General features: G+C 42.2%; 51 protein-coding genes (1 of these 51 running past the window's edge). 23 read left to right on the forward strand and 28 right to left on the reverse strand.

The window, feature by feature from the left end:
* Window positions 1–306 precede the first annotated feature (306 nt).
* A complete protein-coding gene (rlmB, locus tag G498_RS0112145; protein WP_026981394.1) occupies window positions 307–1,041 on the forward strand; it encodes a 23S rRNA (guanosine(2251)-2'-O)-methyltransferase RlmB in 735 nt (244 codons plus the stop codon).
* 78 nt (window positions 1,042–1,119) lie between these two features.
* On the opposite strand, the gene G498_RS0112150 is transcribed toward rlmB, so the two are convergent.
* Window positions 1,120–1,920 carry a rhomboid family intramembrane serine protease gene (locus G498_RS0112150; RefSeq protein WP_026981395.1) on the reverse strand — a complete coding sequence of 267 codons (801 nt, stop codon included), beginning with the start codon at window positions 1,918–1,920 and terminating at the stop codon, window positions 1,120–1,122.
* 168 nt (window positions 1,921–2,088) lie between these two features.
* Here G498_RS0112150 and G498_RS0112155 point away from each other — a divergent pair, with 168 nt between their 5' ends.
* Window positions 2,089–3,366, forward strand: a complete 1,278-nt coding sequence (locus G498_RS0112155; RefSeq protein ID WP_026981396.1) for a replication-associated recombination protein A — start codon at window positions 2,089–2,091, stop codon at window positions 3,364–3,366.
* A gap of 14 nt (window positions 3,367–3,380) precedes the next feature.
* Here the strand turns inward: G498_RS0112155 and G498_RS0112160 are convergent, their stop codons facing one another.
* The 6 genes from G498_RS0112160 to radC all read right to left on the reverse strand — a co-directional run bounded on the left by G498_RS0112160 (window position 3,381) and on the right by radC (window position 7,935).
* Window positions 3,381–4,097 (reverse strand): hypothetical protein, encoded by a 717-nt coding sequence (locus G498_RS0112160; RefSeq protein ID WP_026981397.1) that lies wholly within the window; start codon window positions 4,095–4,097, stop codon window positions 3,381–3,383.
* Window position 4,098: 1 nt separating this feature from the next.
* The gene (locus G498_RS0112165) at window positions 4,099–4,788 is read right to left on the reverse strand and encodes a YjjG family noncanonical pyrimidine nucleotidase (RefSeq protein ID WP_026981398.1); all 690 of its coding nucleotides are present in this window, start codon (window positions 4,786–4,788) and stop codon (window positions 4,099–4,101) included.
* The gene (locus G498_RS15145) at window positions 4,789–5,304 is read right to left on the reverse strand and encodes a hypothetical protein (RefSeq protein ID WP_035744433.1); all 516 of its coding nucleotides are present in this window, start codon (window positions 5,302–5,304) and stop codon (window positions 4,789–4,791) included.
* A complete protein-coding gene (locus G498_RS0112175) occupies window positions 5,297–6,553 on the reverse strand; it encodes an ABC transporter permease (protein ID WP_026981399.1) in 1,257 nt (418 codons plus the stop codon). The genes G498_RS15145 and G498_RS0112175 overlap by 8 nt, the downstream gene beginning before the upstream one ends.
* Window positions 6,550–7,179, reverse strand: a complete 630-nt coding sequence (locus tag G498_RS0112180) for an ABC transporter ATP-binding protein (protein WP_026981400.1) — start codon at window positions 7,177–7,179, stop codon at window positions 6,550–6,552. Before G498_RS0112180 ends, G498_RS0112175 begins: the two co-directional genes overlap by 4 nt.
* 63 nt (window positions 7,180–7,242) lie before the next feature.
* On the reverse strand, window positions 7,243–7,935 hold the full coding sequence (gene radC, locus G498_RS0112185; RefSeq protein WP_026981401.1) for a RadC family protein: 693 nt from the start codon (window positions 7,933–7,935) through the stop codon (window positions 7,243–7,245).
* 50 nt (window positions 7,936–7,985) lie between these two features.
* Between radC and G498_RS0112190 the strand changes: the two genes are divergently transcribed.
* Complete coding sequence (locus G498_RS0112190; protein WP_026981402.1) at window positions 7,986–8,573, forward strand: DUF1287 domain-containing protein; 588 nt, start codon at window positions 7,986–7,988, stop codon at window positions 8,571–8,573.
* Here the strand turns inward: G498_RS0112190 and G498_RS0112195 are convergent.
* The 7 genes from G498_RS0112195 to hpt form a co-directional block, all read right to left on the reverse strand.
* Entirely contained in the window at window positions 8,566–9,921 is a 1,356-nt protein-coding gene (locus tag G498_RS0112195; RefSeq protein WP_026981403.1) for a UDP-N-acetylmuramate--L-alanine ligase, read from the reverse strand. The genes G498_RS0112190 and G498_RS0112195 overlap by 8 nt on opposite strands.
* Before the next feature lie 16 nt (window positions 9,922–9,937).
* Window positions 9,938–10,621, reverse strand: a complete 684-nt coding sequence (locus G498_RS0112200) for a tetratricopeptide repeat protein (RefSeq protein ID WP_026981404.1) — start codon at window positions 10,619–10,621, stop codon at window positions 9,938–9,940.
* A 184-nt stretch (window positions 10,622–10,805) separates the two neighbouring features.
* Window positions 10,806–12,956, reverse strand: a complete 2,151-nt coding sequence (locus G498_RS0112205; RefSeq protein ID WP_026981405.1) for a S46 family peptidase — start codon at window positions 12,954–12,956, stop codon at window positions 10,806–10,808.
* 139 nt (window positions 12,957–13,095) lie between these two features.
* On the reverse strand, window positions 13,096–14,106 hold the full coding sequence (gene obgE / locus G498_RS0112210; RefSeq protein WP_026981406.1) for a GTPase ObgE: 1,011 nt from the start codon (window positions 14,104–14,106) through the stop codon (window positions 13,096–13,098).
* Window positions 14,107–14,128: 22 nt separating this feature from the next.
* Window positions 14,129–15,364 carry a hemolysin family protein gene (locus G498_RS0112215; RefSeq protein ID WP_026981407.1) on the reverse strand — a complete coding sequence of 412 codons (1,236 nt, stop codon included), beginning with the start codon at window positions 15,362–15,364 and terminating at the stop codon, window positions 14,129–14,131.
* A gap of 66 nt (window positions 15,365–15,430) precedes the next feature.
* Window positions 15,431–16,003: an adenylate kinase gene (locus G498_RS0112220; RefSeq protein WP_026981408.1), complete on the reverse strand. Its 573-nt coding sequence runs from the start codon at window positions 16,001–16,003 to the stop codon at window positions 15,431–15,433.
* 109 nt (window positions 16,004–16,112) lie between these two features.
* On the reverse strand, window positions 16,113–16,643 hold the full coding sequence (gene hpt, locus G498_RS0112225; protein ID WP_026981409.1) for a hypoxanthine phosphoribosyltransferase: 531 nt from the start codon (window positions 16,641–16,643) through the stop codon (window positions 16,113–16,115).
* 119 nt (window positions 16,644–16,762) lie between these two features.
* Between hpt and G498_RS0112230 the strand changes: the two genes are divergently transcribed.
* The 4 genes from G498_RS0112230 to G498_RS0112245 all read left to right on the forward strand — a co-directional run bounded on the left by G498_RS0112230 (window position 16,763) and on the right by G498_RS0112245 (window position 21,307).
* A complete protein-coding gene (locus G498_RS0112230) occupies window positions 16,763–17,296 on the forward strand; it encodes a hypothetical protein (RefSeq protein ID WP_026981410.1) in 534 nt (177 codons plus the stop codon).
* 101 nt (window positions 17,297–17,397) lie between these two features.
* Window positions 17,398–18,555 carry a 5-(carboxyamino)imidazole ribonucleotide synthase gene (locus G498_RS0112235; protein WP_026981411.1) on the forward strand — a complete coding sequence of 386 codons (1,158 nt, stop codon included), beginning with the start codon at window positions 17,398–17,400 and terminating at the stop codon, window positions 18,553–18,555.
* A gap of 62 nt (window positions 18,556–18,617) precedes the next feature.
* The gene (gene purE, locus G498_RS0112240) at window positions 18,618–19,103 is read left to right on the forward strand and encodes a 5-(carboxyamino)imidazole ribonucleotide mutase (protein ID WP_026981412.1); all 486 of its coding nucleotides are present in this window, start codon (window positions 18,618–18,620) and stop codon (window positions 19,101–19,103) included.
* 176 nt (window positions 19,104–19,279) lie between these two features.
* Entirely contained in the window at window positions 19,280–21,307 is a 2,028-nt protein-coding gene (locus G498_RS0112245; protein ID WP_026981413.1) for a M3 family metallopeptidase, read from the forward strand.
* 54 nt (window positions 21,308–21,361) lie between these two features.
* Here G498_RS0112245 and G498_RS0112250 read toward each other — a convergent pair whose 3' ends face one another.
* Window positions 21,362–22,627: a cation:proton antiporter gene (locus G498_RS0112250; RefSeq protein ID WP_026981414.1), complete on the reverse strand. Its 1,266-nt coding sequence runs from the start codon at window positions 22,625–22,627 to the stop codon at window positions 21,362–21,364.
* Window positions 22,628–22,774: 147 nt separating this feature from the next.
* Between G498_RS0112250 and G498_RS0112255 the strand changes: the two genes are divergently transcribed.
* The 5 genes from G498_RS0112255 (at window position 22,775) to G498_RS0112275 (ending at window position 26,239) form a co-directional block, all read left to right on the forward strand.
* A complete protein-coding gene (locus tag G498_RS0112255) occupies window positions 22,775–23,278 on the forward strand; it encodes a GbsR/MarR family transcriptional regulator (protein WP_026981415.1) in 504 nt (167 codons plus the stop codon).
* Window positions 23,279–23,344: 66 nt separating this feature from the next.
* The gene (locus G498_RS0112260) at window positions 23,345–24,058 is read left to right on the forward strand and encodes a YqjF family protein (RefSeq protein ID WP_026981416.1); all 714 of its coding nucleotides are present in this window, start codon (window positions 23,345–23,347) and stop codon (window positions 24,056–24,058) included.
* A complete protein-coding gene (locus tag G498_RS0112265) occupies window positions 24,055–24,876 on the forward strand; it encodes a DCC1-like thiol-disulfide oxidoreductase family protein (protein ID WP_026981417.1) in 822 nt (273 codons plus the stop codon). Before G498_RS0112260 ends, G498_RS0112265 begins: the two co-directional genes overlap by 4 nt.
* Window positions 24,877–24,879: 3 nt before the next feature.
* Window positions 24,880–25,809: a TIGR01777 family oxidoreductase gene (locus G498_RS0112270; protein ID WP_026981418.1), complete on the forward strand. Its 930-nt coding sequence runs from the start codon at window positions 24,880–24,882 to the stop codon at window positions 25,807–25,809.
* Window positions 25,784–26,239, forward strand: coding sequence for an SRPBCC family protein (locus tag G498_RS0112275; protein ID WP_026981419.1), 456 nt, complete (start codon window positions 25,784–25,786; stop codon window positions 26,237–26,239). The genes G498_RS0112270 and G498_RS0112275 overlap by 26 nt, the downstream gene beginning before the upstream one ends.
* Here G498_RS0112275 and G498_RS0112280 read toward each other — a convergent pair.
* Window positions 26,219–27,034, reverse strand: a complete 816-nt coding sequence (locus tag G498_RS0112280; protein WP_026981420.1) for a hypothetical protein — start codon at window positions 27,032–27,034, stop codon at window positions 26,219–26,221. The genes G498_RS0112275 and G498_RS0112280 overlap by 21 nt on opposite strands.
* 181 nt (window positions 27,035–27,215) lie before the next feature.
* Here G498_RS0112280 and gcvP point away from each other — a divergent pair, with 181 nt between their 5' ends.
* The 4 genes from gcvP (at window position 27,216) to G498_RS15925 (ending at window position 32,444) form a co-directional block, all read left to right on the forward strand.
* Entirely contained in the window at window positions 27,216–30,065 is a 2,850-nt protein-coding gene (gcvP, locus tag G498_RS0112285) for an aminomethyl-transferring glycine dehydrogenase (RefSeq protein ID WP_026981421.1), read from the forward strand.
* A 358-nt stretch (window positions 30,066–30,423) separates the two neighbouring features.
* Entirely contained in the window at window positions 30,424–31,482 is a 1,059-nt protein-coding gene (locus G498_RS0112295) for a 3-oxoacyl-ACP synthase III family protein (RefSeq protein ID WP_026981422.1), read from the forward strand.
* A gap of 129 nt (window positions 31,483–31,611) precedes the next feature.
* Window positions 31,612–32,085: a hypothetical protein gene (locus G498_RS0112300; RefSeq protein WP_026981423.1), complete on the forward strand. Its 474-nt coding sequence runs from the start codon at window positions 31,612–31,614 to the stop codon at window positions 32,083–32,085.
* 164 nt (window positions 32,086–32,249) lie between these two features.
* Window positions 32,250–32,444, forward strand: coding sequence for a hypothetical protein (locus G498_RS15925; RefSeq protein WP_205619169.1), 195 nt, complete (start codon window positions 32,250–32,252; stop codon window positions 32,442–32,444).
* Here G498_RS15925 and G498_RS0112305 read toward each other — a convergent pair.
* The 3 genes from G498_RS0112305 to G498_RS0112315 all read right to left on the reverse strand — a co-directional run bounded on the left by G498_RS0112305 (window position 32,437) and on the right by G498_RS0112315 (window position 36,176).
* Complete coding sequence (locus G498_RS0112305) at window positions 32,437–33,903, reverse strand: lipopolysaccharide biosynthesis protein (RefSeq protein WP_026981424.1); 1,467 nt, start codon at window positions 33,901–33,903, stop codon at window positions 32,437–32,439. The genes G498_RS15925 and G498_RS0112305 overlap by 8 nt on opposite strands.
* A gap of 379 nt (window positions 33,904–34,282) precedes the next feature.
* Window positions 34,283–35,053, reverse strand: coding sequence for an FkbM family methyltransferase (locus G498_RS0112310; RefSeq protein ID WP_240470460.1), 771 nt, complete (start codon window positions 35,051–35,053; stop codon window positions 34,283–34,285).
* Window positions 35,054–35,057: 4 nt separating this feature from the next.
* Window positions 35,058–36,176 carry a glycosyltransferase family protein gene (locus G498_RS0112315; protein WP_026981426.1) on the reverse strand — a complete coding sequence of 373 codons (1,119 nt, stop codon included), beginning with the start codon at window positions 36,174–36,176 and terminating at the stop codon, window positions 35,058–35,060.
* Between the two features lie 60 nt (window positions 36,177–36,236).
* On the opposite strand from G498_RS0112315, the gene G498_RS0112320 reads away from it, so the two are divergent.
* The 3 genes from G498_RS0112320 (at window position 36,237) to G498_RS0112330 (ending at window position 38,800) form a co-directional block, all read left to right on the forward strand.
* Entirely contained in the window at window positions 36,237–37,085 is an 849-nt protein-coding gene (locus G498_RS0112320; RefSeq protein WP_026981427.1) for a glycosyltransferase family 2 protein, read from the forward strand.
* Window positions 37,086–37,281: 196 nt separating this feature from the next.
* Window positions 37,282–38,025 carry an MlaE family ABC transporter permease gene (locus G498_RS0112325; RefSeq protein ID WP_035744430.1) on the forward strand — a complete coding sequence of 248 codons (744 nt, stop codon included), beginning with the start codon at window positions 37,282–37,284 and terminating at the stop codon, window positions 38,023–38,025.
* 4 nt (window positions 38,026–38,029) lie between these two features.
* Window positions 38,030–38,800: an ABC transporter ATP-binding protein gene (locus G498_RS0112330; protein WP_026981429.1), complete on the forward strand. Its 771-nt coding sequence runs from the start codon at window positions 38,030–38,032 to the stop codon at window positions 38,798–38,800.
* A 45-nt stretch (window positions 38,801–38,845) separates the two neighbouring features.
* On the opposite strand, the gene G498_RS0112335 is transcribed toward G498_RS0112330, so the two are convergent.
* The 9 genes from G498_RS0112335 to porU all read right to left on the reverse strand — a co-directional run bounded on the left by G498_RS0112335 (window position 38,846) and on the right by porU (window position 53,357).
* Complete coding sequence (locus G498_RS0112335; protein WP_161625342.1) at window positions 38,846–42,283, reverse strand: gliding motility-associated C-terminal domain-containing protein; 3,438 nt, start codon at window positions 42,281–42,283, stop codon at window positions 38,846–38,848.
* Between the two features lie 97 nt (window positions 42,284–42,380).
* On the reverse strand, window positions 42,381–43,445 hold the full coding sequence (locus G498_RS0112340; protein ID WP_026981431.1) for a mannose-1-phosphate guanylyltransferase: 1,065 nt from the start codon (window positions 43,443–43,445) through the stop codon (window positions 42,381–42,383).
* Between the two features lie 127 nt (window positions 43,446–43,572).
* Window positions 43,573–44,172: a SprT-like domain-containing protein gene (locus G498_RS0112345; RefSeq protein ID WP_026981432.1), complete on the reverse strand. Its 600-nt coding sequence runs from the start codon at window positions 44,170–44,172 to the stop codon at window positions 43,573–43,575.
* Between the two features lie 3 nt (window positions 44,173–44,175).
* Window positions 44,176–44,853, reverse strand: a complete 678-nt coding sequence (locus tag G498_RS0112350) for an SDR family NAD(P)-dependent oxidoreductase (RefSeq protein WP_026981433.1) — start codon at window positions 44,851–44,853, stop codon at window positions 44,176–44,178.
* A gap of 68 nt (window positions 44,854–44,921) precedes the next feature.
* Window positions 44,922–46,535: a pyruvate dehydrogenase complex dihydrolipoamide acetyltransferase gene (locus G498_RS0112355; protein ID WP_026981434.1), complete on the reverse strand. Its 1,614-nt coding sequence runs from the start codon at window positions 46,533–46,535 to the stop codon at window positions 44,922–44,924.
* A gap of 6 nt (window positions 46,536–46,541) precedes the next feature.
* Window positions 46,542–47,540, reverse strand: coding sequence for a pyruvate dehydrogenase (acetyl-transferring) E1 component subunit alpha (pdhA, locus tag G498_RS0112360; RefSeq protein ID WP_026981435.1), 999 nt, complete (start codon window positions 47,538–47,540; stop codon window positions 46,542–46,544).
* A 122-nt stretch (window positions 47,541–47,662) separates the two neighbouring features.
* Entirely contained in the window at window positions 47,663–48,145 is a 483-nt protein-coding gene (gene cdd, locus G498_RS0112365) for a cytidine deaminase (RefSeq protein WP_026981436.1), read from the reverse strand.
* A gap of 73 nt (window positions 48,146–48,218) precedes the next feature.
* On the reverse strand, window positions 48,219–49,406 hold the full coding sequence (porV, locus tag G498_RS0112370; protein ID WP_026981437.1) for a type IX secretion system outer membrane channel protein PorV: 1,188 nt from the start codon (window positions 49,404–49,406) through the stop codon (window positions 48,219–48,221).
* Between the two features lie 39 nt (window positions 49,407–49,445).
* Window positions 49,446–53,357, reverse strand: a complete 3,912-nt coding sequence (gene porU / locus G498_RS0112375; RefSeq protein ID WP_026981438.1) for a type IX secretion system sortase PorU — start codon at window positions 53,355–53,357, stop codon at window positions 49,446–49,448.
* A 211-nt stretch (window positions 53,358–53,568) separates the two neighbouring features.
* On the opposite strand from porU, the gene gldJ reads away from it, so the two are divergent.
* The 4 genes from gldJ to G498_RS0112400 form a co-directional block, all read left to right on the forward strand.
* Window positions 53,569–55,281 carry a gliding motility lipoprotein GldJ gene (gene gldJ, locus G498_RS0112380; RefSeq protein ID WP_026981439.1) on the forward strand — a complete coding sequence of 571 codons (1,713 nt, stop codon included), beginning with the start codon at window positions 53,569–53,571 and terminating at the stop codon, window positions 55,279–55,281.
* Between the two features lie 69 nt (window positions 55,282–55,350).
* Window positions 55,351–56,634 (forward strand): UDP-N-acetylmuramoyl-tripeptide--D-alanyl-D-alanine ligase, encoded by a 1,284-nt coding sequence (locus G498_RS0112385; protein ID WP_026981440.1) that lies wholly within the window; start codon window positions 55,351–55,353, stop codon window positions 56,632–56,634.
* A 126-nt stretch (window positions 56,635–56,760) separates the two neighbouring features.
* A complete protein-coding gene (locus tag G498_RS15150; RefSeq protein ID WP_051269892.1) occupies window positions 56,761–57,618 on the forward strand; it encodes an alpha/beta fold hydrolase in 858 nt (285 codons plus the stop codon).
* A gap of 5 nt (window positions 57,619–57,623) precedes the next feature.
* On the forward strand, window positions 57,624–57,671 hold the 5' portion of the coding sequence (locus G498_RS0112400) for an RNA polymerase sigma factor (protein ID WP_205619168.1). Its footprint extends 456 nt past the window's final position; the window shows 48 of its 504 coding nt (coding positions 1–48); the start codon lies at window positions 57,624–57,626; the stop codon falls past the right edge of the window.

Below are 57,671 nucleotides of genomic sequence, written 5' to 3' on the forward strand. Positions count from 1 at the left end.
GATTTTTAGATTATTCAACAGTTAGATTTGTGCAGCTTTAAAAATCCAATAATCTACCCCTCTAACAATCCAGCTATCTAATTCTGATCAGATTTATTACCTAGCCTTATAGAATTTGTGACTTTTTTTAATTTATTTTTTATTAGTCACAACTTTTGTGACTTTTTTAAAAAAAATATTTTTTAGTCACAGGTTTTCGTTGCTGCAAAAACCAAAATCTACTGATTACACAGAGCAGCTCAAAAGTTTATAACAATCATCAAATCATCTAACTATCTAATAATCTAAAAAAACTATCTTTGCCCCATGGAAAAAGAACACCAAATATTCGGGATCCGCGCGATTATCGAAGCGATTCACGCCGGAAAAGAGATTGACAAAGTTTTTATTCAGAAAGACGCCCAAGGTGACTTGATGCAGGAGCTGATGAAAACGATGAAGAAGAACAACATCAATTTCAGTTATGTTCCTGTGGAAAAACTCAACCGTTTAACACCCAACAACCATCAGGGCGCTGTGGCGAGCATTGCTCCTATTGCATTTGTTTCGCTTGAAACTTTAGTAGACCGTGTGGTGGAAAGCGGTAAAAAACCTTTATTCTTAATTTTAGACCAATTGTCGGATGCCCGCAACTTCGGGGCGATTATCCGTACGGCCGAATGTACCGGGGTAGACGGCATCATCGTTCAGAAACAAGGCTCGGCTCCCGTAAACGGCGATACGGTTAAAACTTCAGCCGGCGCAGTTTTCAATGTACCGATTTGCAAAGTTGATCATATTAAAGACGCGATTTTCTATTTACAGGGTTCCGGCATCAAAACCGTAGCCGCCACCGAAAAAACCGAGAACAATATTTACGATATTTCTCTGAACGAGCCGGTAGCCATCATTATGGGCAGCGAAGACCGCGGGGTAAATCCGTCGGTATTGAAAATTGTAGACGAAAAAGCAAAACTTCCTATGTTTGGAACAATCTCTTCCCTGAACGTATCGGTAGCCTGCGGAGCGTTTTTGTATGAAACGGTACGACAACGCGGTTGATTTCAAAAAAAAGAAAAGTCCGGAGCGAAAGGTTCGGGCTTTTTTGTATGCCATATTCCCGCTATTCCTTCAAGTCCTTCACGGAGTTTCGGAGCTTTCCGTACTATCGGGGCTAGTTGGGTTACCATTTTCTTCTTGGGTTTCTTTCAGAAAATAAATCACCGGTAAATTGGAAATAAAATAAGAATATTGCTGCTCCACCGGATCGGGTTTCGGTGTCGGCACAAATTTTCCGTTTTCATCAAAATGCTTCATAAAAGGATCCTGAGACGGATCGAAATCGGGTCGTTCCCAGTCGTATTTAATCGGTTTCTGATAATCTTGGGTTTTGACAAAATAAGACAGCAGAAATCCGGTGATAAACCCCGCCAGATGTCCTTCCCAGGAAATGTTCTGTTCCGCACTCGGAAACAGGTACCACACCATGCCGCCGTACAAGACGACTATCGTTAAGGACAGCGCCACCAACCGGTAGTACCCGGACTGCAGCCCTTTAAAAAAAATAAAACTCACCAGTACATAAATCAATCCGCTGGCGCCGATATGCATACTTTCCCGGCCAATCAGCCAGGTTCCGAAACCCGACATCAAAATCCCCCACACCAGCACCTGCAAACTCTGCTCCCGGTAAAAATAGCGCAAGGCCATTACCAGAAAGAACAGCGGAATCGAATTGTTGTACAAATGCTCCAGACTTCCATGCAGAAAAGGACTGAACACCACGCCTTTCAACCCGGACAGCGTTCTGGGGTAAATACCGTAATCGTATAAACTCATTTTGAAACGGATTTCAAACCAAAACACGCCCCATATTGCCAACAGGAACAATAGCGGCCAAAGAATCACGGAAGCGGAAAATTTAAAATCGGTTTCTTTCATCGGGTAGCTTTTTCTTGATCGTATCAAAAACATATCCAAATTAAATTTAATGAAGTTTTGTCATAAATTGGTTATTTGGTTATTTGTTGATTTGAAGCCTGAAATGTTATAAATTTGACGTTTCTTATTCCCGAATAACCAAATCGACGAATAACCAAAAGCAAAAAAATGGAAGCACCTTTAGCCGAACGCATTCGTCCGCAGCAATTATCGGAATACATCAGTCAGTCGCATTTGGTGGGTCCGAACGGTTCGTTAACCCATCAGATTGCGCGTGGTATCATCCCGTCGCTCATTTTATGGGGACCGCCCGGCACCGGAAAAACGACACTCGCCCAGATTATGGCACAGGAAAGCAAGCGCCCGTTTTATACGTTAAGCGCTATCAATTCCGGCGTGAAAGACATCCGGGAGGTGATTGACAAAGCCAAACAAAGTGGCGGTTTGTTCACGGCTAAAAATCCGATTTTGTTTATCGATGAGATTCACCGTTTCAGCAAATCGCAACAGGATTCGCTATTGGCGGCTGTGGAAAAAGGCTGGGTGACCCTGATTGGCGCCACGACCGAAAATCCAAGTTTTGAGGTAATTCCTGCCTTATTGTCAAGATGTCAGGTGTATATTCTGAATGCGTTTACCAAAGACGATCTGGAAGCCTTGCTGCATCGCGCCATCGAAACGGACACTCTCCTGAAAACCAAAAATATTCAGTTAAAAGAAACAGAGGCTTTGCTTCGCTTGTCCGGTGGCGACGGCCGAAAACTGCTGAACATTTTTGAATTAATCATCAACGCTTCGGAAGCGGATTCCGTCGAAATCACCAATGATAAAGTGATGCAGCTGGTACAAAAAAATACTGTGCTGTACGACAAAACCGGAGAGCAGCATTATGATATTGTATCGGCTTTTATCAAATCCATTCGCGGGAGTGACCCAAATGGTGCGGTTTACTGGCTGGCAAGGATGATTGAAGGCGGTGAAGATGTAAAATTCATCGCACGCCGCATGCTGATTTTAGCTTCGGAAGACATCGGCAATGCCAACCCGACCGCTTTAATCATGGCCAACAACACCTTTCAGGCCGTGACCACAATCGGGTATCCCGAAAGCAGAATTATCCTGAGTCAATGTGCTATTTATCTGGCTACTTCCGCCAAAAGCAACGCGAGTTATACGGCTATCGGCAAAGCGCAGCAAATCGTAAAACAAACCGGTGATTTACCGGTGCCGCTGCATTTGCGCAATGCACCAACTAAACTCATGAAAGAATTGGGATACGGAGACGAGTACAAATACGCACACGATTACGCGAATAATTTCGCCGCACAGGAATTTCTTCCCGACGAAATCAGCAATACGGTCTTTTTTGAACCCGGCAATAATGCCCGCGAAAGAGAATTGCGTCAGTTTCTTAAAAACCGTTGGGAAGACAAATACGGATACTAAAAAAATACGAATTACTAAAATTTTATTTCCAGTTTTTCGGAAACCAGTTGGCCGTTTAGGTAGTATTCAAAAAGCCATTGGTTGTTTTTGTTGAACACCACGCCCTGAATGACATCTTTCTGCCCGATGTAAAAATTACTGACGGATGTTTTGAACAGTTTCAGCACCACTTTAGGAGAACTGTCTACCAACTGAAAACCATTTGTTGTGGGTTGGGCAAAAAGTTGGGTGCTAATAGGAGCACTCACGGGTGTATTTTCATCCATCTGCTCCTTTACCACTACCTTTTCTAACGTTTTTACTTCCTCTTTTGGCTTACTCTTTAGCGTTTGAATGGATTTTCCAACAACCCGAAACGCCTGAATATAAGCTTTGTCAAATTCTTTTTCGCGACTAGTTCCTTCCTCGGAAACAAATACAACCTGGTTCCTGCAATCTTTAAGTTCCAATTTTATTTTAGTGAAAAACAGTGTATTATTCTCAAGCATGTCTGCATAGAGCGCTTTACATCTGTTTTCTGCCAATTCCTGAGGAAAAACATCATCGTCATAAAACACAGTAAAGCCTTGTTGTTCAAAAACTGACTTCGTCAGGCTGTTCAGTCTATACTGATTCGGTTTCTTGGAAAAACTAAACTTCTGGGGAATCACAACATATTTATAATCGCTCACATTTTGTGAAAAAACGGTACTTCCAATTAACAATGCAAATAGTAAAAAGTAATTCTTCATTTTATAGTATGTTTTTTAATTCTGACAAATGAAACACTTGGGCAATATCTTTACGCACTTCCATTTTAAATTCGTTAAAAAAGACCGCATCTAAACCAACATTTAGGGCTCCCTCTATATCCGCTTCAAAACTATCCCCTATCATAAGACTCGAAGCTCTGTCGGTTTTCGCTAAATTAAGGGCATACTCAAAAATTTTGGGGTTCGGTTTTTTCACTCCGGCCATTTCCGAATTCGTTACGGTTGCAAAATAATGTGCAATATTGGAATTTCGCAGTTTTCCGGTTTGCACTTCCTGAAAACCATTGGTAATGATGTGCAGGTTGTATTTCGGTTTCAGGTAATCCAAAACGTCTATCGCACCGTCGAAGAGATGGTTAAAAGTCGGAAGGTATCTGATATAATCGTCTGAAATCAAATCGACTGTGGCGTCTTCCACTGTATAAGACATCCGATCGAAGGAATCTTTCAGTCGTTTGTAACGCAATTCCTGATGCCCGATTTTCTCTTCCCGGTACAATACCCAATAGTACTGGTTAATCGGAACATAATGTTTCAGGAATTCCTGAAGATTTACACCAATGCCGTGCTTCTGGAAAATGGCTTCAAATGTTAAAGCGGAATTTCGTTCAAAATCCCAAAGCGTATGATCCAAATCAAAAAATATATCTGTCTTATTCGTAAATCGCATTTATTTCACTCCTTTCACAATTACTGCATCCTCGATATGATAAATCCAATCGTCCACATCGGTTTCGTTGGAACGGAAAGTCCCGACTAGGGTTACATACTGATCTGTTCTTAATTTTGGCGTTTCACCTCTGAATTTAATTCCCGCTATTGTTTCCGGCCCCGATTTCCCGCAGAAAAAACAGGAAGCAAACACGTTTTTGCTCAAGGCGTAATTTTTGTTGTCAATCGGTACAATGAAACCGCTCATGGCTACTTTTCGCTTATTCATTAACCGAAGCTTTGTATTGACCACCGGAAACATGACTTCTCCGTAAGTTTTATCGTTTTTCTTCACAAATTTGATGTCGCCCAGCAATTTCCAGGTAAGCGTGTCCGGATTTTTCTGAATAAAATTGCCTGTTGTCGAAAAGGTAACGAAACCGGCCTGTTCTAATGGAACATTCGGATTGTAAAAAACCTCCAAAAGAAGAAGTGCTCCTGTTAAAAAGGTCAGCAGTATATAGGATTTACGCATTGGACAATGTTTTTGAAATATTCAGTCGATACGCTTTGACGGCCGGAATAAACGCTGCCAGAAGCCCGACAAATATAGTTACTAAAAATAAAATTCCTTCCTTCTCCCACACAAACTCCAACGGATCGAATGCAATTTTAAAAGCTTCGTCGGACGATCTGGAGATGAACATCAGCGCTACTCTACCAAGAATTGTTCCAAACAGAAAGCCGATGCTGCACAAAACCAAACTTTCTATCACAATGGTCTGTAGCAGTTGTAATCGGGAAGCGCCCTGAATCCGCAACAGTGCAAACTCGTATTTCCGTTCTTTTAAGGTATTGAACAAGGCAATGAAAATACTGATTCCGGAAATTAACATGATGCCGTATGCCAGATACTGCAGGGCGTCCAGACCAATCCCGAAAAGGGTAAACAAACGATTGATTTCAATAGCCGGAGAAGCCGCCTGCATTTTGGTGTTCTGCGCAATCATTCTCGGCCATAAAACGATTCCCATTTTGTTCCGGAATTTTATCAGCACTGCAGTGATTTCTTTACCTTCTTCAGACAATAGTGCTTCTTCGCGCTGTTCGTCGCCCTCGGTGTGTTCATGACCGATTTCCCCGTGCGGATGGGCTTCATCTTCGTGATCGTGGGTTTCGTGCATTGCCCAGACACTCTGAATGTCGGAAAGAATTAAATTATCAACCACTTTTCCGGTTTTAGAAGCGATTCCGACCACTTTATAAGCAGCTTCTTCGTGCTTCTCTCCCTCTTTGGCATTGCCGTGGGAACCGAAAAACGTATCGCCGACTTTCAATTGCAGTTTGGAGGCAATTTCGCTTCCGATTACCACTTCAAACGTATGGGCAAACATTTTGCCTTTTTCGACCCTTCCGCCGAATTTCGCCAAATATTCCGGAGTGGTTCCTAAAATTTTAAATCCTAAATAGTTATCGCCATAAGCCAACGGAATGGCCGATTGTACAAACGGGTTCTGCATCCAGGTTTTGGCTTCGGCATAATTGATATTTCCCGTAGGCGCATCCAACTGATAAACAGACGACAACACCAGCTGCAATGGGCTTCCCTGCGCGCCCAGTACTAAATCGATATCGTCGGCATTACTGGAAAACTGCTCTTCGAATTGCTTCTGCAGCAAAATCAAAACGGTTATAATGGCCACACTCGACATCAGCAAGATGATACTCAGGATGGTACTCAAGGGCTTAAACCACGTATTTCGCCAGGCTAATTTCCCTATCATGACAACGAAATTTGATTGGTGAAACGTTCTTTTAAACGGGAATCGTGGGTTACGATTACCAGTGCGGTCTTGTATTCCTGCGATAATTTTTCAAGCAAATCAGCTACTTTGAAAGCATTTTCATCGTCCAAGCTTGAAGTGGGTTCATCGGCTAAAACCACTTTCGGTTCATTGATTAAAGCTCTTGCGATGGATACCCGCTGTTGTTGCCCCACGCTTAATTGGGATGGCAGTTTGTACCATTGGTCTTTTAAATCGAGATGCTCCAACAGTAATTTGGCCTTCTCTTTAGCCTTTTTTCCGGAAGCCAGCCAGGAAGCCAGCATTACATTTTCCAAAACGGTAAAGGCTTCGATAAAATGGTTTTCCTGCAACACCAAACCAATGTTTTTTCCCCGAAAATGATCTAATTTACGTTCGGAAAACAATTCAATGTTGGTACTGTTGATGATTACTTCCCCGGATTCCGGCCGCAACAATCCGCCAAGGATGTGCAGCAAAGTGGTTTTCCCTTTACCGGAACCACCCGTAATCAAACAGGTTTCGCCTTCCGGACACTGAATATCCGGGAACATGAAAACGGTCGATGAATTATAGGAAAAAGTTATGTTTTTGGTTTGGATCATTCCGAAACAATTTCGTGCAATTTAAGAAAATGGAAAAGAATATCCTCTTAAAGAAACTTTAATCTACAAAATTCCTTCATCGGCAAAACTGAAATAACTTTTCTCCGTCACAATCACATGATCCAGTACCGGAACATCAAGATGGCGGCCGGCTTCTTTCAGCTTTCGGGTGATTTGTTTGTCGGCTTCGCTCGCTGTTAAAGTACCGGAAGGATGATTGTGTACCAAAATAATCGAAGTTGCCGTATGTTCCAAAGCGGTTTTGAATATAATTCGCGTATCTACAACTGTTCCGGTTATGCCTCCTTTGCTTACCTGTGTTTTATAAATCACTTTGTTTGAATTGTTTAAATATAAAACCCAGAACTCTTCGTGCGGCAATTCACCAATAAGCGGCTGCATGAGTTCAAAAACAACTTTACTGGAGGTGATTTTTGACAACTCCGGAATTTCTTCCGATTTGCGGCGGCGTCCTAATTCTGTGGCGGCAACGATGGAGATGGCTTTGGCCTCGCCTATTCCTTTAAAATGCATCAGTTGTTTGACCGATAATTTTCCGAGTACATTCAGATTGTTATCCACCGAAGCCAGTATGCGTTTCGACAACTGTACGGCGCTTTCATTACGGCTGCCCGAACCTATCAGAATCGCGATTAATTCGGCATCGCTTAATACGGATTTGCCTTTCAGCATGAGTTTTTCGCGGGGCTTATCGTCTTCGGCCCAGCATTTTATGGAGAAGTTGGTGGTTTCCATGGCGTATACTTAAAATCTTACTTTTTGCGTTATATCAGAAACACAAAGATATGAAAATTTTAAAATATTTAGCTTTTTTCTTACTTTTAAATAGCTTTACCGCTTCTGAAAAAGATTTTTACGAGAAGTTATCCGATGCCGCGCTCTTGCTTACAAAAGACCAGGTAACGTACGATCCGGCCTATGTCAAAATTTTGTATCCGAACGGCGATGTACCCAAAAACAAAGGGGTTTGCACCGATGTGGTAATCCGGGCTTACCGAAAATTAGGCATTGACCTGCAGAAAGAAGTACACGAAGACATGAAAGACAATTTTTCGCAGTATCCCAATCAGAAACGCTGGGGTCTGAAAAAACCGGATACCAATATTGACCACAGAAGAGTACCGAATCTGGAAGCGTTTTTCAGCCGAAAAGGAGAAACTCTGAAAGTGACGCAAAATCCGAAGGATTATAAAACCGGAGAATTGGTAACCTGGATGATTGGCGACAAACTGCCACACATCGGTATTGTTACCAACAAAAAATCACCGGACGGAAAACGCCCGATGATTGTACATAATGTGGGTGCCGGACAGGTTTTGGAGGATTGCTTGTTTTCCTATACTATTGTCGGGCATTTTAAGTATTCTAATTAATCAGATTTTTCACTTCATCAAAATTCAAGCCGCCGTAATTCCCGGAACTCATCAGCAATAAGGCAGAGTTCTCTAAATCACGATTGAACAGAAAGTTCTTAAATTCTTCCGGATTGGTATAAATGATTAAATCGTTGCGCTTGAAAGACTGCGCAATCTGGTCGTAAGTCACTTCTTCCAACTGCTTGATTTTTACGGCATCCGGTGAATAGAAAACCACCGCAACATCAGCATGGTCCAAAGCGCCTTCGTATTGTTTTAAAAATTCGGCATTTAAACTGCTGTACGTGTGGAGTTCCAGGCAAGCCACAAGCGTTCGGTTCGGATACTGTTCTTTAACCGCTTTGGTAGTCGCCGCTACTTTGCTTGGCGAATGCGCGAAATCTTTGTAGGCTACTTTGGTTTTGCTTTCCGCGATTTTTTCCAAACGTTTGGAAGCGCCTTTAAAACTCGCAATAGCTTCGTAGAAATCGGCTTCGTCCACGCCCATGTTCTGGCAAATCCATTTGGCGCCGGCTAAATTGTTCAGGTTGTGCGCTCCGAATACTTCAATCGGCATTGGGCCTTCCGGGGTTTCCAAAAGTGTTACGCCGTATTCTACTGTGTATTCCGGTGTGTGATATGCAATTTTACGGATTGGATTAGTAGCCGCTTCCGCTACGCGTTTTACTTCCGAATCGTTTTCGTTGTACACCAAAATGCCGCCATTGGTAATCTTCTGAATGAAAATTTCGAATTGTTCCACGTAATTCTCATAGGTCGGAAACACGTTGATATGATCCCAGGCGATTCCTGAAATTAACGCAATATTCGGTTGGTACAAATGGAATTTCGGTCGTCTGTCGATTGGAGACGACAAATATTCGTCGCCTTCCAAAACGATGAAATCATTTTCTTCGGTTAAATGCACCATGGTATCAAAACCTTCCAATTGGGCACCGACCATATAATCCACGTTAATGCCGTGGTAGTGCATGACGTGCAGAATCATCGAAGTGATGGTCGTTTTTCCGTGTGAACCGCCAATCACCACACGGGTTTTGTTCTTCGATTGCTCGTATAAAAATTCAGGGTACGAATAGATTTTCAACCCTAATTCTTTCGCTTTCAGCAATTCCGGATTGTCGGCTTTGGCGTGCATGCCTAAAATGACGGCCTCGATATCGGAAGTGATTTTTTCAGGAAACCAGCCCATTTCCGCCGGCAATAAACCTTTCTTTTCCAGTCTTGATTTGGAAGGTTCAAAAATGGCATCGTCGCTTCCGGTTACCTGATAACCTTTGTTGTGTAAGGCCAAGGCTAAGTTGTGCATGGCGGCTCCGCCTATCGCTATAAAATGTGTACGCATTGGTAAATCTGTAATATTAGGTATTGAAATCGGTCTTTAACTTTTGGGCTTTTTCCGTGTTTTTTAATTTGTTCAAATATAAATCATAAAGCTTTTCGAAGGTGGTTTTGGAGTGACCAATTTCATGGGCTTTTTTTAAATGGATTTCGGCTTTGGCGTAGCGTTTGAAATACACGTCGATATAGCCTTTTGCCAAATAGCCGTCTACTTTGGAAAGTTGCATCAGTTCCTCGGCGTATTTCTGGGCTTTGGTTTCGCTCCCGCCTACAATTCCGGGTAATTCGATATACAGCATGACGAGCGCCCAACGGGTGTCGATGTGTTTTTTGTCCAGATGGGCGGCGGTTTCAAAAGCTTCTTTGATGTCGCCTATCATTCCTAAGGCTTTGAATTTACTGACTGATTTGGCTTTCATCCCCAACGCACCGCCGAATTTGTAGTGGTAGTTCGCGGTTTTTGGAAATTGCTGTTTTAATTTTTTGTAATAACTAATCGCTTCGTCCCATTGCTTCTGATGGCCGGCAATGTCTCCTAAATATTCGATGGTTTTGAAATCGGCTGGGTTTTGCTTGAGGTGGTTTTGAAAAAAAGGCTGTGCCGAAGCATATTTCTTTTGCCGGAAAAGGGATTCGCCCTTCTCAAAGTCGGATTGGGACCAGAGCAGTAACGGAAAAAACAAAAAAAATAAAAATGACTTCATGCCTCAAAAATAGGGAAAAGCAACCAAACACAAAAGACCTTTCCTGCTTAGCCCCGGGTGGAGCGATACCTTGTATAGCGGAACACGGGAATGCCGTTTCTCAAAATGCCCGAACCATTCGCTCCAAAAAAAAAAAATCCGGAAACATTACTGCCTCCGGATTTGATATTCAGAACTGTGAAAATTATTTCACGATAGTCATTTCGTCTACGATGTGTTTCGCATTTGAGAAATTCTCAATTACCCACAACACGTAACGGATGTCTACGTTGATGGTTCTTTGTAATTTGCTGTCGAAGATTACGTCTCCGGCCATTGCCTCGATGTTTCCGTCGAATGCTAAACCGATTAACTCTCCTTTTCCGTTTAATACTGGGGAACCGGAGTTACCGCCTGTGATATCGTTGTCGGTTAGGAAGTTAACATGTAACGAACCGTCTTTGTCTGCATAACGGCCGAACTCTTTGTTTTTGTTCATTTCTAATACACGAGCCGGTAAATCGAATTCCTGATCGTCTTTTTTGTATTTCTTCACCTGACCGGCTAAGGTAGTGTAGTTGTTGATGGTAGCATCGTTGCGTTTGTCTGCCGGCAAGGAACGCACTTTTCCGTAAGTTAAACGCAAAGTGGAGTTCGCATCCGGATATTTGATGGTTCCGATTTTAGACTCACGCAATCCTTCTACTAATTTGCGGAAAGCTGCACTGTAATCATTTTGTGCTTTAGCGATTTCATCGGATTTTGAATTGTAGTGGTTTAATAACTCGTTAGACAATTTCACTAACGGGTCGTTGGTAATTAACGCTTCGTTTGGCACTTCCAGGAACGCTTTGATACGGTCTTTTGACGATAAAATACTCAAATCAAATGCTGCGTTTACGTATTTGGTAAAATCGTTGTTGTTTGCTTTTGCTAATTCCGCAACTACCGGAGCAATGCCGTATCCTGTAGCTTTGGTGGCATACAGTTTTAATTGGGCTGCCAAAATGTCTTTTTCAGCCGGAATGTGTACTTCTTTGAAGAATTCGTCCGCCATTTCAGCAAGAGCCGGAGCCATTTGGGCACGTTTCGCAGCGTCTGCTTTAGCGTAGTTCTCCAATTGTTTTCCTAAACTTCTTGAAACCGTTCCGTAAGCGCTGGTTCGTAACAACTGCATTAGGTAATTGTCGTGACGTGCTTTTTCATTGGTCAGTTTGTAGTAGTTGTTGATGGTAGCCACTACATTTCCGTATTTTGCCTTATTCTCAGACTTGTTAGCCCATTTGTTGAATTTAGCTTCCTGAGCCGCTTTGGTTTTAGCCGTTCCGAATTTGGTTAACGCGTCGATCATTCCCTGACGGTTTTTCCAGTAGTTCGCCACACCGGCATATTTTGAAGCATATACTAAATTTAACGCTTCACTTTGGTCCATGTATTTTTTCATGGCATCCATCCCTACTTTGGATCCTTCCACCCAGGCTGGATACGCATATTTTACGTTTTGCTCGATTCCGGCTGCCGGCATCCAACGGTTGGTTCTTCCCGGATAACCTAAAATCATGGCAAAATCGTTTTCTTTAACGCCTCCGATGTTTACCGGTAAGTAGTGTTTCGGCTGTAACGGCACGTTGCTGGTTGAATATTCAGCAGGGTTTCCGTTAGCATCTGCATACACACGGAACATGGAGAAATCCGCAGTGTGACGCGGCCATTCCCAGTTGTCTGTATCGCCACCAAATTTACCTAAACTTTCCGGTGGTGTCCCTACTAAACGAACGTCTTTATAATCCTGGTACACGAAGTAGTAGAATTCATTCCCTTGGAAGAAAGAACGCACAGACACGGTGTATTTTCCGCCTTCGTTGTTTTCTTTTTCAATTTTTGCGATTTCCTGATTGATGGCTTTTTCACGCTCTGCTTCGGTCATGTTGTCGTTTACGACTGACAAAATTCTTTTGGTACAGTCGTCCATACGAACGAAGAAACGAACGAATAAGCTGGAAGGTTTTAATTCTTCTGCTCTTGAATTGGCCCAGAAACCGTTTTTAAGGTGATTTTTCTCTGCAGTAGATAATTCCGCGATAGCATCATAACCACAGTGGTGATTCGTTAATACTAATCCGTCTTTGGAAATCATTTCGGCTGTACATCCTCCGTTGAACTGCACGATAGCATCTTTCAAACTGTGGTGGTTGATGCTGTAGATTTCTTCAGCGGTTAACTGCAATCCCATTTTCTGCATATCTCGGTGGTTCAAACGCTCGATGAACATTAAAAACCACATTCCTTCATCGGCTTTTACACTTGCCGGAACAAGCATAATCGCAGCGATTAGAGATAAAAGTAATTTTTTCATAGTTAAATTTATTTTTAGTGGTGCGAATATAATTTTTTTCTGCTAACTGACTGAAGGTTATGCCTCGTAATTTTTTAGCGTTAAGAAAATTTTAACAAATATTGCACTAAAAAGAAAAACACTCCGGAGAGTGTTTCTGTTAATGGATTTCAGCGTTTAACATCTGCCAAAGCTTATCTTTTAATTCGGTTAGTCCTTGCTGGGCTACTGAGGAGATAAACATATACGGAATACCTTTAAATTCTTTGTCGAGCTGCTTTTTCATTTCCGCTTTGAGTTCGTCATCCAGCATATCGGATTTCGAGATAACCAGCAAACGGTCTTTATCCAGCATTTCCGGATTGTAGCGTCGCAATTCATCGATAAGAATGTCGTATTCTTTTTTAATGTCCGGCGCATCGGCAGGAACCAAAAATAACAAGGTCGAATTTCGTTCGATGTGACGCAAAAAGTAATGTCCTAAGCCTTTTCCTTCCGCAGCTCCTTCGATGATTCCCGGAATATCCGCAATGACAAACGACTGAAAATCACGGTAGGCCACAATACCCAAATTCGGTTTTAAAGTGGTAAACGGATAATCGGCAATTTTGGGTTTCGCGGAGGTCAGCACGGACAGCAACGTCGATTTTCCGGCATTTGGGAAACCTACCAAGCCCACATCGGCCAACACTTTTAATTCCAGAATCACATCGGTTTCTTCGCCGGGCATTCCGGGTTGGGCATAACGGGGCGTCTGATTGGTTGCGCTTCTGAAATGCCAGTTCCCCAAGCCGCCTTTTCCGCCTTTTACCAGAATTTTTTGTTCGCCGTCTTCGGTGATTTCAAAAAGGATTTCTCCGGTTTCTGCATCTTTAACCACTGTTCCGAGTGGCACTTCGATGTATTTGTCTTCGCCATCGGCTCCGGTACTGCGGGAACTTCCTCCGTCTCCGCCGTGACCTGCTTTAATATGACGCAGAAATTTCAGATGGAACAGCGTCCATAAATTTTTATTCCCCACCAGTATAACATGGCCTCCGCGACCACCATCACCCCCATCGGGTCCGCCTTTTTCAATAAATTTTTCGCGGTGCAAATGCGAAGAACCCTTTCCTCCTTTTCCGGAAGCGGCATATATTTTAACGTAATCTACAAAATTCCCTTCTGTCATTGTATCTTTTCCTCCTAATTATTTATAATTCTTCGTCTTTTAGAACACGTACCAGAATTTTATCAATTTTGATGCCGTCCATATCCATCACTTCTAACTCCATTTTATTCCAGATAAGCTTTTCGCCCACTTTAGGAATGTAACTTAATTCCGTCATAATCAAACCGCTAACCGTTGTGACATCATAATCGTTGATTAAGTCATCCATATCGAAATACGTTAGGAAATCGTGCAAAGAATAATGACCGTCAACCAGCCAGGTACCGTCTTCTCTGGCCACGAGCTGAAATTCTTCTTCATAAAACTCCGCAGCATCACCCACCAGGGCTTCCAGAATATCATTTAAGGTAATGATTCCTTGTACCACTCCGTATTCATCGGTAACCAAAGCGTAATGCACTTTGGTGGTTTTGAAAATCTCCAATGCTTTATATGCCGAAGTGTGTTCGATGAAATAAACCGGTTCTTTGCTGATGGCTTTCAAATCAAAATTCCCGCTTTTCTCAAAGCTTAAAAACAGGTCTTTTAAAAGCACCACGCCCACAACATTATCGAGATTCTCTTCACAAACCGGATAGACCGAATGCAGTTCCTCTAATACTTTTTGTTTGGTTTCCGTTAAATTGTCTTCCAACGAAAGGTACATCACGGATTTACGGTGAGTCATCAGGGAATTTACTTTTCGGTCGCCAATATGGAACACGCGCTCCACAATATCTTGTTCAATTTCCTGAACTTCTCCTACTTCAGTTCCTTCTTTAATGATGGCTTTAATTTCTTCTTCGGTTACTTTTCCGTCCGCAGTCGGCTTGATTTTTAACACGTCCAGCACAAAATCCGTTGAAGTGGTTAACAACCAGATAAAAGGCGCTGTGATTACCGAAATCATTTTCATCGGAACGGCAACCGCTTTGGCAATCGTTTCCGGATAATTCAATCCGATGCGCTTTGGCAGTAATTCTCCTAAGACCAGTGAAAAATAAGTTAAGACCACAACCACAATCCCCACAGCAAGGCTTTGAGAATAGGGTTTCAGCATTTCAAACTGCTCTAAAAAAAGCTGAACGTTATCGGTTACTTTTTCACCACTGTAAATACCCGTCAGAATCCCGATTAAGGTGATTCCGATTTGTACCGTCGATAAAAATTTGTTTGGCGAATTGGCCAGATCCAAAGCTGTTTTTGCACTCGTGTTACCTTTTTTAGCGGCGGTTTCCAACCTGTTTTTTCTTGCTGAGATGAGTGCAATTTCCGACATGGAGAATACTCCATTGAGTAAAATCAGCAAGAAAATTATGACTATTTCCAAATTTTAGAATTTTAGTTACAATTTGTCTATCACGTTACTCAAACGTTCCGTTATTTCTGCGATAGAACCAATACCGTTTACGGCGTAAAATTTGTTTTGTGCTTTATAGTAATCCATTAAAGGAGCGGTTTTCTCATTATACTCCTGGTAACGGTTACGGATTTTTTCTTCGTCCTGATCGTCTGCCCTTCCGGAGGTTTTTCCGCGTTCCAGAATTCGTTGTACCAGCACATCGTCGTCGGCTTCTAAAGCTATGGTCGCGGTTACTTCCCAGCTTTTGCTTTTCAGAAAAGCATCCAGTGCGTCGGCTTGTGCCAGAGTTCTCGGAAAACCGTCAAACAAAAACCCTTTCGAATCTAAATGTTTGTCTACTTCGTCCTGTAACATTTTAATGGTTACGCTGTCCGGCACCAAATCGCCGTTGTCGATGTAGCTTTTGGCTTCTTTTCCTAAAGCCGTATCGTTCTTCATGTTGTAACGAAAGATATCGCCTGTGGAAAGGTGCGTTAAATTGTATTTTTCTTTTAAAAATTCTGCCTGAGTTCCTTTACCCGCGCCCGGTTTCCCGAACAAAACAATGTTGATCATTTTAAAAAGTTAAATTATAGTATGTTGTTTATGTTTATTCTTCATTTAAAGATTTGAAAAACACTGTCAAACAAGAATCTTTCAATTTATAAATCTTTTAATCTTTCAATTACTTTAACTGATACACTTCCGGCAGATTTCTTCCCAAGCCGTCGTAATCCAGACCGAAACCTACGATAAAACGGTTTTCAATTTCGATACCAATATAATCAATTTTAATATCTTTTTTATACGCTTCGGGTTTTAAAAACAAAGTCGCAAATTTTAACTGCTTTAGGTTTTTAGCTGAAAAAAGTTTGTACAGTTCCTCCACCGTATTTCCGGTATCTACGATATCTTCAATAACCACAACGGTTCTTCCGGTTAAATCCTGATTGAGACCGATTAACTGTTTTACTTCGTGCGTGCTTTCCATGCCGTCGTAGGAAGCCATTTTGATGAAGCTTACCTCGCAAGGTTTTTTGTAGTGTTTCATAAAATCGGACACCACCATAAAAGCGCCGTTTAAAACACCGATAAAAACAGGAGTTTCATTCCCCATATCGTCTGCAACCTGTTTTGCCATTTTGGCTATAGCCCAATCCAGTTCTTCTGTCGAAATAAAAGGTACAAACTGTTTGTCGTGAAGTTGAATTTCCATCGTTAACTTATAGAATAATTGGCAAAGATAATTATTTTTAGCTATGTGACAGGAATTATACTTATGAATTGTCAATTCGGAATTTTCCCCTAATTTTAGTACCTCCAACGGATTTCCAAATGACGACAAGCTTTACCGAACAACTGAGCAAAATCAACGCCAGTACCGAAAACCGAAACCGGATGCGGGATTTTGTCCTACAACATCCGGAAGTTTTAAAAGACCTGATAACCTTCGGAACCGACCTGAACAACAAAAACCATCACAAAGGCGTCTGGATTATCGAAATGCTGGCCGAACACCAAACCGAACTGCTTTTCCCCTTTGCGGATAAAATCTGTGAGACTATTTCCAAGTATAAAAACGATTCTGCGATAAGAGGCATGTCTCGGGTAGCTTATTTCCTTGGCACAACAAAATCCATAAAACTCACGGAATTCCAACACGAAAAACTGGTCGAAATCTGTTTGGACTGGTTAATTCGCGACGAACGCGTAGCCTGCAAAGTGTACGCCATGAAAACCCTGCAGCATTTCGGCAAAAAAGAACCCTGGATTGCCGACGAATTAAAAGACATTGTAAGCCGCGATTACGCTTCCCAATCGGCAGGATACAAAGCTGCGGCCCGGGAAGTTCTCGGAAAAAGGCGATAACCGGTTCGTCATAATTCTAATTATCCCTTATCAACTGTCAATTATGCATTGTTAATTATCAAGGGAATAGTATCTTTGCAGTGAAACAACAACACACTGAAATGAATTATTTTTCTTCCGATTTCAAATTAGGAATTCTAGGCGGAGGCCAATTAGGAAAAATGCTATTGGCCGAAACCCGCAAATTTGACATTCAAACTTACGTTTTAGATCCCAGCAGCGAAGCACCTTCCCAATTTGGTGCCGCTAAATTTTTCCGGGGCAATTTGATGGACTTTGAAACCGTGTACCAATTCGGGAAAATGGTCGATTTGTTAACCATTGAAATTGAAAACGTTAACTTAGATGCTCTGGATGCTTTGGAAGAAGAAGGTTTAAAAGTCTATCCTTCCCCCAAGACCTTGCGGCTGATTCAGAACAAAGGCCGTCAGAAGGATTTTTATGTAGAAAACAGCATCCCGACTTCTGCGCATCAGCGTTTTGTTGACATCAACGACCTGAAAAAAGCGTTGGAAAACGACGAACTGGAATTCCCTTTTGTATGGAAATGCGCACAATTCGGTTACGACGGTAACGGGGTGAAAATCGTCCGTTCCACTATGGATTTAATCGATTTACCCGAAGTGGAATGCATCGCCGAACAAATGGTTCCGTTTAAAAACGAATTGGCCGTGATTGTTTCCCGAAGCGTGTCCGGAGAAATCAAAACCTATCCGGTGGTGGAAATGGAATTCCATCCGGAAGCCAATCAGGTGGAATATGTAATCTGTCCGGCGCGTATTGACGAAAAAGTGGCCGAAAAAGCACAAAAAGTCGCTTTAAAAGTATCGGAAGCCTTCAATCATATTGGTCTTTTGGCCGTTGAAATGTTCCAGACCGAAGACGATGAAATTCTGGTAAACGAAGTAGCGCCGCGCCCGCACAATTCCGGGCATTATTCTATTGAAGCGAGTTACACTTCTCAATTTGAACAACATATCCGTGCCATTTTAAACTTACCGTTAGGCAATACCGACAGTAAAGTAGCCGGAATCATGGTAAATCTGGTAGGGGAAGAAGGTTTTTCAGGCCCCGTGGTTTATGAAAACATCGAAAAAATCATGGCGATTGACGGTGTAACCCCGCACATTTACGGAAAAAGAGAAACCCGTCCGTTCCGAAAAATGGGCCACGTGACCATCGTGAACGAAAACATGGCAGCCGCCCGAAAAATTGCCGAAGAAGTGAAGAACAGTATTCGAGTAATCAGTGTCCAGTAATTAGTTTTCGGAAAGCAGACAACATTTATAAATAACCAAATAAACGAATAACCTAACATACAATGAATAAAGTAGCCATCGTAATGGGAAGTGTTTCCGACATGCCGGTCATGCAGGAAGCCATCGATATTTTAAAAACCTTCGGCATTGAAACCGAAGTCGACATAGTTTCAGCTCACCGCACACCGGAAAAACTTTTCGATTTCAGTAAAAATGCACACAACCGAGGTATTGCTGTAATCATTGCCGGAGCCGGTGGTGCAGCGCATTTACCGGGCATGGTCGCTTCGATGAGCCCGCTTCCGGTTATTGGCGTTCCGGTAAAATCCAGCAATTCCATCGACGGCTGGGATTCGGTTTTATCGATTTTACAGATGCCGGGCGGGGTTCCGGTAGCAACTGTAGCGCTTAACGGAGCCAAAAACGCCGGAATTTTGGCTGCACAAATCATCGGAAGCCATGACAAAAACGTTCTGAATAAAATGATTGATTACAAAGAAGGATTAAAACAAGCGGTGCTGACGGCAGCGGAAAACCTTAAGAAATAAAAAGTGAAAAAGCGCTTTGTGGCTAGCGCTTTTTCGGGGTCCACAAAACTAATGGGTTACTATTAGTTGCTGTGTATCGTAATGTTATTTGGGTCAAAAAGGCGAGTAATTGACTCGTTTTCAGAAAACTTATCTCGTCAAAAATATAGTTTTTACCGATAAACTGCAAATAAAAAATGAATATTTTAACACAAAAATTCGTCAACAAGCATAATACCGCACCTTTTTCGCAAATTAAAATGGACGATTACCTGCCAGCCATCAAGGAAGGAATCGCCCAAACCCGTTCGGAAATTGATGCCATTGTAGCCAATCCGGAAACCCCAACTTTTGAAAATACGGTGGTAGCTTTGGAATTTGCCGGTCAGACCTTAGATCGCATCACCAGCATCTTTTTTAATTTAAATTCGGCCGAAACCAGCGACCAAATGCAGAAAATCGCGCAGGAAGTTTCCCCTATGCTAACCGAACTGAGCAACGACATCACTTTAAACACGGCTTTGTTCGAACGAATCAAAACGGTTTACAATCAAAAAGACGAATTGGCGCTTTCTACGGAACAAGCCATGCTTCTGGATAAAAAATACAAAAACTTTTCCCGAAACGGAGCGCTTTTACCAGAAAACAAAAAGGCTCGATTACGCGAAATCGACACCGAATTAGCCAAACTGAAACTGACGTTCGGCGAAAACGTATTAGCAGAAACCAACGCCTATCAGCTTCACATCACAAAAGCGGAAGACCTGAGCGGTTTACCGGAAGGCACCATCGAAGCGGCCCGTACTTTAGCCAAAAGCCAGGAAAAAGAAGGCTGGATTTTCACTCTGGACATGCCCAGCTATCAGCCCTTTATCACCTACGCCGACAACCGCGAATTGCGCAAAACCTTAGCTATCGCTTACGGCAAAAAAGGATTTCAGGACAATGCTTTCAACAACGAAAACAATGTGCTGCGAATTGCGAATTTGCGTCACGAACGCGCTAATCTGCTGGGCTATAAAACCCATGCCGATTTCGTCTTGGAAGAACGCATGGCGCAAACCCCGGAAAAAGTGAAGGCGTTTTTAAACGATTTGCTTACCAAAGCCAAACCAGCCGCCGAAAGAGAATTCAAACAGCTAACCGCTTTCGCCGAAAAACAGGACGGCATTACGCAACTGGAAAAATGGGATGGTGCGTATTATTCCGAAAAACTGCGTCAGGAACTGTTCAATCTGGACGATGAAAAACTGAAACCTTATTTCAAACTGGAAAACGTGCAGCACGGCGCTTTTGAAGTCGCTAATAAACTCTTCGGATTAACCTTTACCGAAGTGTTCGACATCGACAAATACCACGAAGACGTTCATACCTTTGAAGTAACCGATGAAAAAGGCGAATTGGTTGCGATTTTCTACTCCGATTTCTTTCCGAGAAAGGGAAAACGAAACGGTGCCTGGATGACGTCCTTCAAGCCGCAATATGTGAAAGACGGCGTAAACGAACGTCCGCATGTGTCCATCGTTTGCAATTTCACCAAACCGACGGAAACCAAGCCTTCTTTGTTGACTTTTAACGAAGTGACGACCTTGTTTCATGAATTTGGTCACGCGTTGCACGGCATGTTGGCCAATACAACTTATCCGAGTTTATCGGGAACTTCCGTGTACTGGGATTTTGTGGAACTGCCGAGTCAGGTGATGGAAAACTGGTGTTACGAACCGGAAGCTTTGGCGTTGTTTGCGCATCATTACGAAACCGGTGAAATCATTCCACAGGAATATGTAGATAAAATCAAGGAAAGCGCAAGCTTTTTAGAAGGTATGGCGACTTTGCGGCAATTGAGCTTCGGTTTACTGGACATGGATTTTCACGGCGCTGATTCTTCAGGCATCACCAACGTAAAAGCATTCGAGAAAAAGTCGATGGAAAACACGGCTTTGTATCCGGATGTGGCGGAAAACTGCATGAGTGTTTCTTTTTCGCATATTTTTCAGGGCGGCTATTCCTCAGGCTATTACAGCTACAAATGGGCGGAAGTTTTGGATGCCGATGCGTTCGCTTATTTTCAGGAAAATGGCATTTTCAATAAAGAAGTGGCCGATAAATTCAAAGATTACGTACTTTCACAAGGCGGAACCGATCATCCGATGACCTTGTACAAAAAATTCAGAGGTCAGGAACCGAAACCGGAAGCGCTTTTGAAACGTGCAGGATTACTATAACAAAAAAGAGGCTGTCCGTAAAAGACAACCTCTTTTTTATGCTTTATTTTTCAATTATTGTTCATCTTCCAGCATCTTATTGGCAAACTTCCCGATGGTTAATCCCTGAATAAGAATCGAGAACAGCACTACGATATAAGTAATTTCCAACAGCAAATCTTTGTAATCTCCTGCCGGCAAAGACAGCACCAGCGCAATGGAAACCCCACCGCGGATACCGCCCCAAACCATCACCATTAAAGAACCTCTGGTATAACTCGGCTGAATGCCCAAAAACTTGAAAACCTTGAAAAATTTCCACGGCAAAACCATCGACAGCCCTCTGGCAAACAACACAATGAAAATAGACACCAGTCCGATGATAATCTGATCGGTCAAATCGGGCAACAGCAGCAATTCGAATCCGATGAATAAAAACAGGATGGCGTTTAAAATTTCATCGATAAGCTCCCAGAATTTTTCAAGATAGTCCCTTGTTTGCTCGGTCATGGCTACTTTTTTTCCGTAGTTTCCGATAATTAAACCGGCTACCACCATCGCCAACGGACTGGAAACATGCAGTGCTTTGGCTATCAGAAAGCCTCCCATTACAATCGACAGGGTAATCAAAACGGATACTTTGTAATCGTCTATCTTTTTAATGACTTTAGAAGCGGTATAGCCCAAAGTCCCTCCTAAGATAACGCCTCCTAATCCCTCCTGAAGAAACAGTAACGAAACCGAACCAAAGGTTGCATTAAAATCAACATCGGTAACCATTTTCAGCACTACGGCAAACATTACTACCGCAATACCGTCGTTAAACAGGGATTCGCCCACTATTTTCGTTTCGATGCGTTTGGGAACGTTAGCCTGCTTCAACACGCCTAACACCACAATCGGATCGGTGGGTGAAATCAGCGTTCCGAACAACAAACAATAAACGTAAGGAATGTGAATGCCAACAATCGGCGCAATAAAATACAACAGCCCGGAAATAATAAATGCGGATAGAATCACACTCACCGTAGAATAAATCATAATCGGGATTTTCTGCTCTCTGAGATCTGAAATATTCACGTGCAAGGCTCCGGCAAACAATAGAAAATTAAGCATGGCACCCATGAGCACCTCGTTGAAATCGAATTCATTGATCAGTTCAAAAAAGTGACTGGTGGTTTTGGGAAAGTACGAATCGCCAACCAGCCGAATCCCCAAGGAAACCAGCATCGCTATAATCATGATACCGATGGTGCCCGGCAATTTCAAAAAACGCAGATTCAGGTAGGCAAAAAATGAGGCTAATACAATTAAAACGGAAAAGGTGTAGTATAATTCCATGAACTGAGGTTTTTACAAAAATATTTTTTCAGGCTTCATAAAACAAGTCTGAACAATACAATTAACAAAAATTTACATGGTCTCTTAAAATTAAAATATCTTTCATTTTTTTTTGAAAGTTTAAAAACTTCTTTATATCTTTGAAATATGGATTTCAAGGAAGCTAAAAATAAATTCGTTCAGACCTGGGGTGCTTTGGGATCGCAATGGGGCATCAACAAAACGATGGCGCAGATTCACGCTTTGCTGATGGTATCCAACGAACCGGTATCTATGGAAGACATCATGGAAGAATTGCAAATCTCCCGCGGAAACGCAAGCATGAATTTAAGAGCTTTAATGGATTGGGGCATTGTCTATAAAGAATTCAAAGCAGGAGAACGCCGCGAATTTTTTACCGCCGAAAAAGATTTGGATGAGTTGGCGGTTAAAATTTCCAAAGAACGCAGCAAACGAGAAATTAAGCCTGCGCTGAAAGTTTTAAAAGAAGTTTCCTCCATCAATGCCAACGCTTCCGCGGAAGAAAAACACTTTGTGGAGCAAACGTCGAAACTGTATGATTTCGTTTTAAAAGCCGATAACGTGCTGGACAAAATTACTGAGTACAAAGACAATTGGCTGGCACAACTATTAGTCAAATTCATGAAATAATATATTTTTTGATTGAAAGTTTCATTTTTTTCTGAAAGTTTAAAATAAACAATAAAATTTAAAAACATGTCCTTCTTAACCGCACACTGGAAAAATTTAATCATGGCCAACTACATTGTTCCTCCCGATTTCCTGAAAAAATACCTTCCGGCTGGTACTGAATTAGATTTATGGAACGGAAACTGTTATGTAAGTCTGGTCGGTTTTCTGTTCAAAAACACAAAAGTTTTAGGGCTTCGCATCCCGAAACATACTGATTTTGAAGAAGTCAATCTTCGGTTCTATGTAAAACGTTTTGAAAGCGGTAAATGGAAACGCGGCGTGGTGTTCATCAAGGAAATTGTTCCGAAAAGCGCCATCACTTTTGTAGCCAACACCTTTTACAAAGAAAATTACGAAACCCGTCCGATGGCGCACCAAAACAAATTACAGGCTGAAGTGCTTAACGTGGCCTATCAATGGAAAAATCAGGAAAATATAAATTCTATCGAAGTAAATGCTTATGATTTTGCTACCGATATCGATGCGGAAAGCGAAGCGGAATTCATCATGGAACATTATTTCGGCTACACCCGTTTCAACGAAAACACCACATACGAATACGAAGTACAGCATCCGAAATGGAAACAGTACTTCATCAAAAACCACAACATTCAGATTGATTTTTCCAAAGTGTACGGCAACGATTTTTCCTTTCTGAATACTTTACAACCTACCTCTGTATTTCTTGCGGAAGGTTCTGAGATTAGCGTAAAAAACAAACGAAAATTAGTATTATGAAAACCTTGGAAAACCAAACGATATTGTATGACGAAGACTGTCCGCTTTGTCAGGCGTACACCTCAGCCTTTGTAAAAACAGGGATGCTGGACAAAAACGGCAGAAAACCATACTGCAACATTGGTGAAACCGAACAAGAGTTCATCGATACCGAAAGAGCCGCGAATGAAATTGCGTTAGTGGATTACCAAGCCAAAACCGTGCTATACGGTATTGAAAGTCTGCTGAAAATCATTGGCAATTCTTTCCCTTGGATTGAAAAGATTGGTCATTTGGCTCCGGTAAATTACTTTCTGAAAAAAACCTACTCTTTTATTTCCTATAACAGAAAAGTAATCATGCCGAGTGTGGTACGGGAAAATCAAACCGTAAAATGCGAACCCACTTTTAACCATTCTTATCGCATAACCTATCTGATATTGGCAGTTTTAGTAACCACTTTGGTGCTTTTCGAATGTTCAAAACTGTTACCGCAACTTCCTGAGAGCAGTATTTGGCGGGAATTTTCCCTTGCTGTGGGACAGATTGGTTTTCAAAGTCTCTTTTTGATCCGTTCCGACCGAAAAAAACTACTTACGTATTTGGGCAACATGATGACAGTTTCGCTTTTCGGCTCTTTGCTCCTGCTCCCGATAATTATCGCTTCAAAATTTACAACTCTCAGCGGTAATTTAATACTGATATGGTTCGGAATAACTGTCATGCTGATGCTAAAAGAACATTTCCGAAGAATTACACTTTTAAAACTGCCGGTTTATTTAACACCAACCTGGGTGTTATACCGCATCATTGCTTTATTCATCATCCTAAATTTTTGAAAAATGAAAATTATCATCGCTGCCGGAACCGGTTTTTTGGGAAATGTACTCATCGGCTACTTTCAGAACCAATCAAATGACATTGTGGTACTGACCCGAGGCAAGACGATGCTGAAAAACAACATCCGCTACATTCACTGGAACGCCAAAACCATGACGGGCTGGGAAAAAGAACTCGAAAATGCCGACGTTTTAATCAACTTAGCCGGAAAATCCGTGGATTGCCGTTACAACGAAGCTAACAAAAAAGAAATCCTGCTTTCCCGTATCAAAAGCACCAAATTGTTGAACAAAGCGGTTTTACAATGCCAGAATCCTCCGAAACACTGGCTAAATGCTTCCACCGCAACGATTTACCGACATTCCGAAGACCAACAGATGGACGAATACACCGGTGAAATCGGGAATGATTTTTCCATGAATGTGGCACAAAGCTGGGAGAAAGCGTTTTTCAAAACGGAAACGCCAAATACTAAGAAAACAGCTTTACGAACATCGATCGTTCTGGGCAAAAAAGGAGGTGCTTTTCCACCGTTGAAAAATCTGACTCAATTGGGCTTTGGCGGAAAACAGGGCAACGGCAACCAATTCATCAGTTGGATTCATGAGGAGGATTTTGCAAGAGCTGTCGCATTTGTTGTAGAAAAAGAAATCACCGGAAAAATCAACATTGTTGCTCCGGAACCAATCCAGAACCGCTTTTTTATGAAAGCCTTACGCAAAGAAATGAAAGTTTCTTTCGGTGCGCCACTGGGAAAACGAATGCTGAAATTCGGTGCGAAAATCATCGGAACGGAAACAGAACTGGTCTTAAAAAGTCGAAATATCATCCCAAAACGCCTGACGGAAAACGGTTTTACCTTCCGCTATACAAAAATCGACAAAGTCTTTCAAAATTTACTCGGCCATGACCACACTAAAGCTAATCACTAAAATTAACGCGGATAAACAAACGGTTTTCGATTTAAGCCGCAACATTGATTTGCACCGGCAAAGCATGAAAACTTCAGATGAAAAAGCAGTCGATGGAATTACCTCAGGACTGATCAGCTTACATGAAACGGTAACGTTCAAAGGAAGGCATTTCGGGTTTTGGCATACGCATCAAAGCAAAATTACCGAGATGACATTTTATGATTCGTTTACCGACGAAATGATTCAGGGTAAATTCAAATCTTTTAAACACCATCATCTTTTCCATGAAAAAAGCGGGCAAACTACTATGATTGATGAAGTGACGTATGAAATTCCGTTTGGATTTTTGGGCGCTATTTCCAACCGTTTGTTCCTAAAAAAATACCTGATCCGATTGCTTGAAAAACGGAATGCTTTCATCAAAAAATCAGCCGAAAAACAACACTAAAACCCACCAGAAAACCGGCACACTTTCCACCCAAAACAAAGTGTAATATTCCGAGCGTTTCGGGCTGGCGAAAAGGGTAAACAAAGCGATTACGATTATCAGTACGAGATTGATCCAAAGTTGTACCATCTGGAAATCCGACTTAAAAAACTCCAGACAATAGAACGGCACCAACAGAAAAAGATTGAGCAGTTTGGTCTTTTCAACGCCCAACTTCTGCGGAACGGTCTGCAGCGACAAATCATCGTGTTTCAAATCGATAATCTCAAAAATCAGAATCAGAATGATCACTAAGAGAAAACGCTGGCAGAATTTTAACCAAACGTCCTGTGACAGTGGCAAATCCGCATTGATAATCGGCAGAAAAAGGGTGATGCCTGCCCAACAAAAAGCAACGATGTAAATCTTGACGCCGGCCCAATTGCGGGCATTGCCTATCTTCGGAAAAACCGGTAAGGTATACAGCATTGTCAGGCCTAAAAAAGCAACCGATACGATTTGCGTCTGGCGTTCCAACTGAAAAAAGCAATACGCCGTGGCTAAAAACGAGACGAAACTTAAGGCTACAATCGCTTTGCGTTCAGCCGTCATTTTGAGCTTTTTGGCGCGCACCATTTCATCGTATTTGACAAAATTATAGCCTACGATGGTACCAAAAAACGCAAACAACGCCATAGGCTGGTTGTAGTCGATGTGGAAGAAATGAAACGTCATGCGCACCAAGGCGTAAACCGCCAGCGCTACGTGTATGCTTCCGTGCAGATAAAAGTCGAATATGCGTTTGAGTAATGCCATCCTTACAAAAGTAAGCAATCTGTTAATAAGTTGCCGTTTTGTTTACAAATTCCTCCAAAAATTGACGTTAAAAAACAAGAATATTAACAGATTAATAATTATTTTTGTTCGCTTTTTAAACACAACTTAATCTCGTTTGAGGTTCAGCCCCAAACACTTAAACAAACAGTACAGACAACTGATGAAAACAGATGCATTTGCTTTAAGACACATTGGTCCGAGAGAATCGGATTTGCAACACATGTTCAAAACCATTGGGGTAAAGGACATGGCTCAATTGCTTTACGAAACCTTCCCTGACGGAATTCGTTTAAAACAGGATTTACAATTAGACCCCGCCATGACGGAATATGAGTATTTAACGCATATTACGCAGTTGGGGGCCAAAAATAAAGTATTCAAATCGTACATCGGTTTAGGGTATCACCCTGCCATTGTACCGCCGGTTATTCAGAGAAATATTTTCGAAAACCCGGGATGGTACACGGCATATACTCCGTATCAGGCGGAAATCGCACAGGGCCGTTTAGAGGCTTTGCTGAACTACCAGACTACCATTATCGAATTGACCGGAATGGAAATCGCCAACGCTTCTTTGCTGGACGAAGCAACGGCTGCTGCGGAAGCCATGGCGTTATTGTTCGACGTAAGAACCCGCGACCAGAAGAAAAACAATGTTAACAAATTTTTTGTTTCGGAAGAGATTTTACCCCAAACCCTATCGGTATTACAAACGCGTGCTACGCCACACGGTATCGAATTAGTTGTTGGTAATCACGAAGCGTTTGATTTTTCGGAAGAATTCTTCGGAGCGATCATACAATACCCTGGCAAATACGGACAGGTTTACGATTACGCCGGTTTCATCAACACGGCCAAAGCGAAAGAAATTAAAGTAGCCGTTGCTGCAGATATTTTATCGTTAGTAAAATTAACGCCTCCGGGAGAATTAGGAGCGGATGTAGTAGTAGGAACCACACAACGTTTCGGAATTCCGATGGGTTACGGCGGACCTCACGCTGCTTATTTTGCCACTAAAGACGAATACAAACGCTCCATGCCGGGCAGAATTATCGGGGTTTCTATCGACGCTAACGGTAATCCTGCTTTACGTATGGCCTTAGGCACCCGTGAGCAACACATCAAACGCGAAAAAGCAACGTCTAACATCTGTACCGCTCAGGTATTGTTAGCGGTAATGGCCGGAATGTATGCCGTTTACCACGGACCGAAAGGATTACAGTACATTGCAAATAAAGTACATGCTTCGGCAGTTACGGCTGCTAAAGCGCTTTCTATCATCGGCGTAAATCAGGTTAACACTGCTTTCTTTGACACGCTTTTAGTGAAAGCCGATGCGACTAAAGTAAGAGCGATTGCCGAGAAAAACGAAGTCAACTTCTTCTATCCGAACAACGAGAGCGTTTCCATTTCTTTCAACGAAACGACTTCCCTTTCGGACATCAATACGATTGTGGCGATTTTCGCAGAAGCCGTTGGAAAATCAGCAGTTCATGTTTCTGAATTGGCTACTGAAACTCATTTACCTGAAAAATTAATCCGCACCTCATCGTTTTTGAAACACGAGGTGTTCAACAGCCATCATTCGGAAAGCCAATTGATGCGTTATATCAAAAAATTAGAGCGTAAAGACTTATCCCTGAACCATTCGATGATTTCGTTAGGTTCCTGTACCATGAAACTAAACGCGGCGGCTGAAATGCTACCGTTGTCGATGCCGAACTGGAACAGCATTCACCCGTTTGCTCCGGCGGATCAGGTACAAGGATATTTGACCATGCTTAAAAAATTAGAGCAGCAGTTGACGGTGATTACCGGTTTCAAAGGCACCTCCTTACAGCCTAACTCAGGCGCCCAGGGAGAATATGCCGGTTTAATGGCGATTCGCGCGTACCACATCTCAAGAGGTGAAGGACACCGTAACGTTTGTTTGATACCTTCATCGGCACACGGAACCAATCCGGCTTCTGCAGCGATGGCGGGCATGAAAATCATCGTGACCAAAACGACTCCGGAAGGAAACATCGACGTGGAAGATTTAAGAGCCAGAGCGATTGAGCACAAAGACGATTTGTCTTGTCTGATGGTAACGTACCCTTCTACACACGGGGTTTATGAATCTTCCATTATTGAAATTACGCAAATCATCCACGACAACGGCGGATTGGTATACATGGACGGGGCGAACATGAACGCGCAGGTAGGGTTAACCAACCCGGCTACGATTGGGGCTGATGTTTGTCACTTAAACTTACACAAAACTTTCGCGATTCCTCACGGTGGTGGTGGCCCTGGAGTTGGACCCATCTGTGTGAACGAGAAATTGGTTGACTTCTTACCAACTAACCCTGTTGTGGCTACAGGTGGTAAAAACGCTATTTCGGCTATCTCGGCGGCACCTTACGGTTCGGCTTTGGTATGTTTGATTTCGTACGGTTACATCTGTATGTTAGGTGCTGAAGGCTTGCGTTCTTCTACCGAGCATGCGATTTTGAATGCGAACTACATGAAAGCGCGTTTCGAAGGACACTACCCGATTTTATATTCAGGGGAAATGGGACGTGCGGCTCACGAAATGATTTTGGACTGTCGTGAATTCAAACAAAAAGGCGTGGAAGTGGGCGATATTGCCAAACGTTTAATGGACTACGGATTCCATGCGCCAACGGTTTCTTTCCCAGTGGCTGGAACCTTGATGATTGAACCAACCGAATCGGAAGATTTAGCGGAGTTAGACCGTTTTTGTGATGCGTTGATTGCCATCCGCAAAGAGATTGAAGAATCTTCTGCTGACGATCATAACACCGTGTTACACAATGCACCGCATACATTGGCTATGTTAACGGCTGAGCGTTGGGATTTCCCGTATTCGAGAGAGAAAGCGGCGTTTCCGTTGGAGTATATTGCCGAGAACAAATTCTGGCCAAGCGTTAGACGTATTGACGATGCTTACGGAGACAGAAACTTAGTTTGTTCTTGTGCGCCGATTGAAGCGTATATTGAGAGTTAGTTAACTGTTTACAGTATTAACTATATTACAAAAAGCCCTTTCTGATGAAAGGGCTTTTTTAATTCTTTTCTTTTAACTCAGGTTTACCTTTGAAGCTGGTATGTATAGTTCTGGAATTGTATCAAAAATGTATTTTAAAAACATGCTCACACCAATAATGAGATATAAAGCATAGTCGTATTCTTCTTCCTTTTTATTCTTACCCTTTTCCTTAAACAATTCTCACTCGTTTAAGAAATAAAAACACTTTCAATAATTTTAACTGGGATTTGATCATCATTCACTAAAAATGATGCTTTATCAAACTTTTCACAGCCTTTAGCCGTTTTTATAAGTAACTTAGTAAAAAGTTTATTGTATGAACATCAGAATTACAGGATCTGGAAGTTACATCCCTACTAAAGTGGTGACTAATAAGGATTTTTCGGAACACGTTTTCTTAAACGATGACGGCACGCCTTTCTCTTTGCCTAACGAAGTGATTACCGAGAAGTTTCACGACATTACAGGGATATTGGAGCGCCGTTATGTGACGGATGACTTACTGACTTCCGACATTGGAACGATAGCTGCTAAAAAGGCAATTGCGGATGCTAACATCGATCCTGAAACGTTAGACTATCTCATTTTTGCCCACAACTTCGGGAATGTAAAACATGCAGCTATTCAGACCGATATCCTGCCAAGTTTAGCGACAAGGGTTAAATTCAATTTGCGCATCAAAAACCCGAAATGCGTGGCTTATGACATGCTGTTTGGTTGCCCAGGATGGATCGAAGGCGTGATTCAGGCTCAGGCATTTATTAAAGCAGGTATGGCAAAAAGATGTCTGGTAATCGGGGCAGAAACGTTATCGCGGGTGGTAGATCTGCACGACCGGGATTCCATGATTTATTCGGATGGCGCCGGCGCGACCATTATTGAAGCAACCGGGGAAGCAGGCGGTATTTTAGCTCATGAAACCGCTACGTTTACGTATGACGAAGCGTATTACTTATACTTCGGCAAGTCGTTTAACAAAGAACACGACCCCGATGTGCGCTACATCAAAATGCACGGCAGAAAAATATACGAATTTGCGTTAAGCCAGGTCCCGAAAGCCATGGCAAGCTGTTTGGACAAAAGCGGCTTCGACATCTCAGAAGTAAAAAAAGTTTTAATCCATCAGGCGAATGAAAAGATGGACGAGGCGATTATCCAGCGCTTCTACAAAATTTACAAACAAACCCCGCCGGAAGGAATTATGCCGATGAGCATTCACGAACTGGGCAATTCCAGTGTGGCTACGGTTCCTACGCTATACGATTTAATTGTAAAAGGCAAAATTGCGAACCAATCGATTGCAAAAGGCGATGTGATTTTGTTTGCTTCCGTGGGAAGCGGGATGAACATCAATGCGATCGTGTATCGGGTTTAGTGGGACGTTTTCAGCTGAACGTTTTCAGCAATTAGCTTTGGGGAGATTTTGGCGGAGGGAATTTTATTTTAATTAGTTTACACGCGAATCTGTAAATTAGATGTACTATTTTTATCAAACCTTGAAAAAATGACTAATCAATCAAGCCTTGCAAATCGATTTCGGGAAGTAATTCTAAACGGCATCTGGATTGCAAATACAAATTTCAGGAGGGAATTAAATACTCTGAATTGGGAAATTGCCACAACAAAACTTCAAAATCTCAATACCATAGCTACTCTTGCCCAACACATTCACTATTACATCAAAGGCGTAAAAAATGTATTGCTGGGAGGGCATTTAGAAATCAGTGATAAGTACAGTTTTGACTTCCCGGAAATGAACTCCCAAAAAGAATGGGAAACATTCCTCACTGCCTTTTGGAACGATGCCGAAGAATTTGCAACATTAATTGAAAAAATGCCAGAAAAGAAACTCAGTGAAAATTTCGTTGACGAAAAGTACGGCTCGTATTCCCGAAACATTGACGCCATGATTGAACACAGCTACTATCATTTAGGACAGATTGTGATACTTAAAAAGATACTGGGAAATCAGTCTTAAAAATGCTTTGGCTAATATCGGATTTAAAAAACATTGCTGTTTTAACTCTTAAATGAAAACCCTTCAAAGGTTCGGGCGTATATTTTAAAGCATATTTGTCGCAACGACAGTCAGGCCTTTAAACGTTCACGACCATTGTGCCTAACTCTAAAATTGTATGACAGATGAGAAAAGTAGTTGCCGCAATAGACATGACGCTTAATGGGACTTGCAATCATACGCCCGGTATTCCCGATGAAGAATTGCATCAACATTATGCCGAACTGTTGCTGTTACCACTCTGGTTGTTTGTCCGCTGTACAAGAATTGAGTATCGTTTCGGAAACCTCAGCTCCCGGCAAAATAAAGTCCTTATTTAAACAATGACTTCGGCAGTACCTCTTTCACCGGAATAATGCTGAAAACCCGGTTTCCAAATGCAAAAATCCCAAAAGCGATTAGCGGTTTGTAGCAAAGGGTCACAAATTTATTGTCAAAATCCGGCAGGAAATACCCCACTACCAGAACAACAATCAGCAGTCCTAAAACATAAAAATACTTCGTACTAAAAGGATGCACGCCGAATTTACGGTAGTTGAACACAATTTTAATCAGGTTGTACACCGTAAGCGAAATGGCCGTAGCAATTGCCACACCGATAATTCCCATTTTAAAAATCATCAGGAAAATTAAGTTGTTAACAATCGTTAGCAAGGCCAAAGCAATGGTCGTCGTGTTGTTGAATTTGAAGTATTTGGAATTGCTGATGATGTAACCGTTAAAACCGGTGGCCAAATCGAATAAAAGTGCAAAACCTAGAATGTAAACCACCGGAAGCCCTTTGGCTAACTCGCTGCCGTTTTTCATCAGCATAAACAAGTCTTCGATGCCGGAAGCGACCAATCCAAACAAAACTGCCCCCATAGTGAACAGATAGAAAGACGTTTTCTGATGCAGAACTTTTAAATCACCCATGTTGTGTTCTTCAATGTATTTGGCGATAATCGGGGCGGAAATCGTGTACACGCCCAACGCCGGAACGGTAATCATGCGCACTAAATTCGCGGAAGTGTTGTAAATGGCCAATTGCGAGAAATCGTCAATGAATTCCCCTATCATAAAAGCATCAATATTGAGGGCCACAATCGAACCTAAACTCCCGAAGAAAGTGTAGAACGAGTATTCCATCAGTTCTTTCCGGAAGTTGTTTTCTTTTAAAAAGGCGAAGGAAGTCTTTCCGGTGAAACGATCTAAGCGCTGTACATAGACAAACATTCCGATTAACGCCAGCACGAAGAACAACACGACAATCCAAATCGCAGTAATGGCTTCCACTTTTAAAAAGTAATACGCACCGAAGGCAAATATCAATCCTAATTTCGGAAAAACGTTTTCGAAAATATTGGGAACGACAATGCGTTTTTTAATCGAAATGAAACGGGAAAACAGCTGAATGAGCGCCAGACACAACATCACTGGAAAAATGTATTCCGCAAAAGCATAAAACTGTGTTTCCCGGATTTGTTGGATAAAATAAGACAGCCCCCAAAACAAAACCGTTACGATTACAAAATTCCGGAAGATAAACCAAATGGAATACTTCAACAGATTGTGCTGGTTTTGCGACTGCTCCATTTTCGGATAAAACCGAACGTTGGCGTGCATGATGCCGAAAGTAATCAACGGCAGCACCAACAAAGCCGTAGGCAAAATGTACTGAATCTTCCCGGCAAAAACCAAATCGTGCGGATACAGGAATACGGTTGACAGGATACCTATCAACGTGCTGAAATAGCCTACAATACTGTATTTTAAACTTTGTCTTGCTACTACACTCATAATTTAACCGCAAGGGTCGCAATGGTTTTTCAATTTCTTATCAATTTCAATTTAACCGCAAAGGTCGCAATGGTTCCGCAAAGTACGCAAAGGTTTTTCGATTTATTATCAATTTAATTTAACTGTAAGAGCCGCATTTGTCTTGCTTCTATACTTATAATTTTACCGCAAAGGTCGCTATGGTTTGCACAAAGTACGCAAAGGTTTTTCAATTTCTTATCAATTTCAATTTAACTGTAAGAGCCGCATTTATCTTGTTTCTATACTTATAATTTTACCGCAAGGGTCGCTATGGTTTGCACAAAGTACGCAAAGATTATTTCTTTTCAACCTATCCTTTAGCTTTGCGGACCTAGCGCCTTCTTTGCTAACTTTGCGGTTAAATCCCTTTCGGTATAAAAATAAAGTTATTAATGTACAAATTAAAATCGTTCAGATAATCGTCTTTCTGAAAATCGGCCATTTGGTTGTAATCGAACGGAACGGTTTTAAGCGTTTTTCTGTCGAAGTAAAACACCTCATAGCCAAACCCGATGATGAAATCAAAAATGTCTTTAATCGGGTAATGCGCGTGGCGCAATTCGATTTCGATGATGAAAATCGGCTGAATGGTTTTCAGGATTTCGGCACAACCTTTTATGGTATCGAATTCGTGCCCTTCCACATCGATTTTTACCACATCGATTTTAGACCATTGCTTTTCTTTTGCAAATTCGTCCAGCGCCACCATTTGGATTTCTACTTTTTCTACGTCCTCGCCCATGGCCTCTAGGGAAGCGCGCGTGTCTTGCAAGCTGTTTCCTTTCTTGGGAATGTTCAAGACAGCCGTTCCGGATTGTGAAGAAACCGCTAACGGATAAATTTCAGCTTTCGGAAATAACGGTTTGATATAATTAACCAAGCTTCTATTGGGTTCAAAGCCGATTACTTTTCCGGTGGTGATGACTTTTTCCGCCTGATACAGATAAATGCCTTTGTTGGTACCGATGTCGATAAACACGGAATCCGGTTTCAGAATTTGCTGTAGGTACAACAACTCTGGTTCGCATTTGTAGTTTCCGGTGGACAAGGAATCCAGTGTTTTGTAATAACGCTTTTTGTATAACGACGGCCAGAACTGATAGGCCATTTTGATTAAAAGTTTCAGCATTTTTTTAGGAGTTTACCAACTGTAACAATTGGTTTTCGAGTTTGTTTTTTACGCTTTCAAAAGTATACTGGTTTAAATACGGCTGCAGTTTTTCGTATTCTCCGGCAAGTTGTTCAAAGGTCAGGTGATTCAAAATGGATTCCAAGTCCTGAGCGTTTTCGTAGTACAGGTTGTGCCAGTTCATTTTCGGATACGACGTTGGAAATAAACCGATTTTTCCGTTGTAAATGCAGTCTGCTTCGCTCCCGCTTACTTTGGTTTTACCGTAGATTTCGTCCACTAAATAAAAGGACGTTTCGTTTTTAATCGGACACAACAACAAATGGGCTTTGGCTATCACGCGGCTGTATTCTTCCCACGGGATGAACTGGTGGTAATGGGTAATTTCGATTTGAGCAGAACATTTTTGCTTTAATTCTTCCAGCTGTTGCAGCACCGCATCCGATTCCGGTTTCCCCAAAAAGGTGAAATGCAGTTTGGTTTGCGGCTGTAACTTCGGAAGGATTTCAAACAACGTTCTGATATCTTTGCGCTTATTGGAAACATTGCCCGGCATGACAAGCTGAAGCGTTTCCTCCTTTGGTAACGAGAACGAGTTACAGTAATTAAGCTGTAGCAGTTTGGTTTTGGCTCCGAATGAACTACGGCTATTCACCTCATCCAAAAGACTTTGCGACAGCACACCAAAATTGTCGGCTTGCAAAACTGTTTTTCTTCCTGAAGCTATTTTTTCAAGGCAGTACAACTTTAAAAAATAAGTCAGTCGTTTTCGCTCCGGCCAGATGTTTTTCGCATTTACCGATTGCAGAAACAGGCTGAAATTCAGGTTGTGCAGTACTACAAGGCTTTTCTTTTGCTGAAAAATCATCCGGTACTGCTCAAAATTTCGGTGAAACGTGTTGACTACAACAGCATCGAAACCGGCAAGTTCTTTTTCGATTTCTTTGGGATTGTGCACCACCATCATACAATCGACCGGAATCGCGGTGATTTTGCTTTTCACTTTTGGACTGACGAAGAAATAAAATGCTATCGACGGCATTTCCTTCACAAGCAGATACCATTGCTCCAACAACGCGGAATGCGTTTCGAGTTCGATAAAAGCGATTGTCTTCTTTTCCAAGCCGGTAATTTTTCTAATCCCACAAAAATAAAGATATTTACACACTACTTTTGTACAATTATGAAATATTACATCGTAATTCCGTCGCATAACGAAGAAAAGTTTATTGCTCTGACTCTCGATTCGTTGGTAAAGCAAACTGTTTTGCCTGCGAAAGTGGTGGTCGTGAATGATAATTCTACCGATCGAACGGCTGAAATTGTTCAGGAATTTGCACAGAAATATCCGTGGATTACCTTGACCAATAAAACCTCGGACGCGATTCATTTGCCGGGCAGCAAAGTGATTCAGGCGTTTCAGAAAGGTTTGGAAACGCTGGACGACCATTACGATTTCATAGTAAAAGCCGATGCGGATTTAATTTTTCCGAATAACTATTTCGAAACGATTATCCGTCATTTTAAAAGTGATGAAACCATCGGAATGGCGGGCGGTTTTGCCTACATCGAGAAAAACGGCGACTGGATTTTAGAAAATTTAACCGATAAAGACCACATTCGCGGCGCATTTAAAGCCTACCGAAAAGTGTGTTTTGAACAAATCGGCGGACTGAAACCGGCTATGGGCTGGGATACCGCAGACGAACTGCTTTGCAAATTCTATAACTGGAAAGTGGTTACGGATGCCTCGCTGAAAGTAAAACACTTAAAACCCACCGGAGCGAACTACAACAAAGCCTCGCGTTACAAACAAGGGGAAGCCTTTTACACCTTGGGTTACGGTTTTTTCATCACGGCAATAGCTTCGGTAAAACTGGCAATGCGCAAAGGCAAACCGCTGTTGTTTTTGGATTATCTGAAAGGGTTCTGGAAAGCGCAATCAGAGAAAAAAACGATGCTGGTTACCCCGGAGCAGGCTAAATTTGTGCGGCGTTATCGTTGGAAGAAGATGAAAGAAAAATTGTTTTAAGAACGGAGATTTACAAACCAATCGTAAAAGGGTAAGCCACTTCCGCGTGAGGGATAGCAGCGGCATCCTTTTATGGAGCATCGCGGAATAAAAGATACAGCGGATAGCCCGACCTGAAAGGACACGCCCAAAAAACTCACAGCACATACTACATAACTCATAACTTCTTACTATTTTAGCGGATATTTTTACACGCATGATTCGATATTTATCCCAGATAGGAAAATACTTTTTGATGTTGAAGGAGGTCTTCAACAAACCCACCAAATGGTCGATGATGAAACAGCTCATCATGAAGGAAATTGATGATTTGGTAATTGGTTCGTTAGGCATCGTGGCGTTCATTTCGTTCTTCGTGGGCGGGGTGGTGGCGATTCAGACGGCTCTGAACCTGACCAATCCGTTAATTCCGAGATATCTGATTGGTTTTGCGACGCGTCAGTCGGTTATTCTGGAGTTTGCCCCTACCTTTATTTCCATCATTATGGCGGGTAAAGTGGGGTCGTTTATCACCTCCAGTATCGGAACAATGCGCGTGACCGAACAAATTGACGCGCTGGAAGTGATGGGCGTAAATTCCCTGAACTATTTGGTTTTCCCGAAAATCATAGCCTTAATGCTGTATCCGTTCGTGATTGGTTTATCGATGTTTTTAGGGATTTTAGGCGGTTGGATTGCCGGGGTTTACGGCGGTTTCGCAACCAGTACTGAATTCCAGACCGGACTACAGGTGGAGTTTATTCCGTTTCACGTAACCTATGCGTTTATCAAAACGGTGGTTTTTGCCTTTTTGTTGGCAACCATTCCGTCGTTTCACGGGTATTACATGAAAGGCGGTGCGCTGGAAGTGGGAAAAGCGAGTACGACTTCCTTCGTTTGGACGTCGGTGGCGATTATTTTGATGAATTATATCCTGACACAATTACTGTTAAGCAAATAAGAAGATGATTGAGGTTAAAAATGTAGAAAAATCCTTTGGCGACCAGAAGGTTTTAAAAGGCATTACCACGACTTTCGAAACCGGAAAAACCAATTTAATTATCGGACAATCCGGTTCGGGTAAAACGGTTTTGCTTAAGAGTTTGTTGGGTATTCACACCGTAGACACCGGCATTATTGCTTTTGACGGCCGAATCTATTCCGAAATGAATGCGGATGAAAAAAGGGAACTGCGTACCGAAATCGGGATGGTATTTCAGGGCAGTGCGCTGTTTGACTCGATGACGGTGGAAGAAAATATCGGTTTCCCGCTGAAAATGTTCAGCAACAAAAATGCCAGGGAAATTCAGGAACGGGTAGATTTTGTAATTGACCGCGTAAAACTGATTAACGCCCACAAAAAGAAACCGTCCGAGATTTCCGGAGGAATGCAGAAACGGGTGGCCATTGCCCGGGCGATTGTAAACAACCCACGTTATCTTTTTTGTGACGAACCGAATTCCGGACTGGATCCGAAAACGGCAGTGGTTATAGACAACCTGATTCAGGAGATTACGGAAGAATACAACATTACCACGGTTATCAACACCCACGATATGAACTCGGTAATGGAAATCGGGGAAAAAATCGTGTTCTTAAAAGAAGGTGTTCTGGCCTGGGAAGGCACCAAAAAAGAAATCTTCAAAACCGATAACGAAGCCATTGTGGATTTTGTGTATTCGTCGGAATTGTTTAAAAAGGTACGAAAAGCCCAGAACAAGGCAGATAAATTATAATAAAAAAGGAGTCTAAACGACTCCTTTTTTCATGCTTTAATTTTCTTAATAATTCAGGTACACCCAGCCGGTTTTACTGTCACCGTTTTCAAATTTGATATGGTAGTAATAGGTAGCCGGCGGCAACAATCGTCCTTTAAAGTCCTGACCTTTCCATTCGTTAACATAATTGTCCAATTCGTACACGTTTACTCCGTAACGGTTGAAAATTTTCACATTGACAATCCCTTCCAGACAGGACAAGTCGAATTCATCATTGGAGCCATCATTGTTAGCCGATACGCCTCGTGGAATTCCGCAAGATGTACAGTTTACCGTAACCGGCCCGGTATAAGAGCAGCCTTCAGCAGTAGTTATCGTTAAAGTATACGTTCCGGTCATGCCTCCGGTAACGTTGATTGGATTCGTACTAACGGTAGTACCGTCAGGATATGTCCAGGTATAGGTTACGTCTTCCAAATCTAAATCAGGATTGAGCATTTCTGCCGACAGAATAGTCTGGCTTCCGTCGCAGGTATTGGTCGTTGAAAAGTAGGGCAGTTCACCAACTGTTACCTCAACGGTATCCGGTGCTGATTCACATCCGTTTACTATGGCTATTACGGCATAAGTTCCCTGATTTGCTTCCGTAACATTGGTGATTACCGGGTTTTGCTCGTTGGACGTAAAACCGTTTGGCCCTGTCCATTGGTAAACAGCATCGGGAACTTCGGTAGTGAAAAGTTCTAAGGTTTCGCCTTCGCAAACTAAAGGATTGACATTGGCTTCCGGACTTAACGGAACCGGGCTTATGGTAAAGGTCACGACAGCTTCATCATTAAAATTACACAATCCGTATACGGTATATTTAAAACTGTAAACTCCTGACGGAACATTGGTTGCATTCCAAATATGGTTGATCAGCATACCACTGTCTGATATTTCTTCCCAGATTCCGTTGACAGCATAATTCCCTGACAGATAATTGAACAGGTTGACGCTGTTAGGATTGCCGCAAAAAAGAGTAGTGCTTCCGGTTCCGGCTTCGGGATTGCTCAAATCACCTGAAATGGTAAAATCCAGCACAGTATTTAAGCAGGAATCCGGATCACTCGGATTGGTTATGCGCACATGATACACACCAAAATGGACGGCCGCATTAAACGGATTGAAATTTAATGTGCTGGTGGTGCTCAGGATGGTTGATGTAGCGTTGTCTTTCCACCACTCATAACTTAAAAACGGAAAATTAGGCACAAACAACGAACCGGGTTGTCCGTCGCATAAATTATTGGGCTGGATGGTAAAACTTACCGGTGAACTGATATCATACACCCTATTTAGAATGTTCCCGCAGGCATCTTCAATCTGAAAATTGTACACGCCCTGCCCCAACCCTGAAAACAAGGCTGAATTTCCGTTATCTACGGCAAAAGGCAGACCGTCTTTGGTGGTAATGCGATAAAGTAGCGGAATGAAACCTTCTGCCTCTACAATCACATCAAAAAGACTGTTGGAACAGGAATAACTGTAAATGTTACGGATTTTTGGCCCAACGGTATATTCGAATTCTTTCAGCACGTCTTCACACCGAATCTGATCAATATCACCGCCTGACGGATAAACGTCATAAACGTGCACCACTCTGAACTTACCATAATAGGCTAAAGTTGCATTGTTAAAAGAATTCTGTAACTCTAATGAATTTAAACTATTCGCCGGCAACCCATCGGTAAAACCTGTTTGCGGATGTCCCCAGGTACCATTTGTAGCATTGTATTTTTGTAATCGGTATTCCCGGTGACTTGATACGGCTATATTTGACACGTGATTTAAATACACACTAAAAGAACTGCAGTGTTCTGTAACATTAACTGTATTTTCAGTTACTATATATCCCTGAATATTTACCGCATCTATTCTGGTACGACCACAAATATCTACCGAGCGTATAACATAGATGCCGGACGGCAAGGAATTCATGGAGAAAAACTTCGGATCGTTGTTAATGTTTGCACTTGCGTCATACGGCAACGGTTGACCAAAAGCCGCAGGAGCAGACAAAATAGTTACAGACTGAAACGCGAATGTCATTTGCATTTGCAGTGACCCGGTTCCTACCGCACAACCCGGCAACAGATTGGTACTTAAAGGCAGGGAGAGCGGTACGGTCGTTATGGATTTTGTCGCTGTTCGCCCGCAATTGTCTGTAATCTTAATCACATAGGTTCCTTCCGGATAAGGGGTAGTAGCATTATAATAATCGGCCTGTGCAAAAAAAGGTCCGGGGTGAAGCGCATTATACTGCAGCGGATTAAATCCCGCTGGTGCCGATAAAAATTCGACGGTAAAACTTACCGGATCCGTGACTCTGATTGACATATATTTTCCACAGTCTATCACATGTTCGGTTATGGTAAAGGTTAAAGGAATTTCGCCAACAGTATGATTTTGGGTTAGGGTTCGTCCGCAGGCATCGGTAATTTGAATTACGTATGTACCATCCGGATAATTAGAAGTACTGGTATATTCCACTGCCTCCGTAAAAGGACCGGGATGATTGGCATTATAGTTTACAGGGTTAAATCCTGCCGGTGCAGAAAGAAAGCTAATGGTAAACGGTGCAACAAAATCAACAGGCGCAATTGTCATTTTTCTAACACAATCTTCCTTTAACGATTCTGAAACCCAAAGTCCTAATTGCTTGTGAATTAAATTATTATTTTGTTGGTAAACATTACCGCAAGCATCGGTTATCGAAAAATTATAGGTATACGGCTGATCATAAAAAAATGGTATTTGCAAACCAAGCTGACTAGTAATCGGATTGCCATTTGCAAAGGTTTGATTGACTATAATCGGCGCACCGGAAGGCGGAAAAACAGTACACTGCACCTGCAGCGGGTAAGCAATAATGTTTTGTAACGTTGTGGTTCCGCTCTCAATTACGGCGGTAATACCTATAGTAGAACAGGTAAAATTTCCGGAATCGAGACTGATAAAATTAATATTAGGATTGGACGATTCTACTGTCACGTCTCTTACAATTCCATCCCCACAGGTATTAAAAACCCGTACCTGATACAACCCTGCCACTAAACCCGTAAATACATTGGAGGCTTGAAGCGGCATAGTCATCGGGCCGGCTATGATTTCATAATTCACGGCAGTTCCCTGAGTTACAGTCACAGTAATTTTACCATCATTCCCACAAATAACCCTTTGACTTGTAAGACTGTACAGAAAAGGCGCTATCTGGTTCACAATCGTAACATCCTGCTGTTGCGTATTGGACTGTGCTCCTAAAGACTGTGTAGCAACTACTCTATAATTCCCGGCAACAAGTCCTGTGACACTGGCACTTCCCGTTATAGCGATTGGTGTGGTCACATCAGGCAGATGATAAATCGTATATACAATTGAGGCCCCAGGCGTTGTATTGGAAACCGTAAAAGCAAGCATTCCATTACCACTACAAGTCTCGCCGGTAGGGGTTACCTGCAAGGTAAAATTGTTTAATTGACCAAAGGTGAAATTAGAAACTAAAAAAAATAAAAAAGCAAGCAGGCTTTGTTTCATTACAATTATAGATTACGGTAAATTATTTCATTTCATTAGCTATTGCAGTAATCCTTTTTATCTCCTGCTCCTTCCCTTTCGGATAGATTAACAGCACGTCGTCTTTATCGACAATTATAAAATCCTGAAGGCCATCTACCACCACCAGTTTCTTGCCTTCTGTACGAATTATATTATTAGATGCATTTTCCAGTATAACGGTTGCGTTAACCACAGCATTATCCTGTTCGTCTTTCGGCAGTTTGTCGTATAAAGAGCCCCAGGTTCCCAAATCGTTCCAGTCGAAAGTGGCGGGCAAAACGTATACATTCTGCGCTTTTTCCAGAATGGCATAGTCTACAGAAATGTTTTCGGCTTTACGATAATTTTCTTTTATAAATGCTTTCTCGTCGGGAGTATTTAACGCCTTATATCCATCCATAAATTGTGAATACATCGCGGGATTGTAATGTTCAAAAGCTTTTAAAACTGATTGTACGCTCCATACGAATATTCCGGCATTCCATAAAAAGTTACGGCTCTGGATAAATTTTCTGGCGGTGGCATAATCCGGTTTTTCACGGAACTGCACCACTTTTTTAATCGGACGGGAATCCAGTTTGTCGTATTCGATATACCCGTAACCCGTATTGGGAAAAGTCGGTAAAATCCCCAACGTCATGAGTGTATCTTCTCTTTCGCAAAAATCGAAAGCGCGTTGCAGATTCGCGCAAAACTGTACCTCGTCTTCTATCCAGTGGTCGCTTGGAGCCACCACTATTAAGGCATCGGGGTTTTCTTTTTTGATTTTCAGGGATGCGTATAAAATACAAGGGGCGGTGTTGCGCATTGCCGGCTCCAAAACAATTTGCTCTTGCTTTACGGAAGGCAGTTGTTCCAGAATCAAATCGTTGTATACTTCATTGGTAAGAATTAAGATATTCTCTTTCGGAATCAGTTGCGACAATCGGCTGAACGTTTTTTGAATCAAGGTTTCCCCGGTTCCCAACATATCGTGAAACTGTTTTGGAAAATCAGCGGTACTTACAGGCCAGAATCGGGAACCTACCCCGCCGGCCATTACTATGGCGTAATAATTCTTGTTCATTTTTCTAATGGTTGCGCAACCGGGTTACCGCATTGCTAAAGTTATTCTTTTCTGATACAATTCTGATTTGTGATTGAGTAAACATCCGATACGGCTTAGTAAAGACTATTACAGGATAATGTTTAAATTAGGCCGGCAACAATTCCACTTCTGCATTGGGGTTAAAGAGGTAAATTCTTCCGGAATTCACTTCTATACACTCATACCGCTTGGTCCGAAGAGCTATCTTCTTGAAGATCTTCCCGTTGTGAATACGAAAAGTACTACCGTACGGAATCTCAAAGATATAATTTTTATCGCTAACCGGGTCAAATTGTTTTAGCGCCAAAGATAAGGTTGCATCGGTGTCGCTGCTTGCTTTCGGATTTCTGAAATGGCGTGCCAGCAAAGGCAAAAGCTGCGCCGGAAAAATCTCCGGACGGATAAACGGCACCATCAACCGCTGAAACGTGAGTTTCCACTCGTCGCCGTGGGGTTTAATCATTCTGCCGTATTTTTCAAAAGCGACCAAATGGGCTATTTCGTGAATTAAGGTAATCAGAAAACGGTACTTGTTCAAACTGGCATTCACCGTAATCTGATGAAAACCGTCGGGATGTCTTCGGTAATCGCCGTGACGGGTAACGCGCTCGTTGACAATCTTCAAATGCACGTTATTAGCTTTGATGAGTTCAAAACAAGGCGGAACGGCGTGTTCGGGCAAATATTTCAGCAATACCTCACTCATGAATTATGGGGTTGTGGATGAAACCTGCAACACTTTGCCGTTGTAATACTTGTTGCCGGTTAAGGCGAAATTGAAAATATAGTCGGCCATTTCTTTAGGTTTTATCGGCGCTTCATATCCCGGGAAGGCTTCTTCGAGCATTTCGGTTTGCACCGCACCTAAGGCTAACACATTGAAGGAAATTCCTCTTTCTTTATATTCCTCAGCCAACAATTCCGACAGTGTAATCACGGCACCTTTGCTGGAACTGTAAGCTGAAAGTCCCGGAAACTTCATGCTGCCCTGTATACCTCCCATGGAACTGATGGTCACCACATGGCTTCCTGTCTGAAGGTACGGCAAACAAATTCGGGTGAGATTGGCCACGCCAAAAACATTCACTTTGTAGACGTTTTCAAATTCTTCCGGAGTAATTTCGCCGAACGGTTTGTTCAAAAGCGAACCGGCATTGTGAATGAGAATATCGACTTGCTTCCAGGCGGACGCGATGAAACGGTCAACCTGTTTCAAATCTTCTTCGGAAGACAAATCTACCGAAAGACAGGTAATATTCGGATTGCCCGTCAAGCCGTTGGGAATTTTTCGCGAAACCGCCAAAACCTGATGGCCGGCCGCCGCAAACTGTAGCGCCAATTCGTAACCAATTCCGCGGGAAGTACCCGTTATGATGATCTTTTTCATAAAACTAAAATACTAAAAATCCCGTCCTGAATTTCAAAACGGGATTTAATTTATTCATAACGACGGGCTTAAGCCAACATCGTTACCGGATTTTCCAAATACTGTCTTAGTGTTTGTAAGAACTGCGCTCCGGTTGCTCCGTCTACAGTTCTGTGGTCGCACGCCAACGTTACGGTCATGGTGTTGCCCACAACGATTTGTCCGTTTCTTACCACTGGTTTTTCTTCAATCGCGCCTACCGATAAAATTGCGGAATTCGGCTGGTTGATGATTGAGGTAAACGACTGGATGCCGAACATGCCCAAGTTGGAAACGGTGAACGTACTGCCTTCCATTTCGGCCGGGGTCAGTTTTTTGTTTTTCGCTTTTCCTGCCAAATCTTTTACGGCTATCCCGATTTGCGACAAACTCATCTGGTCGGTAAAGTTCAACACCGGAACCACTAAACCGTCTTCAACCGCAACCGCAACACCTATGTTTACATGGTGGTTAATGATCATCGCATCGTCTCTCCATTGGGAGTTTACCTGCGGATGTTTTTTAAGCGCCATTGCACAGGCTTTCACCACCATATCGTTAAACGATACTTTCGTGTCCGGCACGGTATTGATTACCGCTCTCGATTTCATGGCTTCGTCCATTGCTACTTCAATGGTTAAGTAGTAATGCGGTGCCGTGAATTTCGATTCGGCCAAACGACGCGCAATGGTTTTACGCATCTGTGAATTTTTGATTTCTTCCTGGAATTTCTCCCCAGCCGGCACAAATGGTTTTACAACCGATGCAGCAGTTGTAGTTGCCGGAGCCGCTCCTGCCTGAGAAGCCGCAGCCTGTGGTGTAAAGCCTTCCACATCGCTTTTTACGATACGTCCGTTTTCTCCGGAACCTTTCACCTGTGATAAGTCGATGCCTTTGTCCTGTGCTATTTTTTTCGCTAACGGAGAAGCAAACACCCTTCCGCCTGCATTTGTGTTCTGTACAGGTGCTGATGCTGTAACTGTTTCAGCTGCTTCAACTTTAACTTCAGCTTTTGGTGCTTCTGCAGTTCCTCCTGCTTTAAAATTGGCTGCGATTCCGGAAACATCGGTTCCTGCAGGGCCAATGATCGCTAAAATACTGTCAACAGGAGCGGTTTGCCCTTCGTTAACACCAATATATAAAAGCGTTCCAGCGTTGAAAGACTCGAATTCCATCGTAGCTTTATCGGTTTCGATTTCCGCCAGGATATCGCCTTCTTTTACGGTGTCACCAATTTTCTTTAACCACGTAGCCACTGTTCCGTCGGTCATGGTGTCGCTCAAACGCGGCATGGTTACTACTCTAACGCCTGCCGGAAGTTCAGCGGCTGCTTTTGGTGCCTCGACTTTAACTTCAGCGGCCGGAGCTACTTCTGTTTTAGATGCCGGTGCACTTCCACCGCTTAATAACGCGGAAATGTCTTCGCCCGGTTGTCCTATGATGGCCAAAAGGGAGTCTACCGGAGCGGATTCACCTTCCTGAATTCCAATATGTAAAAGCGTTCCTGCATTGAACGATTCGAATTCCATTGTGGCTTTATCGGTTTCGATTTCCGCCAGAATATCGCCTTCTTTCACTACATCGCCTACTTTTTTTAACCAAGTTGCCACAACGCCTTCGGTCATGGTGTCGCTCAAACGCGGCATGGTAATTACTACTGCCATAATCGATTATAATTTATGTGGTAAAAATGGATAGTTTTCCTGTTCGTACACTACATCGTACAATTGCCCTATTTCCGGATACGGTGACTCTTCGGCGAATTTTTCACATTCGTCCACCAGATTTTTCACGCGCTCGTCGATGGCTTCGATTTCCGCATCGGTTGCATAACCTTTTTCTTTGATAATGTCCAAAACCTGGGTGATTGGGTCGATTTTTTTGTACTCTTCCACCTCTTCTTTGGTTCTGTAATGCTGTGCATCCGACATGGAATGGCCTCGGTAACGGTACGTTTTCATTTCCAGGAACGTTGGTCCGTCGCCGCGACGTGCTCTTTCGATGGCTTCGTGCATGGCCTCGGCAACTTTAATCGGGTTCATTCCGTCTACCGGTCCGCATGGCATTTCGTAGCCTAATCCTAATTTCCAGATGTCGGTGTGATTAGCCGTTCTTTCCACAGAAGTTCCCATCGCATAACCGTTGTTTTCCACGATAAAAACTACCGGAAGTTTCCACAACATCGCCATGTTGAAGGCTTCGTGCAAAGATCCCTGACGCGCTGCTCCGTCCCCGAAATAGGTTAAGGTAACACCGCCGGTATTGAAATATTTATCCGCAAAAGCAATTCCGGCCCCTACCGGGATTTGTGCCCCAACAATTCCGTGACCACCGTAAAAACCGTGCTCTTTATCAAAAATGTGCATGGAACCTCCCATACCTTTTGAGGTACCGGTTACTTTTCCCAACAATTCCGCCATAACGCGTTTGGGATCAGTTCCCATACCGATAGGCTGTACGTGGTTACGGTAAGCGGTAATCATTTTGTCTTTGGACAGGTCCATGGCGTGTAAAGCACCTGCCAATACAGCTTCCTGTCCGTTATATAAATGTAGAAATCCTCTAACTTTTTGTTGAATGTATAATGCAGCTAGTTTGTCTTCGAACTTTCTCCAGAACTGCATGTCTTCGTACCATTTCAGGTACACTTCTTTGGTAATTGGTTTCATTAGTTTGTTTGCTTTTTATAAGTACTTTATCAAAATACTCACTGTTTCACACAATTTTGCGAAATGCAAAAGTAACACTTCATCTTCAGAAGTGAAAATTAAAAATCAGGTTTTTAAAAATATCACAAAAAGTTTTTGTCAAAACTTAATGGCAGTAAATCTTTCAGCGAATTGGACTGATACACTTTCCCGACTGCGCCCATAAAGTAAATCTCTATCGGCACGTCCTGACGGAATTCATACTCCGCAATCGACTGGCGACAGGCTCCGCAAGGCGGTATTGGCTCTACAGTCTCCTTATCATCCGCAGTGGCTGAAATGGCTATTTTTAAAATTTTAGCTTCCGGATAAATGGCTCCTGCCTGAAATATAGCCACGCGCTCGGCACACAAACCCGAAGGATAGGCCGCATTTTCCTGATTGGAACCCAATACCACTTTTCCGTTATCCAACAAAATGGCTGCTCCTACCCTGAAATTGGAATACGGCGCATAGGCTTTTTTTCGGATGGCAACGGCTTGACTCATTAACTCTTTCACTTCCGGCGCAAGCTCTTCCACAGTGTTATAAACCACAAAAGTTGATGTAATACTAATACTCTTCATTCAATCCCATTATTACAGACAAAAAATCCAAATTCAAAACGAATTTGGATAGTTTATTACTTATTTTTTATTCTTATAAATCGTCGTACGAATCACCGAAGTTAAACGTTAACGAGAAACGCAAAGTGTTTTCCAACGGGTTTCTCACTTTTGAGGTTGAGAACAGGTAGGAAACGTCCACTTTTACAATATTGTATTTGAATCCGGCACCGATAGTCGCAAATTTTCGGGCTCCTTTTTCGACACTTTCGTTAAAATAACCGGCACGGAACGCAAAGGAATCCTGATACCAGTATTCTGCTCCCAAAGCCCAGGTGAATTCTTTTAATTCTTCGCTGAAACCGTCGGGTGCATCACCGAAAGATTTGAAAATTCCGGAAGCCCAGCCAATGTCTCGGTAGCGCTGGTTTGCTTCTGCGTATGCCGTACTAATTTCATTGGAATCGATAATTCCGTCATCATTTCTGTCTGTTGGCGTAACCTTTTCCGGCGTTGGCACTAATAATTTATTAGTTTCCGCCAAAACGGTCACCTTATTGTATTCGTCCATGATAAAATCGAAACCTACCCCTAACTTCATATTTGACGGTAAAAAGTTGGAACTTCTTTCCACATCTCCGTCATAAGAAATTTTTGGCCCTAAATTCTGAAGGTTGATTCCCGCTCTCCATCTTCCGTTAAAATCAGAATACGCAATTTCTTCCGACTGAAAGAATGCCGCCACATCAACCGCAAAGGAATTCGCCGCAGATGCATCATTGTTATCAGTCGCAATTTTTAAGTTGGAACGAATGTAACGCCCTGCCACTCCCATGGAAAACATATCGCTCAGTTTCAGAGAGTAGGACAAATCAAAAGCAAATTCATTTGGATTTACCGTTCTTAATTCCTGACCCGAATCATCGGTTAACGTAATGTCACCCAAACCGAAATAACGCAAACTTCCTGCGAAAGCACTACGTTCGTTAAAACGGTTGTAATACGTTACCTGTCCCAGAGAAATATCATTGGCAATACTCGTTAAGTAAGGCGTGTAACTCACCGAAAAACCGTGTTTAAACGGTGAAAAAGCATATTTAGCTGGATTGTATTGTTGCGAAAAAACATCGGCGGAACTGGCAACCCCCATATCTCCCATACCGGCTGCACGGGCATCGGCAGAAATTAAAAGAAAGGGCACACCGGTTGTTATCACCCTATCCTGAGCTGTAACCGACTGAATAACAGCAAAGAAAAGAGCTACTAATGCTAATTTTTTCATTTTTATCTTAAAAGTTAATTTGACAAATATACTATTTTCTTAAAGTATTACAAGTTTCTCGATTTTTTCAGCCCTTTTTCCGGTAATGGACGACCGGACTGTTAACTTGTATACATAAACCCCTTTCCCGATCCGGTCTCCGAAATCGTCGCGCCCGTCCCATTTGATGCTTCTGGACAAAAATCCTTCGGTAGCCACAGACTGGTTGATGGTTTTTACCAGTTTCCCCGAAATGGTTAAAATCTGTACCTGAACATCCAAAGGTTCGAAAGGCTTGTTGTGAGAGAACCAGAATTCGGTGTAACTCACAAATGGATTTGGGTAATTAAGCACGTTGGAAAGTGTTACGTCTTCATCGCCTACAACGATAAACTGAATTTCGGCCATAGCAAAATTATTGTACACATCCCAGCATTTCAGCGTTAACGTATGCAGGCCTTTTGCCAGGTTTCGGAACGGAAAACGCAATTTCCCTCGTGTATAATCGTTAGGTTCTGTCTCGTAATAATCGTTCAGAATGTACGGATTGTTTTCATTGCCGTCCAAAATAGCCACTATGTCATGACCGATTCCGCTGGCGGTATTGATTCCGTTTTCATCTTCCAGAAAGGCCAGCAAAAAAGGCGACTCATTGGTTATTCCGCCGGAAACAAAGGTTTCATCGTTCATGTACAGCCGGATTCTTGGCGGCAAATTATCCGCCACAGCGTTGGTGTTAATCCCGCCTACTTTAATCGTTGTATCATAACCGGTCTGGTCCTCCAGAGGCGAATTGTTTTTGGCGTAAAAACTAATCCTTCCGTTCCCGACCGGTATCCGAATGTCTTTGGGAACGATGAACCCGAACTCAAACAAACCATTGTTCACCGAAGCGTTTCCCCTGAAAATGGTTTCCCCCAGTTTGGTAAAGTTCATTATGATTAAATCTCCGTAAACAGGCTGCGGCGGATTACCTGTATAGCCTATTATATATCTCGTACCGTCATTAGCCAGGGTGGCTCTGCTCATTTGCTTGTCAAAAATCTGAACTGCCAAATCGCCTTTGTAGTTGCTTAATAAATTATCAAATTCATCCACCACTTCGCCGGATAGTTTTACATAACTAAGAGCTTTTAAAGTATCCGTAGGCTGCGTTATCGGCACGTCATTGATTTTGGTTAACCGTACTTTTGGTTTCGGAATGGCTAATTTCAGAGCCGGATCACCGATATAAAAAGCAACCCTGATATCGCTTGCCGTCATTTGATTTTTGGCTTCCGCCAGGGCTTCCGCTATAGGCACATAGTTGTTTGAACCATAGGAAAACAGCTGTTCCGCCAATTTATCGTTCAGAACTTTCCCGGTCGACTGGGAAATTTCCCGGGTTGTTGCCACTAAGGAAACCGCCCCTCCTTCTGTATTCCAATACATGTATTCTCCTCCGGCCGGACGTTGCGGATTGTCAAACCTTGTAAACTCACAAGTAATGGTAATGAAAAGCGGATAGCGGTATTGGTTACTTAAATTCTGGGCATCCAATTTTTCAAACATGCGCTCCTGGGCTAAACCGTCTTCTCCTCCGTGCCCGAAATAATTGATCACCAAAGCACCCTGCTCCATTTCGTTTAACAATTCTTCTTTCGCCTTAGGATAACGGTTTCCTCCGGCTGTCGTTACCTGAATATACGAATCGGTGTGTATTTTCTTTACGTTTAAGAACGGTTTCTGGGCTGCAATTCCATTCGTAAGATTATCCAAATCAAACTGGAGACTTGCATCTGATTGTGTATCAACATCATCCGAAACAAAAAGACAGTTGTTGCGCCATCTCCCGTAGGATTGTTCGTCATGATACTGAATCACTTTATCAACCATCGCTTCCGCCTGAGCGGCACTGCTTACCAACATCCGTCCTACAGCCAAATCCAAGTGTTCTCCTCCGTTACAATATCCTTCATTCGTATCCATGAGCCCATAAAAATCATCCGACATAAACGCCATCAGATTAGAATAATTGAGTGTATAACTGCCATTACTAGCATGCGGAGAGGTCAAAGCAAAAAAGGCATGGAAGGTTGGTACGATATTAGTATTGTTCGGGATACGGTTTTTATAATCGTAAGATCCGTCTCCAAACAAATTTACGTATTTTATTCTTTTTTCCGGAGTTGAGGCATTGTTATATATATACTTAACCAGGTTGCGGATGGCTCCGATGTCCTGTTTTCCGGAAGAAAATTCCTGATAGATTTGCGGCAATTCCACAACCTTAACATTCAACTGGGAGTAATTGCGGTGAAAATTGGCCAGTTTTTCAGCTTGGGTTTTCAGAAAAGTCGGGGTTACAATTAAATAATCGATATCCTGAAAATCTCCCTGATTGTTCTTGAAAATTGTACCTTTTATATTCTGATTGACAATTCTCGCATTCGAATCTCCGGAAGGTGAGTAGAGGTTGGACATATCCACGGCAACATAATTACGCACTTCTCCCAAAGTTGCTTTAAACGAAAAGGATGCCTGTCCCGGGTTTTCATATTTTACCGCATTGTAAATATCCGTTACATCCCAAACCTGAGCGATGCCCGAAGCATTGGAAATCTGATATTGCCCAACTCCTATATTGGTTCCCGCCAATCGGTTTTTAAACAAAAACTGACGCCCGTATCCCTGCAAAGATCTTGATGCCAATAACGAAATGTAATCCAAATAACCGTTTGAAGAAGGCACACCTCCGTTATCATATTCCATCTGAATAGCAACTGCTGCTGTCGAGGAAGAAAAATTACCCACAAACAAATTCTCATCAGCCGCCACATGCATTGCCGTGGTTAACGTTGCAAAAGGAATTGTCCCTAACTCCTGACCATTTGCCTTTACTTTAAAAGAACTTGGCCCAAATGAGCCTGAAACAGCATTTATACGGATTTCAATTGGAGTACCGGTAACCAAGTTAGGAAAATCAAAATTAAAAGTCTGAATGTTGTTGATTCTGAATTCGTCTCCAACCCACTTACGTCCTAACTTCCCAAGATTAAACTTGTCCACTTCATAATACTGATAGTCGTCAAAAACCGTAAAAGTCATATTCGGATCTGCAGATGGCTGAATAGCCAACGGAATCCGCTTTCCGTTTCCACCTGAAGCTGTTACGTAGTAATAGGAATAATCATCGTATAAATTTACACTGGTAAAACTCTCCTCATTCCAAACATCAACACCTTCAGCATAAAACAATATATAATCGTTGTCATGAAACACACCATCGTCCTCTCCGATAACCTGAATCGCGTTTTCCGCCAAATCCATTGGGTAAGCCACCGCATTGCTTAACGGCACCATTCGTCCTCCGTTGCCGTAAATTTTTATCCTTCTCGGATCTACGTTGGTATCCATTCCCAATTGCTGCAGAAAGCTTTTGGTTACTTTATAAACACCGGACTTTACAACACGAAACTTGTACCAGTCTCCGGTAGCCAAAACCGAGTTGGAAACAGCGTTGGCACTTTTTAAAGTTAAAAGCGAATTACCCGTACCATATGAATAATTAACCGACAGACTCTTCACCCTTTTGACAGCATTGCCCTGCTTTATAATGGGCGAAAAAGACAAAACGGCCGAAGTTTTGCTTCTGGCAATGGCATTGGTAAGTTTTACACCCAACGCGTTGGGCAGTTTCTCAAACGAAAGGTCTTTTAAATCGGCTTTGGAAATTTCCTCAAAAACAACATTCTCAACCACCACCGACTGTTCGTTCACCACATTGGCAACCGGAAACACTTTTTTGAAATAAATTGTTTTTTCCGCCGCATTAAAATCGAAATTTTCAAACTGAAATTTCGGTATGATATAAGGTATGGAATCGACACGAAATGCCGACGCTGCTTTCCAGTCGAGAACAACTTGCACTTTTTGCTGCGAAAAACAGAAAAAAGTTGTGAAAAAAGCTATAAAAAGTAACCATTTCTTCATCGCTTAATAAACGTAATTATTGAAAAGTTATTACAAATAGAAAAAATATTTTCCTGATAAGCTAATTTCAGACAATATATATTCTTTAAAAGCGTTATAATGAAGAACTTTAACATGATTTTATATTTTTTTTTATTAATTGAAAAAAAGTTGTTGCAGTTTAACGGTTAATTACTATATTGCGGCACTAAATTTATTACCTACTTAAAGTATGAAAATTAGAAGAATTATGACTTTACAGATGTTGGCAGCGTTAGCGCTTACAATATCATTTGCTAGTTGCAGCAAAAAAGGGTCGTCTAAAGGAGGTTCTCAGGCAACAGGTTGGAAAATCAACGACAAAAAAGGTGGTTTCCAATACAACGACAAATTTAAGAAACAGGAAACTCCACCAGGAATGGTCGCTGTTGAAGGCGGTACATTCACCATGGGTAAAGTGGAGGATGACGTAATGCACGATTGGAACAACACACCAAATCAGCAGCACGTACAGTCATTCTACATGGATGAAACTGAAGTTACCAACATGATGTACGCAGAGTACTTGTTTTGGTTGAAAAAAGTTTTCCCACCGGATGATGAAAATTATAAAAATATCTATACAGGTGCACTACCTGACACGTTGGTATGGAGAAATCGTTTAGGATACAACGAAACGATGACCAACAACTACTTAAGACACCCAGCTTACGGTCAATACCCTGTAGTTGGTGTGAACTGGATTCAGGCTACTGAGTTCAGCAAGTGGAGAACCGACCGTGTAAACGAGGCAATCTTGGAAAGAGAGCAGTACTTGAAAAAGGATGCAAAAATCAACGATGTTGATGCGCAAAACACTTTCAACACTGAAGCATACTTAGCCAGCCCTTCTACGGCTTTTGGAGGTAACGAGGAAATCGTTTTCAGAGGTAAAAAAGGAGCTAAAGGCAAAAATGCTAAACCTCAAACCACAAAAGACGGAAAAACTATCGAGCCTAAAAACGTGTTCGCACAAAGATCTTCCGGTATCATTTTACCGGAGTACAGACTTCCAACCGAAGCGGAGTGGGAATATGCCGCTACTGCTTTAAACGGAATCCGTGAGTACAACATCTACAGAGGTAAGAAAAAATATCCTTGGAAAGGACAATACACCCGTTCCGGAAAAAGACAGTTAAGAGGTGACCAATTGGCCAACTTCAAACAAGGTAAAGGAGATTACGGCGGTATCGCAGGATGGTCTGATGACGGTGCTGATATTACCAATAAAGTAAAATCTTACCCTCCAAATGATTTTGGTTTATACGATATGGCTGGTAACGTAGCCGAGTGGGTTGCAGACGTTTACCGTCCGATGGTAGACGACGAAGCAAACGACTTCAACTACTACAGAGGTAACGTTTACATGAAAAACAAAATCGGTGAAGACGGAAAAGTGGAGTTGGTTACATCTGAAAACATCAAATACGACACTTTAAGCAACGGTAAAATTGCTGCCAGAAACTTCCCTGGACAAATTGCTCAGGTTCCGGTGGACGAAAACGAAACGTATTTGCGTTACAACTTCTCTACTTCTGATAACAGAAATTACAGAGACGGTGACAAACAGTCAACCCGTTACTTTAAATTCGCAAGTTCTGAGGAAGAAGAAGGCGGAGGCAAAGAAAACGACGCTAAAAGAATGTACGACTCTCCTAAACACCAAATTTCGGTTGACAGCTTAGGGGTAATGAACAGACAATACGACAAATCTTCTAAACGTACTACTTTAGTAAACGATGATTCAAGAGTTTACAAAGGAGGTTCATGGAGAGACAGAGCATATTGGTTAGATCCTGCATCAAGAAGATACTACCCGCAGGATATGGCAACAGACTACATTGGTTTCCGTTGTGCTATGTCTAAAGTAGGTCCGAAAGACAACAAGAAAAAACCAAGAGGTTAATAAAATTAATTTTCATACTATACAATAAAAGCCCTATTTTAGGGCTTTTATTTTATACTCCTTTTTCAAATGAGAATCGAAGAATTATACGAATGCTTTTTACAGTGCACGACCGTAGCCACGGATACCCGAAAAATTGAATCCGACTCTTTATTCTTTGCCCTGAAAGGCGACAATTTTGACGCTAACGAATTCGCTCAGGAAGCCCTTAACAAAGGCGCTGCGTTTGCCGTTATCGACAACAAACAATTCTTCACCGACGAAGACAAGATGATTTTGGTTCCTGACAGTCTAAAAGCGTTACAGGATTTAGCCAAGCACCACCGTCAGGCATTAGGACTGCCAATCATTGCCCTGACCGGAAGCAATGGAAAAACCACCACCAAAGAACTCATTAATACGGTGCTGTCCAAAAAATACAAAACAAAAGCCACCGTAGGAAACCTCAACAACCACATCGGGGTACCCTTGACCCTACTCTCTTTTGATGACACCACAGATATAGGTATAGTGGAAATGGGCGCTAACCATCAAAAGGAAATCGAAATGTTATGTGAAATTGCCGAACCAGATTACGGCTATATTACCAATTTCGGAAAAGCACACTTGGAAGGCTTTGGCGGTGCAGAAGGCGTAATCAAAGGAAAAAGCGAACTCTACAACTATCTGAAAGCACATCACAAAACGGCTTTTGTCAATCTTGACGATGCCGTTCAGAAAGAAAAAACAGCCGCAATTTCCCGAAGTACTTTTTCCCAAAACGAAAAGGCCGATGTTAAAATTGATTCGGTTACGTCAAATCCCATGGTAAAAGTAGTATTCAACAAGCAGGAAATAAACTCCCATTTGATAGGAATTTACAACGCCAACAACATCAATGCGGCAATCACGGTTGGAAAATACTTCAACGTTTCCGACTCCGATATCAAGGACGCGATTGAAAACTACATCCCTTCTAATAACCGCTCGCAACTGATGGAGAAAAACGGCAATCAAATTATACTGGATGCCTACAATGCCAACCCGAGCAGCATGGCAGCCGCGATTGCGAATTTCATTCAATTGGACGGCTCGGGTAAAATTGCAATTTTAGGCGATATGTTTGAACTGGGAAAAGAAAGCCCGGAAGAACACCAAAAGGTCATCAGCCTGTTGAAAGACCATGCTGAAATTGAAACCCATTTTGTAGGGAAAGATTTTTTTGCAAACAAAACCTCTAAGAACCATTTCCATTTTTACGACTCTTTCGAAAGTTTTACGGAAAGTTTTAAAAACCTCAACCCAAAAAATAAAATTCTCCTGATTAAAGGCTCCCGAGGCATGGCTCTGGAAAGAACCTTAGACCTTTTATAAAACTAAAAAGCCGCTCCAATTGCGGCTTTCTTCATTTTTTTAGAAAAAAATAAAAATTTACTGTAACAATACAACAGCGACTGCATCAAAAGAGAAATTCAATTAAAAACCTAAAAACAGCATACCATGAAAAAATTGATTCTCTTAGCATTAGCCCTATTGGCAGCAATTAACGTATTTTCACAGCAACATCCTTCTTTTGAAGTAAACGTAATCGGCAAAGGGCAACCGGTTATCTTGATTCCGGGTTATTCCTGCAGTGGCGAAGTCTGGAACGAGACCGTAGCTCATTTTAAAGACCAATATCAGTTACACGTGCTTACGCTTGCCGGATTTGGAGGCGCCAAACCGATTCAGAACGACGAAATCTTAAAAACGGTACGCGATGAAATCATCCGATACGTCAAAGACCACAAAATGAAAAAGCCAATGTTAATCGGACACAGCCTGGGCGCCTTCATGACCTTATGGCTACAGAGCACTGAACCGGATTTATTCGGAAAGAGTGTTTGTGTGGACGGACTGCCTTTTGTTTCAGCAATCGGAAAACCGGAAACTACAGCCGAAGCGGTAAAAGCCAATCCGCAATTCAACAAGGAAGCGGTAATTCAGAACTTTAAAGCATTACCTTCGGAAGGTTATGTAAAAAACATGACCAAGGCAATGTTGTATCAGGTAAACGATTCCCTGAGAGCAAAGCAAATCGCCGAATGGAGTTACAAAAGCGACCGGACCACTTTGGGAAGCACCATTGTGGAAATGTCAACCACCGATTTAAGACAGGAAATTTCAAAAATAAAAACACCCGTATTGGTATTGGCGAGCTTATGGGAGACTAAAGAAGCCAGCGAAAAAGAATACACTTCACAATATGCCGGACTGAAAAACAAAACAATAAAAGTAGCCGATGCCAAGCATTTTATCATGTACGATCAGCCGGAGTGGTTTTACACTCAGATAGACGCTTTCTTTAACCAAAAATAACTGTTGTGACACTAACCAACCTTCAAGAACAGGAATTCAGGAATATCTACAAC

The sequence above is a fragment of the Flavobacterium suncheonense GH29-5 = DSM 17707 genome (assembly GCF_000430025.1).
In the GTDB taxonomy this organism is placed as follows: Bacteria; Bacteroidota; Bacteroidia; order Flavobacteriales; family Flavobacteriaceae; genus Flavobacterium; species Flavobacterium suncheonense.

What these genes read in the sequence shown, in the direction of transcription:
- rlmB (WP_026981394.1), top strand. Translation starts at nt 307, where the DNA reads ATGGAAAAAGAACACCAAATATTCGGGATCCGCGCGATTATCGAAGCG.
- G498_RS0112150 (WP_026981395.1), bottom strand. Translation starts at nt 1,920, where the DNA reads ATGAAAGAAACCGATTTTAAATTTTCCGCTTCCGTGATTCTTTGGCCG.
- G498_RS0112155 (WP_026981396.1), top strand. Translation starts at nt 2,089, where the DNA reads ATGGAAGCACCTTTAGCCGAACGCATTCGTCCGCAGCAATTATCGGAA.
- G498_RS0112160 (WP_026981397.1), bottom strand. Translation starts at nt 4,097, where the DNA reads ATGAAGAATTACTTTTTACTATTTGCATTGTTAATTGGAAGTACCGTT.
- G498_RS0112165 (WP_026981398.1), bottom strand. Translation starts at nt 4,788, where the DNA reads ATGCGATTTACGAATAAGACAGATATATTTTTTGATTTGGATCATACG.
- G498_RS15145 (WP_035744433.1), bottom strand. Translation starts at nt 5,304, where the DNA reads ATGCGTAAATCCTATATACTGCTGACCTTTTTAACAGGAGCACTTCTT.
- G498_RS0112175 (WP_026981399.1), bottom strand. Translation starts at nt 6,553, where the DNA reads ATGATAGGGAAATTAGCCTGGCGAAATACGTGGTTTAAGCCCTTGAGT.
- G498_RS0112180 (WP_026981400.1), bottom strand. Translation starts at nt 7,179, where the DNA reads ATGATCCAAACCAAAAACATAACTTTTTCCTATAATTCATCGACCGTT.
- radC (WP_026981401.1), bottom strand. Translation starts at nt 7,935, where the DNA reads ATGGAAACCACCAACTTCTCCATAAAATGCTGGGCCGAAGACGATAAG.
- G498_RS0112190 (WP_026981402.1), top strand. Translation starts at nt 7,986, where the DNA reads ATGAAAATTTTAAAATATTTAGCTTTTTTCTTACTTTTAAATAGCTTT.
- G498_RS0112195 (WP_026981403.1), bottom strand. Translation starts at nt 9,921, where the DNA reads ATGCGTACACATTTTATAGCGATAGGCGGAGCCGCCATGCACAACTTA.
- G498_RS0112200 (WP_026981404.1), bottom strand. Translation starts at nt 10,621, where the DNA reads ATGAAGTCATTTTTATTTTTTTTGTTTTTTCCGTTACTGCTCTGGTCC.
- G498_RS0112205 (WP_026981405.1), bottom strand. Translation starts at nt 12,956, where the DNA reads ATGAAAAAATTACTTTTATCTCTAATCGCTGCGATTATGCTTGTTCCG.
- obgE (WP_026981406.1), bottom strand. Translation starts at nt 14,106, where the DNA reads ATGACAGAAGGGAATTTTGTAGATTACGTTAAAATATATGCCGCTTCC.
- G498_RS0112215 (WP_026981407.1), bottom strand. Translation starts at nt 15,364, where the DNA reads ATGTCGGAAATTGCACTCATCTCAGCAAGAAAAAACAGGTTGGAAACC.
- G498_RS0112220 (WP_026981408.1), bottom strand. Translation starts at nt 16,003, where the DNA reads ATGATCAACATTGTTTTGTTCGGGAAACCGGGCGCGGGTAAAGGAACT.
- hpt (WP_026981409.1), bottom strand. Translation starts at nt 16,643, where the DNA reads ATGGAAATTCAACTTCACGACAAACAGTTTGTACCTTTTATTTCGACA.
- G498_RS0112230 (WP_026981410.1), top strand. Translation starts at nt 16,763, where the DNA reads ATGACGACAAGCTTTACCGAACAACTGAGCAAAATCAACGCCAGTACC.
- G498_RS0112235 (WP_026981411.1), top strand. Translation starts at nt 17,398, where the DNA reads ATGAATTATTTTTCTTCCGATTTCAAATTAGGAATTCTAGGCGGAGGC.
- purE (WP_026981412.1), top strand. Translation starts at nt 18,618, where the DNA reads ATGAATAAAGTAGCCATCGTAATGGGAAGTGTTTCCGACATGCCGGTC.
- G498_RS0112245 (WP_026981413.1), top strand. Translation starts at nt 19,280, where the DNA reads ATGAATATTTTAACACAAAAATTCGTCAACAAGCATAATACCGCACCT.
- G498_RS0112250 (WP_026981414.1), bottom strand. Translation starts at nt 22,627, where the DNA reads ATGGAATTATACTACACCTTTTCCGTTTTAATTGTATTAGCCTCATTT.
- G498_RS0112255 (WP_026981415.1), top strand. Translation starts at nt 22,775, where the DNA reads ATGGATTTCAAGGAAGCTAAAAATAAATTCGTTCAGACCTGGGGTGCT.
- G498_RS0112260 (WP_026981416.1), top strand. Translation starts at nt 23,345, where the DNA reads ATGTCCTTCTTAACCGCACACTGGAAAAATTTAATCATGGCCAACTAC.
- G498_RS0112265 (WP_026981417.1), top strand. Translation starts at nt 24,055, where the DNA reads ATGAAAACCTTGGAAAACCAAACGATATTGTATGACGAAGACTGTCCG.
- G498_RS0112270 (WP_026981418.1), top strand. Translation starts at nt 24,880, where the DNA reads ATGAAAATTATCATCGCTGCCGGAACCGGTTTTTTGGGAAATGTACTC.
- G498_RS0112275 (WP_026981419.1), top strand. Translation starts at nt 25,784, where the DNA reads ATGACCACACTAAAGCTAATCACTAAAATTAACGCGGATAAACAAACG.
- G498_RS0112280 (WP_026981420.1), bottom strand. Translation starts at nt 27,034, where the DNA reads ATGGCATTACTCAAACGCATATTCGACTTTTATCTGCACGGAAGCATA.
- gcvP (WP_026981421.1), top strand. Translation starts at nt 27,216, where the DNA reads ATGAAAACAGATGCATTTGCTTTAAGACACATTGGTCCGAGAGAATCG.
- G498_RS0112295 (WP_026981422.1), top strand. Translation starts at nt 30,424, where the DNA reads ATGAACATCAGAATTACAGGATCTGGAAGTTACATCCCTACTAAAGTG.
- G498_RS0112300 (WP_026981423.1), top strand. Translation starts at nt 31,612, where the DNA reads ATGACTAATCAATCAAGCCTTGCAAATCGATTTCGGGAAGTAATTCTA.
- G498_RS15925 (WP_205619169.1), top strand. Translation starts at nt 32,250, where the DNA reads ATGAGAAAAGTAGTTGCCGCAATAGACATGACGCTTAATGGGACTTGC.
- G498_RS0112305 (WP_026981424.1), bottom strand. Translation starts at nt 33,903, where the DNA reads ATGAGTGTAGTAGCAAGACAAAGTTTAAAATACAGTATTGTAGGCTAT.
- G498_RS0112310 (WP_240470460.1), bottom strand. Translation starts at nt 35,053, where the DNA reads ATGCTGAAACTTTTAATCAAAATGGCCTATCAGTTCTGGCCGTCGTTA.
- G498_RS0112320 (WP_026981427.1), top strand. Translation starts at nt 36,237, where the DNA reads ATGAAATATTACATCGTAATTCCGTCGCATAACGAAGAAAAGTTTATT.
- G498_RS0112325 (WP_035744430.1), top strand. Translation starts at nt 37,282, where the DNA reads ATGATTCGATATTTATCCCAGATAGGAAAATACTTTTTGATGTTGAAG.
- G498_RS0112330 (WP_026981429.1), top strand. Translation starts at nt 38,030, where the DNA reads ATGATTGAGGTTAAAAATGTAGAAAAATCCTTTGGCGACCAGAAGGTT.
- G498_RS0112340 (WP_026981431.1), bottom strand. Translation starts at nt 43,445, where the DNA reads ATGAACAAGAATTATTACGCCATAGTAATGGCCGGCGGGGTAGGTTCC.
- G498_RS0112345 (WP_026981432.1), bottom strand. Translation starts at nt 44,172, where the DNA reads ATGAGTGAGGTATTGCTGAAATATTTGCCCGAACACGCCGTTCCGCCT.
- G498_RS0112350 (WP_026981433.1), bottom strand. Translation starts at nt 44,853, where the DNA reads ATGAAAAAGATCATCATAACGGGTACTTCCCGCGGAATTGGTTACGAA.
- G498_RS0112355 (WP_026981434.1), bottom strand. Translation starts at nt 46,535, where the DNA reads ATGGCAGTAGTAATTACCATGCCGCGTTTGAGCGACACCATGACCGAA.
- pdhA (WP_026981435.1), bottom strand. Translation starts at nt 47,540, where the DNA reads ATGAAACCAATTACCAAAGAAGTGTACCTGAAATGGTACGAAGACATG.
- cdd (WP_026981436.1), bottom strand. Translation starts at nt 48,145, where the DNA reads ATGAAGAGTATTAGTATTACATCAACTTTTGTGGTTTATAACACTGTG.
- porV (WP_026981437.1), bottom strand. Translation starts at nt 49,406, where the DNA reads ATGAAAAAATTAGCATTAGTAGCTCTTTTCTTTGCTGTTATTCAGTCG.
- porU (WP_026981438.1), bottom strand. Translation starts at nt 53,357, where the DNA reads ATGAAGAAATGGTTACTTTTTATAGCTTTTTTCACAACTTTTTTCTGT.
- gldJ (WP_026981439.1), top strand. Translation starts at nt 53,569, where the DNA reads ATGAAAATTAGAAGAATTATGACTTTACAGATGTTGGCAGCGTTAGCG.
- G498_RS0112385 (WP_026981440.1), top strand. Translation starts at nt 55,351, where the DNA reads ATGAGAATCGAAGAATTATACGAATGCTTTTTACAGTGCACGACCGTA.
- G498_RS15150 (WP_051269892.1), top strand. Translation starts at nt 56,761, where the DNA reads ATGAAAAAATTGATTCTCTTAGCATTAGCCCTATTGGCAGCAATTAAC.